The organism is Leadbetterella sp. DM7, assembly GCF_040829825.2.
Lineage (GTDB): Bacteria > Bacteroidota > Bacteroidia > Cytophagales > Spirosomataceae > Leadbetterella.
Genome location: NZ_JBFOLH020000005.1, coordinates 57672 through 115342 on the forward strand (window position 1 = coordinate 57672; position 57671 = coordinate 115342).

The following is a 57671-nucleotide window of genomic DNA, read 5'->3' on the forward strand; positions in this document are numbered from 1 at the left end:
GGAAGGTGCTGGGCGCCAGCGTATCCGGTATTTCGGTACTGTTAACCCGGAGTTTCCTCAAGCTGGTGGGCATATCCTTTGTAATCGCCTCTCCCCTGGCCTGGTATTTTATGAGCGGATGGCTCAAAGATTTTGAATACCGCATCAGCCTGGATTGGTGGATTTTTGCCCTGGCCGGGGCAATATCCCTGCTGGTCGCTGTATTAACGGTCAGTTTCCAGGCCATCAAAGCAGCCCTGGTTAACCCGGTGAAGAGTTTGAGAACGGAGTAATTGTAAAGTCGTAAAGTTGTTTTTTCGTGAAGTCGTTTTTCCCGAAAGCAGAATACGACCCGTCAGAAAAACGAAATTACAAAAAGACAAAAAGAAATGATACAGAATTATTTCAAAATCGCCTGGAGAAACCTGCTTAAAAACAAGCAGTTCTCCACCATTAATATCGGCGGACTGGCCATGGGTATGGCAGTGGCCATGCTCATCGGATTCTGGTTATTAGATGAGCTGACCTATGATCGGTACCACAAAAATTACGATAGGGTAGCCCGTATAATGCAGAAACAGACAGCAAACGGGCAAATTTATACGGGAGAATCTTTACCTATGCCTTTGGGTGAAGAGCTGAAAACCCATTACGGAGACAATTTCAAATACCTGGCCATGGCCTCCTGGCAGGGCGATAACATCCTGAGCAGGGGAAACGATCACCAGAAAAAAAACGGGATATACATTGACAAAGACGGTCCGAAAATTCTTTCCCTGAAAATGGTGAAAGGCAGCCTGAACGGGTTGAACGATCCCCGGAGTATCCTCTTGTCGTCAAGCGCGGCTAAGGCGTTCTTTGCTGACCAGGACCCCATGGGGCAGATCCTGAAAATTGACAATTCGCATGAAGTAAAGGTGACCGGGGTTTTTGAAGACCTGCCCTATAATACCACTTTCCGCGACCTGGAATTTCTTGCTCCCTGGGACTTATACGTGACGACCGAGCCGTGGCTGAAAAATGCCCAAACCCAATGGGGCAACAATTCTTTCCAGGCATTTGCACAGATCAATGATCATACAGATTTTGCTACGGTAAACAAGCATATCCTCCATTCCAAGCTGAACCGGGTTCCGGATGAGGATAAGAAATACAATTCGGAGATTTTCCTGTTTCCGATGAAAGACTGGCACCTGCATTCTAACTGGAAAAACGGCGTTCAGACGGGCGGACTGATCGAATACGTACGGATGTTTGCTGTGATAGGCGCATTTGTGCTGCTACTGGCCTGCATTAATTTTATGAACCTGAGCACGGCCCGTTCGGAGAAACGGGCGAAAGAAGTAGGCATCCGGAAGACCGTGGGGTCTGTCAGAGGGCAGCTGATCGGCCAGTTCCTTTGCGAATCCCTGCTGGTCGCTTTTATCGCCTTTTTCTTTGCTCTTCTCTTCACACAGCTGCTCCTGCCCTGGTTTAACAGAGTGGCCCAGAAGCAAATGAATATTCCGTGGGGAAATGCGGGTTTCTGGATGGTCTGCCTGCTGTTTACGGTGATAACAGGTTTACTGGCAGGCAGCTACCCGGCTTTATTTCTTTCTTCCTTTAAGCCGGTAAAAGTGCTGAAAGGCACTTTTAAAGCTGGAAAACTGGCCGGCTTGCCCCGGAAAGCACTGGTGGTAACACAATTCACCGTATCGGTAGCCCTGATCATCGGCACGATCATCGTTTACCAGCAGATTCAGCATACCAAAAACCGGCCGGTAGGCTATGACAGGAGCGGCCTGGTGATGATAGCCATGAGTACCCCCGAATTTTACGGGAAATATGACATATTAAGGACAGAGCTGAAACAAAAAGGTGCTATAACAGAAATGGCCGAATCGTCCAGTCCATTGACGGCCGTGTGGAGCAATAGCGGAGGCTTTGACTGGGAAGGGAAAGACCCGAACCTGGATACCGACTTTGCCACCTTTTGGGTAACGCATGACTACGGGAAGACGGTAGGCTTTGAAATGGCCGAAGGGAGAGATTTCTCCCGCGACTTCCCCACCGATTCTTCCGCCATCCTGATTAATGAAGCGGCCATTGATTTTATGAACCTGAAAAACCCGGTCGGCAAAACGATCAGGTGGGGTAACAGCGAAAACTTTACCATCATTGGTGTAGTAAAAAATATGGTCGCCAGCTCACCGTTCAAGCCGGTAAAACAGGCTGTATACCTCTTAAACTATGGCAATGTCAACTGGATCACCCTCCGGCTGAACCCTGCTAAAAGTACGAAGGAGTCGCTGGCTGTGGTGGAAAACGTCTTTAAAAGGGTTATTCCGTCGGCGCCGTTTGACTACAAATTTGCCGATGAAGAATACGCTGCAAAATTCGCCCAGGAAGAAAGAGTGGGCACCCTGGCTACCTTTTTTGCCGGTCTGGCTATCCTGATCAGCTGCCTGGGCCTGTTCGGGCTGGCCTCTTTTGTGGCCGAGCAGCGCACCAAAGAGATCGGTATCCGCAAGATAGTAGGGGCATCGGTATTCAATTTGTGGCAATTGCTGTCGAAAGATTTTGTATTGCTGGTGCTGATTGCCTGCCTGATATCTATTCCGTTAGCCTACTATTACCTGAATGGCTGGCTGCAGGGATATGAGTACCGGATCAGCATCCGATGGTGGGTATTTGCCCTGTCGGTGGCCGGTGCTGTGCTGGTTACCCTGGTTACGGTAAGCTTCCAGGCCATTAAAGCGGCCCTTGCCAACCCGGTGAAGAGTTTGAGAACGGAGTAAAAGTAAAGTCATTTTTTCGTGAAGCCGTTTTTCCGGAAAGCAGAATACAACGCATCAGAAAAGCGAAATTACGAAAAAACAAAAAAACAGAAAAACCCATGATACGAAACTATTTCAAAATCGCCTTTCGGAGCCTTGTCCGAAGCAAAGGCTACAGCGCCATCAATGTAGGAGGGCTGGCTGTGGGTATGGCTGTGGCCATGCTGATCGGTTTATGGGTGCACGATGAATTGACATTCAATCGATACCATCAGAATTATGACCGCATCGTACAGGTCATGCAGCACGCCAATTTTAATGGTAAGATAAGTACGCAGGTATCTAACCCGGCCGCTATGGGTCCGGAGATCCGTGCGCGGTACGGCAGTGATTTTAAGCATGTGATCCAGGCTTCCTGGCAGGGAGAGCACATGATCTCGGTGGGCGATAAGCACCTGATGCAGGAAGGAATGTTTTTTGAACCCGGTGCACCGGATATGCTGTCGCTCAAAATGTTGAAAGGAACCCGTGTCGGATTAAAAGACGCTCATTCCATCTTTCTTTCCGCCTCAGCAGCAGAAGCTATATTCGGGAAGGAAGATCCCCTTTATAAAACCATACGGTTGGATAAGCTCCATGAGGTAAAAGTGACCGGGGTCTATGAAGATCTTCCGGAGAATACCACGTTCAGGGCCGTTAAAATCATGATGCCCTGGGACTTGTGGGTTGTTCAGAACCCCTGGGTGAAAACCATGAGCAGCCCGTGGTCAAGTAACTTTTCCCAGACATTTGCCCAGCTGGCCGATAACGCAGACCTGAGCCGGGTTTCTGCTAAAATTAAAAATGTAAAGCGGGACAATGTAGGTGAAAGCGAAAAAAAATACCAGTGGGTGGTTTTCCTGCACCCCATGAGCAAATGGAAGCTGTATAGTGAATTCAAAGACGGGATAAATACGGGCGGGAGTATCCGCTACGTGAAGCTGTTCAGCCTGATAGGCCTGTTTGTTTTGTTGCTGGCCTGTATCAACTTTATGAACCTGAGCACTGCCAGAAGTGAAAAGCGGGCGAAAGAAGTAGGAATCCGGAAAACGGTAGGTTCATTCCGCTGGCAACTTATAGGCCGTTTTTTTGCAGAATCCTATGTGATCGTGCTGCTGGCCTTTATCCTCTCATTGCTGTTGGTGATCATCCTTTTACCCCTCTTTAACGAGATAGCCGGGAAAAAAATGGAACTCCCCTGGCAGCATCCTTTCTTCTGGCTGATCAGCCTGGCGTTCATGTGGATCACCGGTTTGCTGGCCGGAAGTTACCCCGCGTTTTATCTGTCTTCTTTCCAGCCTTTAAAAGTGCTGAAAGGCACGTTTAAAGCTGGCCGGTTTGCCAGTGTGCCCCGCCGGGTTTTGGTAGTTGTCCAGTTTACGGTATCTGTCGTACTGGTCATCGGCACCCTGATTGTGTATCAGCAGATCCGGTATGCCAAAAACCGGCCCATAGGGTATAACCGCAGTGGCCTGATCAATCTGAGCATGCAGGAGGAAATAGGCAGGCATTTTGATGCCGTAAGGACTGAATTGCTCCAAACGGGAGCTATTGAATCGATGGCGGCCACCTACAGTCCGCTTACCAGTGCATGGAACACCAACGGCGGTTTTGAATGGGAGGGAAAAGACCCCAACCTGGCCGTTGATTTTCCCAACAGCGGCGTGTCTTACGAATATGGCAAAACCATCCAATGGAAAATTAAGGCAGGTCGCGATTTTTCAAAGGAATTTGCCACCGATTCGGCCGCTTTTGTCATAAACCAATCTGCGGCAGACTTTTTGGGAATGAAAGACCCCGTAGGCAAAACGCTGAGATGGAATAACCAGCCGTACACCATCATCGGTGTGGTCAGCGACCTGTTGCAGGAATCACCTTTTTTCCCTGTTCGCCCATCGCTGTATCATATCCGTGACTATGCTGATCTGCCTAACCTGCTGATCCGGCTTAACCCGGACCGGAGCGTGACAGAATCCATAAGCTCGATAGAAAGTGTCTGGAAAAAACATATTAAGGAAGCTCCTTTTGGTTACACTTTTGTTGACGAAGCTTTCGGTGACAAGTTCAGGGGAGAAGAGCGGATCGGAAAGCTTTCGTCGTGGTTCGCTGTGTTGGCCATCTTTATCTCCTGTCTCGGGCTGTTTGGCATGGCCAGCTTCGTGGCTGAACAGCGCACTAAGGAAATAGGCATCCGTAAGGTATTGGGGGCAAGCGTGGCAAACCTCTGGCGCCTGTTATCCGGAGAGTTTGTATTACTGGTGTTATTGTCGTGCATTATAGCTGTGCCGATAGCCTGGTATTATCTCAATGACTGGCTGGCCAATTACGATTACCGGATCAGTATCAGCTGGGTAGTTTTTGTGCTTGCCGCAGTTGCGGCCCTGCTGATCACCCTGGCTACGGTAAGCTGGCAGGCCATCAGGGCAGCCCTGGCCAACCCGGTGAAGAGTTTGAGAACGGAGTAAAAGTAAAGTTGTTTTTTATGATTTTGTAAAGCTGTTTTTCGTGAAGCCGATTTTCCAGAAAACTGGATATAACCCGCCAGAAAAACGAAATTACGACTTTACAAAAAAAGAAAGCACCCAAACGAAAAAGCTATAAACAATGATTCGAAACTATTTCAAAATTGCGTGGCGGAACCTGAGGCGGGAAAAAGGGTTTGCGTTTCTGAATATCAGCGGCCTGAGCATAGGCATGGCGGCAGCTATCCTGATTCTTTTGTGGATTCAGAATGAAATGAGCATGAACCGCACTTTTCCTAAAACAGATCGCATATACCTGATGTATAACCGCGATACCTTCAGTGGGGAAAAACATGCCTGGGGTACCACACCAAAGGTGATGGCCGCTGTGCTGAAAAAAGATTACCCGGAGGTGGAGGACGCCGTGCGCGTGTCGTGGGCCAACTTCTTATTTACGGCAGGCGACAAGAAGCTGAATGAACAGGGCTTTTTTGTGGACAAGGGCTTCCTGGATATGTTTGACTATGAGATGCTGGAAGGAAACAGTACTACGGCATTGGATGCGGTAAACCACATCGTACTTACCGAAAGCTACGCCAAAAAGTTGTTTGGTGAAGAGGACGCTATGGGAAAGACCGTTAAACTGGACAGCACAGATATATTTACGGTGACGGGGGTAATGAAAGATTTTCCGAATACTACCCGGATCAACAGCCGGACCACGGTCAGTTACCTGCTGCCCTGGTCTTACATGAAAAAACTTGGGTGGGATGATGAATGGTGGGGGAATAACTCGGTGACCACCTATGCATTGCTGAAAGAAGGGGTATCTCCGGAACAGTTTAACACAAAAGTAAGAACCGTTACCATAGACCACAGCCCGGAAGGTAACAAGGCCACCACCGAGGTGTTCGGCTACCCGCTCAGCCGGGTATATCTCTACGGAAAAAGTGAAAACGGGCAGCTGACTGACGGCCGCATCGTTACGGTAAGGCTGTTTGCGGTCATCGCCATCTTTATCCTGCTGATTGCCTGTATTAATTTTATGAACCTGAGCACGGCCCGCAGTGAAAAACGGGCCAAAGAAGTGGGTATCCGTAAAGTGGTGGGTGCCGGCAAGGCCTCGCTCATTGTACAGTTTATCGGTGAGAGCGTCCTGCTGTCCCTCATGGCGGGCGTGCTGGCTGTGCTCATCGTGCAGCTCAGCCTGCCTTACTTTAATGACCTGGTGGGTAAGCAGCTGTTCCTGGACTACGGTAACCCGGCCTTCTGGGCACAGCTTACCGGTTTTATCCTCTTTACGGGTTTCCTGGCCGGCAGCTATCCGGCCTTCTTCCTGTCGTCATTCAGCCCGGTAAAAGTGCTTAAAGGTACTTTCAGAAGGGCCAAAGCCGCTTTGGATCCGCGCAAGGTGCTGGTGGTGATCCAGTTCACCTTTGCCATCGTATTGATCATCTCTACGTTGATCATTCAGCGGCAGATCCGGCATGCCCAGAACCGGGAGCTGGGCTACAATAAGAATGGACTCATCTATGTATCGCTTCAGGGCGATATCGGGAAACGCTACTCTTCCATTAAGCAGTCGCTGCTGGCCAGCGGAGCCGTGGATGCCGTCACAAAATCCATGAGTCCCATTACCCAGCACTCGAGCGACAGCTGGGGATTTTCCTGGCCGGGTAGTACTCCGGAAGATGAAAAGCTGGATTTTATCCGGTTCAGCACGGACGGCGACTTTATGAAGGTCATGGGTACCCAGCTGGTAGAGGGCCGCGACATTGATGTTACACAGCACGTCTCCGATTCCAGCGCCGTGCTCCTGAACGAAACCGCCGTAAAAAGAATGCGCTTAAAAGATCCCGTGGGGAAAGTCATTACCGATGACGATGAAAAGTGGACCGTAGTGGGCGTGGTGAAAGACTTTATTATCGCATCTCCGTTTGAGCCGGTAGCCCCCATGATGATTAACGGCCCCTCGGCCTGGTTTAATGTGCTGCATATCCGGCTGAACCCGGACAGGGCCGTGGCCGATAACCTGGCCACCATCCAGAAGGTGTTCGAACAGTTTAACCCGCATTACCCGTTTGAATACCAGTTTGTAGACGAACAGTACGCCCTGAAATTTGACGACACCCGGCGTACGGGCACGCTGTCCAGCCTGTTTGCCCTCCTGACCATTATCATCTCCTGCCTGGGCCTTTTCGGGCTTTCCGCCTACATGGCAGCCAGTCGGGTGAAAGAAGTAGGCGTGCGGAAGGTGTTAGGCGCCAGTGTCCGGAATATCACCCTGCTGCTATCTAAAGACTTCCTGAAGCTGGTGATCATCGCCTTCGGCGTGGCAGCGCCCATCGCCTGGTATGTGATGAGCCGCTGGCTTAGCGGGTATAACTACCGCATCTCCATCGAGTGGTGGGTATTTGCCGTCACGGGCATTATCTCCCTGGTAATAGCCGGGCTGACGGTCAGCTTCCAGGCCATAAAAGCGGCGCTGACTAACCCGGTGAAATCATTAAGAACGGAATAGCTATTAGCCTTCAGTAAGCTGATAGCTCAAAACTAAAAATATGATACGTAATTATTTCAAAATCGCCTGGCGGAACCTGCTTCGCAATAAAGGCTTTTCGTTAATCAACCTACTTGGGTTAACCATTGGCATTACCTGCACCATTCTCATTTCTTTATGGGTACAGGATGAATTGGTATATAATAAGTTTCATGAAAACTATGATACTATTTACCAGGTCATTGCTAACCGCGATTTTAATAACCAGGTGTTTACCGACAGAAGTATGGTGCTACCGCTTGCGGCTGAACTTGAACGTAGCTCTTCACTGATAAAGCATGCCGCGGTTACCACTCACCCCCAGCCCCGGGTGCTTACACACGACAACGTTAAACTAAAAAAGGAGGGGTACACGGTAAGTGAACATTATTTCGACTTGTTCCCGTGGGAATTTATAAAGGGCAATGCCGCAACCGCTTTGAAAGAGCCCAACTCTATTGTGCTGACAGCATCCGCTGCAAAAGCATTTTTCGGTATACAAGATCCCATTAACAAGGTGTTACGTTTCGATAATGACCGTGATGTAAAAGTTACGGGTGTATTAAAGGACATACCCGGAAACTCTACCTTTCAGTTTGACTGGCTTACACCGTTTAATTATAATGACCCGCGTACAAAACGTTCTATGAACGAATGGGTAAATTCTTCATGGAATGTATTTATACAAACTGTTCCGAATGCTGACACAGCTATGCTGAACAAAAGCATTACTCAGCTAAAGAGATCGCATGGTAACGATGATATCAGCAGCTATTTTGTGTTTCCTATGAGCCGCTGGCGCCTTTACAGTGATTTTAACCAGGGTATAAACACCGGCGGTATGATAGAATATGTACGCCTGTTTTCTATGGTAGCGGTGATTATTTTATTGATAGCCTGTATCAACTTCATGAACCTGTCAACCGCAAGAAGCGAAAAACGTGCAAAAGAAGTAGGTATCCGGAAAACACTGGGCTCAGGCAAAAAACAGCTGATTCTGCAATTCTTTCTTGAGTCAATGATATTGACGCTGATTGCTTTCGTGCTCGCTGTAGCAACGGTGGTGTTACTGCTACCCTCATTTAATTTACTTATAAACAAGCATATTTCGCTGGATGTATCCGGGCCCATATTCTGGCTGGGGGCGGTTGGAATTATTTTGTTTACCGGGTTGGTAGCTGGAAGTTACCCGGCATTATATCTTTCTTCATTCAACCCGGTTCGGGTTTTGAAAGGTTCATTCACTGCCGGGAAAAGAACAATATTGCCAAGGCATGTACTGGTGGTATCGCAATTCGTAATTTCTATTCTTCTCATTTCTGCAACCATTATTGTGTACCGCCAGATAGAGCATGTAAAAGATCGTGACCTGGGATATAACCCCGATAATCTTATCATGATACCGTCAACGCCGGATACAGATAAAAGTTTTGCTGTGATAAAACAGGAGTTGCTTGCAACCCGTATGATCAGCAACGTTACAAGAACATCATCTCCGATAACAGAAGTGTGGTGGAATACCGGCGCTCCTGATTATGATGGCAAGCCGGCTGATGCTCAGATTATCATGGGTGGGTTGGGCGTTGATGTTGACTTCAGCAAAACCATGAACATTAAAATGCTTCAGGGCCGGGACTTCTCCGGCACACCTTCAGACTCTGCCTCCATGATTTTGAATAAAGCGGCCGTTGATGCCATGCAACTACAAAACCCGGTTGGCAGGCAAATGCGCTATGGAAGAACCTACACCGTTATCGGAGTTTCAGATAATGTAATCATGACTTCGCCTTTTGAACCAGCGTATCCCATGATGATCATGTATGATCCCATCAGGTCTTCCATGAATACCCTCCGTTTAAAAGAAGGAATAATGCCGCAAAAAGCGATTGCAGCCATTGAAACCATTTTTAAAAAATATAACCCTGCTGTGCCTTTTGAGTACAAGTTTGTGGACCAGGAATTTCAAAAGAAATTTCTGACCGAAGAGCTCATCAGCAAACTCACGAATATTTTTGCAGGTCTTGCTATTTTTATTTGCTGCATTGGCCTGGCGGGCCTGGCATCGTTTACCATCGAAAAACGTTTCAAAGAAATCGGTATCCGCAAAGTATTGGGCGCCACCGTGCGGCAATTGCTCTTGCTTATTTCAAAAGATTTCTTAAAGCTGGTATTGATTGCGTTTGTTATTGCCACACCATTGGCATGGTGGCTTATGCACAACTGGCTGGAAAAATATACCTACCGTATTGATATTAGTATCTGGCTGTTTGGAATTGTAGGTATGTTGGTTTTACTACTGGCATTAGTGGTAGTTAGCTTAAATACCATAAAAGCGGCGAGGACAAACCCGGTGAAAAGTTTAAGAACAGAATAGCTTAAACCTAAAAACCATGATACGAAATTATTTAAAAATCGCCCTTAGGAACCTGATGAAGAGCAAAGTGTTCTCTTTCATCAATATCCTGGGATTGACCATCGGCATTACCGTTTGCATGATGATCTTTCTCTTTATTATGAATGAATTCAGCGTGGATAAGTTTCATGCTAACGGTGACCGCATTTACCGCGTCCTGCGCTCGTATGAGCGCGATGGCCAGCCGGGCAGTGTGGCGTACTTATCCGGAATGCATTCACCGGCGCTGATGAATGATTTTAAAGGGCAGATCGAGCGATCGGTACGGGTAAGCACGGCCGAGGACCTGGTGACCATTGGCGACCGCTCGTTCCGGGAGAAAAGGGTGGTAAATGCAGACAGCGATTTCTTCCGCCTGTTTTCTTTTCCCCTGCTCAAAGGCGATGCCGCTACCGTGCTGCAGGATCCGGCCCGGGTGGTGCTGACCGAAAGCACGGCAAAGAAATACTTCGGAACGGTAGAAGAGGCCATGGGCAAGCAGATCACCCTTCACAAAGATCTGCTCCTTACGGTAAGCGGTATTGCGAAAGATGTGCCCTCCAATTCCCATCTTCAGTTTGACCTGATGGTGCCGCTTGAAAACTATAAGGACAGGGGGGATATGACCACCTGGATCAATAACGGCGTATTTACGTACGTGCAGCTGAGCCCCGGCACTACCCAGGAGCAGGTAGAAAAGCAATTTCCGCAGTACATGGAGAAATACCTCGGCGCTGATATGCGCAAATACGGGTTCGCCTGGGGGCTTTCGCTTACCCCGCTGAAAGATATTTATTTTGAAGCACCGGCTGAATTCGGCGACAGTATCCGGCACGGTGATAAAACAGTGGTGTTTATTTTCCTCTCCATTGCCGTGCTCATCCTGCTGATCGCCTGCATCAATTTCATGAACCTCTCCACCATCCGGGCGGCAGAACGGTCCAAAGAAGTAGGCCTGCGTAAAGTACTCGGAGCACTTAGAAACCACCTGGTGGGGCAGTTCATCGGTGAGAGCGTGCTGCTCACCCTCATATCCTGCGTATTGGCGGTACTGCTCCTGTGGCTGACCATGCCCTGGTATAACCAGTTGCTGGGCTATTCCCTGACCGTCTCGTGGAATACGCCGAACCTCTGGCTCTTTCTCGTGGGGGTAATCGTAGTAGTAGGCTTCCTGGCGGGAAGTTACCCGGCCTTTGTACTGTCGGCTTTTTCTCCGGTGCAGGCCTTGAAAAGCCGGCTGAACCTGGGTAAAAACGGTGCTTCTTTCCGGCAGGTACTGGTGGTGGTGCAGTTCAGCATCTCCGTATTTCTCATTGTAGGTACACTGATCATCACCCGGCAAATGAACTATGTGAAAGGCATGCAGCTGGGCTATAACCAGGAGCAGACGGTGAGCCTGCCGGTGGATAACGAAGATATCTACAGGAATCTGGATGCATTTAAAACCGGCCTGAAACAGCACAGCGCCGTGCAGGAGGTATCCTGGATGTCCGGCGAGCCGGGAGGCTTTTTTGACGGGTACGTGTTTGATGTGGAGGGGCGAAGCGAGCGATGGAATGCCCGGACGGAATTTGCCGATTTTGATTTTGTTAAAACGCTGGGATTAAAGATCATTGCCGGCCGGGATTTTTCAGCTACGTTCCCTACGGATTCCACTGAGGCCGTACTGGTTAACAAAACGGCTGTGGCCAACCTGGGCTGGACACCCGCTGAGGCCATCGGTAAGTGGATACAGAATACCGCTCGCGACAGTGCAAAACGGAGAATCGTAGGGGTAGTAGACGACTTTAACTTTGAGAGTTTAAAGGAGAATATAGCTCCCCTGGTCATTTCACCTGTAGAAGACAAAAGGGTCATCCTGGTCAGATTAAATCCGGGCAATATTCCGGCCGGGATAGATCTCATTAAAAAGGAATACAGCAAAGTGGCGCCTGCTTACCCGCTGGAATATAAATTTTTAGACCGGAAGTTTAATGATATGTACAAAAAAGACCTGCGCCAGCAAACGCTCTTAACCGTGTTTGCCGGCCTGGCCATCTTTGTGGCCTGCCTGGGGCTGTTTGGCCTGGCCTCCTTTACGGCTGCCAAGCGCTTTAAGGAGATCGGTGTACGGAAAGTGCTGGGCTCCTCCGTGAAGGGCATCGTGGTACTGCTGTCAAAAGACCTGTTAAAGCCGGTGGTCATAGCCACCTGCATCGCATTACCGGCAGGTTACTGGGCCATGAACCAATGGCTTCAGAACTTTGCGTACAAAACCCCTGTAAGCGGATGGGTATTTGTGCTGGCGGCCCTGATCACTTTAGGTATTGCCCTGATCACAGTAAGTATAAAAGCCATACGGGCCGCTATGGCTAACCCGGTGAAGAGTTTAAGAACAGAATGAAAACACCAGACCCATGATACGTAACTATTTCAAAACCGCCTGGCGCACCCTCACCCGTAACCGGGCGTATTCCCTGATCACCATCCTGGGCCTGACCATAGGCCTCAGCGCCTTTATGCTGGTCAGCACCGTGGTGATGGATGATCTGTCGTACGACAGGCAATGGAGCAGGGGCGAACGGATCTTCCGCCTGGTATCAGTGGATAAGATGGGAGCGGGACTGTACAATAAGAATGAATCGTCTTATACGGGGATGCTGACCCATCTCAAAACAGAATTCCCGGAAGTAGAGACCGGCGCCCGGATCTCCTCTTCAGACCTGCGCCTTAAATTAAATGCAACCGATGAAAGCGGTATAAGCTCCTCCTTTATCCGGGCCGATTCCACCATCTGGGAAATGCTTGACCTGGAGATCCTGGCGGGTACGCCCGGAACCCTGGTTCAGGGTACCCGTAACCTCGTCATAACAGAAAGCTACCGCGATAAATATTTTCGGGGAGAAGACCCGGTAGGAAAAACCGTTTATGATGTTCCCTCCTTTACCAGCGAAAGCACGCCCTACCTGATCACCGGCGTGATCCGCGACCTGCCCGCCAACAGCATTTTCAGGGCAGACATGCTGCTGGTGACAAAACCTTCTGCGGAGACGCTTTCAGCGGGAGGCTTCAGGGGCTTCTCCAGGAATTATGTGCTCGTAAAGCCCGGTACCGATGTGGAGGCCCTGACCCGGAAAGTCAATAGCCGGGCAAAAGATTTTGACAGGGGGCGCTATGTGACAGAATACGAATTCCAGCCCCTGAAAGCAGTTTACCTGCATTCTGACTTTGCTGCAGGCCAATCGGTGAAAGGAGATATCAAAAATGTCTGGATCTTTACCGGCGTGGCCGTTCTGTTGCTGCTCATTGCCTGTGGAAACTTCGTTAACCTGAGTTCGGCCCGGGCAGTATACAGGCTGAAGGAAACAGGCGTAAGAAAAATACTCGGCGCAGATAAGAGCCGGATCATCCTGCAGTTTTTAACCGAATCCTTCCTGTTTTTTGCCATTGCCTCAGTCGGCGCACTGATCATTTATACGGTAGGACTGCCCCGCCTGGAGCACTTCGTGGAGCATCCGCTGACCCTTACGCTTTTTTCGGGTTTCAGACGGGTAGCCGCAGCGCTTCTGTTCATTGTTTTGCTGAGCATGCTGACCGGCATTTACCCGGCCCTCATTATTTCCGGGTTTAAAACCTCCAATGCCCTGAAAGGCAATACCGGCAGAGCCGGAAACCAGAACCGGGTGAGAAGAACACTGGTAGTAGGTCAGTTTGCCGTATCCATAGTGGTTTTGATCAGCCTGATGGTGGTGCAGATGCAGGTGAGGTACCTGAACAACAAAGACCTGGGTTTTGATAAGGAGAACCTGCTGAGCATAGATTTCACGGCCTGGGAGGGGAAAGGAGAAGCCTTTAAAAATGAGCTTCTCCGGCAAACCGGTATTGAGAGTGTAAGCATCGCGAACTGGATCCCATCCCGCGGCGCGGGCTCCATGAGCCGGAAAATACAGGATCCGCAAAACCCGGATAAGACCATTCAGGTCAATTATATCAACGGAGATACCGACCTCGGGAAAACCCTGGGACTGAAGCTGGAGCGGGGACGTTTCCTGGGGAATACGCTGAGCTACGATAAATTAAATACAGACCAGGTGATGGAGATGGACTCGGCCCAATCCATGAATGCTTACCTGAACCAGTCCACGCTGGTTACGGCTTTCGGTGCTAAAGCCATAGGGATCAGTGACCTGGAGGTGCCGGACCGCCGGGTACCTACGCGCCCCGTGGGAATTGTCAAAGATTTTCACAATGAGTCGCTTAAAAACCCTTTACAACCCACCTTCATTGCCGCTGAAAGCTCATCCGATTACGGAGGCATGCTGATCCGGGTAGAGCCCGGCCATACGCAGCAGGCCGCTGAAGCGGTACAAACCCTCCTGAAGCAGTTTTACCCCGGCAAATACCTGGAGATGAACTGGGTAGATGACCTGCTGGCTAAGCAATACCGCACTGAAAGCCGGCTATTGAGCCTGTTCAGCTTTTTCAGCGGACTGAGCATGTTCCTGGCGGCGCTCGGAATCTTCGGGCTGGTTACCCAGGCCCTGGCCCAGCGGGTGAAGGAGATCGGCATCCGGAAAGTGCTGGGTGCCCCTGTGCACGCCATTGTCAGGCTGTTTTCGGTAGATTTCCTTAAGCTGGTCGTGATGGCCACTGTACTGGCTTCTCCCGTAGCCTGGTGGCTGATGAACCGCTGGCTGGCTGATTTTGCCTACCGCATCACCATCCCCTGGGGTGTTTTTGCCCTGGCCGGTGGCATAGCGGTCACCGTAGCCCTGCTGACCATTAGTTTTCAGACCATTAAATCAGCCCTGGCTAACCCGGTAAAAGCATTGAGAACAGAATAGCTGAAGGCTGATAGCTAAAAAACAAAAATATGATACGTAACTATTTCAAAACCGCCTGGCGCAATCTCTTCCGAAACAAGGGCTTTGCGCTGATCAATATCCTGGGGCTGGCCGTAGGGCTGACCTGCTGCCTGCTGCTGACGCTCTACCTGCAGCACGAGCTGAGCTACGATCGCTTCCACAGCAAGGGAGACCGCCTGGTGCGGGTGATCATGGAATACAAGATAGGTACTTCGGGAAATAAAGGAAACTTTACCAGTACCAAGGTGTTTCCCGAATTCAGGAGACAATTCCCGGAGGTGGTCAGCGGTACCCGCCTGAGCAGCAACAACCGCATTGTAAAGTACGGCGATAAAACGTGGATGGAAGATAACGTGCTTCACGCCGACTCTGCGTTTTTCGAACTGTTTGATTTCAAATTGCTGAGCGGGAAAGCCTCTGATGTGCTGAAAGCGCCTAACCAGGTGGTGATCTCCCGCTCACTGGCTGAAAAATATTTCGGGAAGGAAGATCCCGTAGGCAAAACCCTCCTGCTGAACAGCAGCCAGCAACCTTACCGGGTCACCGGGGTGTCGGAAGACTGCCCGTCCAATTCCCAGATCCGGTACAGCATGGTGGCTTCCATCTCCAGCTTCGGGCCTTTGCAGGAAGAAACCTATTCCAATGCCAACTACGTTACCTACCTCCTGATGGACCGGGCAGAATCACTGAATACCCTGCAGGACAAAGTAAACCGGTTCATGAAAAAAGAAACGGGTGACAGCGAGTTTAAAGTGAATTTCGACCTCGAACCTTTCACCCGCATTCACCTGTATTCTCCCTATGACGCTTTTACGCCCAATATCAATATCAGCTATATCTATATCATTGCAGGTGTGGCCGTGCTCATCCTGGTGATTGCCTGTTTTACCTACGTCAATCTTTCTACCGCACGAAGTACCGAGCGGGCGAGAGAAGTGGGTATCCGGAAGGTGGCCGGAGCCTGGCGTTCACAGCTCTTCTGGCAGTTTATCAGCGAGTCGGCAGTGCTGACCTTCCTGGCACTGATGATCAGCTTTTTGCTGGCCCTGGTGCTCCTGCCTTCTTTTAACACCCTGGCCGGCACTACGCTTTCGTATACCAGCCTGGGGCACCCACTGGTTTGGGGGGCGGCGTTGCTGGCGGCGATTACAGTAGCCCTCCTGGCCGGCAGCTACCCGGCGCTGATTCTTTCATCGTTTCAACCGGTCAGAGTGCTGAAAGGGGCGTTTAAGAATACGGGCTCCGGCAATGCCCTGCGCAAAGGACTGACCGTATTCCAGTTTGTCATCTCGGTTTTCCTGATTATTTCTACCTTTATTATCAGTTCGCAGCTCCGGTATATCCAGCAGAAAAAGCTGGGTTATGAGCGGGAAAACAGGGTGCTGCTGGGTATGGATCAGAACCTGAATGACAAGAGAGAGCTGGTAAAATCAGAGCTTAATTCCCTGGCAGCTGTAAGCGGGGTATCGCTGGCGTACGAAACCCCGGTAACCATCCGTGGCGGCTATAATATGAGCGGCAGTGACCTGAGCCAGACCATGGCCGTAACCGCTAACCCGGTAGATGAAGACTACCTTAAAGTGACGGGCCTCGAATTAATAGCCGGTTCCGACCTGAGTGCTCAGGATATCCGGGACGTCAGTAGCGAAGATTACACCGAGAACTACTTCCATTTTATCCTGAACGAGTCGGCGGCACGCGCGCTGGGCTGGAGCCCGGAAGAAGCCATCGGGAAGAAAATGTACCTCGATGAGTACAGGCCCGGAGAAGTGAAAGGAGTGGTAAAAGATTTCCATTTCGAGTCGCTGCACACCTCCATCCGTCCCCTGGTGCTCTTCCCGAGCCCCTGGGCCAATACGGCAATTGTGAGAATAGACGGCAATAACGTCCGGGAAACCCTGGCGGCCATTGAAGCGAAATGGAAACAGCTGGCGCCTTACCGGCCGTTTGTTTTCCGGTTTATGGATGAAGACTACCAGCAGATGTACAATGCCGAAATGCGCACCGGTCGCGTATTCAACATCTTTGCCTCCCTGGCTGTGCTGCTGGCCTGCCTGGGGCTCTTCGGGCTGTCGGCTTACGCCGTACGTCAGCGCGTAAAAGAGGTAGGTGTACGTAAAGTATTGGGCGCCTCCGGGCTGCAGATCGTTACCCTGCTTTCCTCCGGCTTTGTGAAGCTGGTGCTCATTGCGTTTGTCATTGCCAGTCCGCTGGCCTGGCTGGCCATGAACAAATGGCTGGAGCAGTTCTCGTACCGGGTAGAAACCGGTTGGTGGATCTTTGCGGCAGCCGGCGCAGTAGCACTGTTCCTGGCCCTGGTAACGGTCAGCTTGCAGGCCATCAGAGCGGCGGCAGCTAATCCGGTGAAATCATTAAGGACGGAATAATAATTGATGGAATGGGATTATTAAAGTCAGCAGGAATACCCATCTTATCCTGTTAAATAGATATAACGATGGTTAAAAATTATTTAAAAATCGCCTGGCGAAGTCTTACTGCAAACAAATTATCTTCTATGATCAATATAGGAGGGCTGGCTGTGGGTATGGCTGCCAGCTTCCTGCTGATGCTCTATGTGTACAATGAGTTTAGTTACGATAAGTTTAATAAGAACAGTGATCGTTAGAATTGAATATGCTGCTGAAAGTTTAGGTTTACTGCAATCTGTTTATGCAAAATACAGCCCGGATTATCCTTTCGAATATACGTTTACGGATGAAAGTTTTCGAAAAAAATTAGTAGATGAAAAGGTATTGGGTATCATTTCAGCAAGCTTTACCGTCCTGACCATTTTTATTTCCTGCCTGGGGCTATTCGGGCTGGCAGCCTTTTCGGCAGTGCAGCGTACAAAAGAAATAGGCATCCGTAAAATACTGGGTGCATCAGTTGGCAGAATCATATACCTATTATCAATCGACTTTTTGAAGCTGGTCATTATCGCTTTCCTGGTGGCTTTTCCTGTTTCCTGGTGGCTGATGAATGATTGGCTTGAGCATTTCTTTTATAAAGTAAGTATAGAATGGTGGATATTTCCGGCGGCAGGTCTGAGTGCTATCCTTATTGCTTTAATAACCATCAGCACACAGGCAATAAAAGCAGCAATAGCCAACCCGGTGAAAAGTTTGAGAACAGAATAAATGTAAAGTTGCAAAGTTGTTGTTTCGTGAAGTCGTAAAGTCATTTTTCCGGAAAGCGGGTACAGCCCGTCAGAAAAACAAAAAAACAAAAAAACAAAAAAACTATGATCAAGCTATTTTTAACAACCCTCGCGCGGCAGCTCTGGCGGAACCGCCTTTACACCTTCCTGAACATCCTGGGTCTCAGTGTATGCATCAGCGTGGCCTGGGTCATTTTCCGGATGGTAGATTATGAATACAGCTACGACCGGGAAATACCCGGGGCGGATAAAATTTACCAGCTGATTTCTAAAGACCAAAGCACAGACGGTGAAGTCAACGGTTTTGCTGGTGTCTCAAAGCCCGTGTATAAAGTGTTGAAAGACCAGATTCCCGGCGCAACGTTTACCATACCTGCTTTCTATAAATATTATCATCACGCTACCGTACCGGGCAAAGACCAGATCAGGCGTGTAAAAGACGGAGAAGAAACAGACCTGGAGGTGGTTTCTACCACGGCCGACTATTTCCGGCTTTTTTCCTACAGGTTCCTGGCCGGTGATGAGCGGAATCCCCTGGATGCTCCCGATAAGCTGGTACTGACGGATGTGCGTGCCCGCGCTTATTTCCCCGGAATGAGCCCCGGAGAGGTGATCGGTAAAACCGTAACCTATGATGACTCACTGGTACGGAGGGTCTCGGCTGTGGTAGCCGCCTTTGATTTTCCGAATAGCTTTGAATCCAATCATGAATTTATCGGCCTCCTGAAAGAAGATCTGGCAGATGATTTCTGGAGCGGGAAGTCGTCTAATGACCTGCTATTTATCCGGCCGGCTGAAGGCGCGCAGGTATCGAAGATAATGGCGCGGCTCAACGAGTTCAATACTGAACGGAATAAGGAAGCTTTTGAAAAATACAAATACCGTAGCTGGTATGATGTCATTCCGGTGTCAGAAAAGCATTTTGAACCCGGGCTGAGTGCCCAGACAAGGACTGCTGATAAAAAAGTGCTGAACGGGCTGATGATCACGGTGGCTTTCCTGCTGGTGCTGGCCTGCATCAACTACATCAACCTCAGCACGGCACAGCTCCCTCAGCGGGCCAAAGAAATAGGGATACGGAAAACCCTGGGCAGCTCCAAAGGTGGGTTGATCGTACGGTTTATTGTGGAAACGATGGTGGTGACTTCCCTGGCGGCCGTGATTTCCTTCGGTTTTACGTCTGTAGGGGTTCAGCTGTTCCGCGACTTCCTTCCCGAAGGACTTCAGAATTATATGAACTACGGCAGCATGATCGTTTTTATGGCCAGCCTGATACTGGGCGTCTCCGTGATCTCCGGGCTTTACCCGGCCTGGCTTTCGGCCCGGGTGAATACGGTAAATGTGCTTAAAGGGGTTACGGAAAAAACAGCAGGAAGAAATGGATTCTCGTTACGCAAAGGCCTGATTGTATTCCAGTTTTTTATAGCCCAGGTGTTTATCATAGGCAGCATAATTATCCACCGGCAGATACAGTTTTCACTCGATAAAAACCCCGGCTTTAATAAAGAAAGGGTGATCACGGTAGAGGTGCCCGACCATGTGGCCAATGACCGTGCCCTGAGAGACAAGATTAGAGTGCTCAAAAATGAGCTGGTAAGAAGCGCCTCTGTGGCGGGAGTTGCTATCGGTAGCCGGCCGATGGACAATAGCATGTGGGGCAATGTGCTGGTCCATTACAGGGATACCACGGAGTTCCAGTCTATGGTGCACATGAAATTCGGGGACACCGATTACCTGGGGCTGTACGGATTTAAATTGCTGGCCGGCAGGAATTTCATGCCTTCTGACACCATGAGCGAGATTATAGTCAACGAAAAGGCGCTGGAGGCTTACGGCCTGGGCACGCCGCAGGAAGCCCTGGGCAAAATGCTGGTGACTCCGTCGAATAAAGCCCGGGCATACTCCATTGTGGGCGTGGTCTCTGATTTTCAGCAGTTCGGGGTGAAATCAGAAATCAGCCCCTCTGTAATCGCCACGAAGAAAAGACCGGCTTCCATACTGAACATCAAGCTCCCTGAGCAGACAAAACAATGGCCGGCGGCTCTCAATACGATAGAAAATGAATGGAAAAAGGTGTATGGGGCCGTACCGTTCAAATACACTTTTTACGACGATACGATAAAGAAATTCTACGAAAGCGAGCAGCGCACCCGGAAGCTCGTTTCCGCGGCAACAGCCATTGCCATCCTGATCAGTTGCCTCGGCTTGTTCGGGCTAGCCACGCTCACGGCGTTTAGCCGTACCAAAGAGATCGGCGTACGGAAAGTGCTGGGCGCCTCCGTGTTTAATATCACCCGGCTTCTTTCCCTGGAATTTCTTTCGTTGGTGCTGATTTCGGTGCTTATCGCGTCGCCCGTTGCCTGGTGGATGATGAACAAGTGGCTGCAGGATTTTGTATTCCGGATCGAAATTCAGTGGTGGATATTTGTGCTGGCCGCCATGGCAGCGGCGGTCATCGCCCTGCTAACCGTGAGCTACCAGGCCATCCGGGCAGCCGTAGCTAACCCGGTGAAAAGCTTAAGAACAGAATAAATGTAAAGTCGTGTTTTTGTAAAGCCGTTTCTCCTCAGGGCAGAATATAGCTCATCAGAAAAACGAAAAAACAACTTTACGAAAAAACAAAAACCAAAAATATGCTAGAACTAAAAGGAATTTTTAAATGGGTGAACACCGGCGGAAACCGGGTATTTCTGCTGAAAGACGTGGACCTGAACGTAAAAGAAGGCGAGTTTATCTCCATCATGGGGCCTTCAGGCTCGGGCAAATCCACCCTGCTGAACGTGGTTGGTATGCTCGACGATTTCAACGAAGGCGAGTACACTTTCCTGCAGGAGCCGGTGCACACCCTGAAAGAGAAGCAACGATCGGCCCTCTACAGGCAATACATCGGGTTTGTGTTCCAGGCCTACCACCTCATTGATGAGCTCACCGTGTATGAGAACATCGAAACCCCGCTGCTCTACCAGGACACAAAGACAAGCGAGCGCAAAGCCCTCGTTGCCGATATGCTCGACCGCTTCAATATTGTAGGTAAAAAAGACCTCTTTCCGGCACAGCTGTCGGGCGGACAGCAGCAGCTGGTGGGCATAGCCCGGGCCCTCATCGCCAAGCCCCGCCTGCTGCTGGCCGATGAGCCTACCGGCAACCTGAACAGCAAACAAGGCGAAGAAATCATGGAACTCTTCTCCCAGCTAAACAAAGAAGGCATGACCATCATCCAGGTCACCCACAGTGAAAAAAACGCGGCCTACGGCTCCAGGATAGTTAATTTACTGGATGGAAGAGTAGAAATTTAAATAAATATAAAATTAGTATAATAAAAATTATATTAAATTATTAATTAAATAAATATATAAATATCTATTTAAAGTAACCGAAACTTCCGGCTCACCCCCTCTGCTCCGCGTAACAGCGGACAGCTCACCCGGTACCCGAACTAAGCACTCAGAACTAAGTACTCGGAACTAAGCGCTCGGAACTTATATGAACTTATATCGATTATGAAAAAACTAACTGTATTTATACTCACATTTCTCTATGTCGCCGCAAACGGCCAGACTACGCTTTCCCTGAAAGAATGCATTGAAACCGCCCTGAAAAATAACCCGGCTGTCAACCAGTCGGGTATCCAGGCTCAGAACAGCGAGATCCAGCTTCAGCAGTCACGGCTGAACAAGCTGCCCGGCGTGAATGCCTCGGTAGGCCACGGCATTAACCAGGGCCGCAGCATAGACCCCTTCACCAATGCCTACGTTAATAACCAGCTGGGCTATGGAAACTACGGGGTAAGCGCAGGGGTTGTTCTTTTCAGCGGTGGAGCGCTGAACAATGCCGTAGCCCGCGACCGTTTCGGGTACGAGGCGGCCCGCATGGACCTGCAGCAGGCCAAAGATAACCTCACCATTGAGGTGATCCTGGCCTACCTTACCGCATTGACCAATGAAGACGTACTTAACCAGATGCAAAGCCAGCTGGAGCTTACCCGGAAGCAGGTAGAGCGGCTGGAAGTGTTGAACAGGGACGGGAGCATTCCGCCCTCCCAGCTTTCAGACCTCCAGGGCCAGTATGCCGGTGAGCAATTATCTGTCATCAGCGCTACCAACAGCGTGGAATCTTCGAGGCTGAACCTTTGCCGGCTTATGAACGTGCCTTACAGCAGTCCCATGACCCTCGAAAAGATCAATCCCGAGCTCCCCGGCCTTTACGGAGCCCGGGCGGAGGAAGTGTATGAAACGGCCCTGCAGCGCTTTGCTGCTATAAAAGCCGCCGACTTCCGGGTGAAAAGTGCGGAGAAGGCCGTTGACGTGGCCCGGGGACAGCTCTGGCCTACCTTACGCCTGGGGGTGAATGTGAACACCAACTACTCCAGCGCGGCCAGCACCAGTACTCTCCTGAATACCAATACCGTGGCATCGTCTGATTTTGTAAGCATCGGCGGAGCCCAGTACCCGGTTATGCGCCAGGTAAGTAATTATGCCAGCGATAATATTCCCTATACCCGCCAGCTCACAGGCAACTTCTTTTCTTCCTTCGGTCTCTCGCTGAACATCCCCGTCTTCAACGGGCTGGAGCAGCGCAACCGGGTAAAAGTGGCGCGCTTAAACGTAAAAAATAATGAGATAGCCGCCCATGCCGCCAGAACCGGGCTGGATCAGGCCATAGACCAGGCTGCAATTAACCTGCAGACAGCCCTTGAGCGCTGCGAAACGCTGGAACGCCAGGTGCAGGCCTTCAAAGAGTCTTTCCGGGCTGCTGAAACCCGTTTTAACCAGGGGGTAGGCAATTCCATTGATTATCTTACGGCCAAAAACAACCTCGACCGGGCGAATATTAACCTGATCTCGGCGCAATATGAGGCGGTGTTACGGTCTAAGCTGCTCGACTTCTACAAGGGGGAAACGCTCTGGTAAAGGGGTATAATTTTAATATGGGGAAATGCTGTTAAAAGACCGTAAATTTTCAGAACTTTGTATCTCAATTCCAGATCGTAAGGTGCATGTTCGAAAACAGGAAATTTCCTATACTTATTTTTATTTATACCATCGGTGCCATTTACCTGCTCCGGCTGTTTTACCTGCAGGTCATTGACAAAGATTACCGCACTATCGAGGCCCTGAACTCTGTGCGTAAGGAAATCAGTATACCCCTGCGGGGCCAGATCTACGATCGTCACGGTAAGCTCATTGTAGCAAACGAGGAAGTATATGACATGTATGTGATCCCTCAGAAAGTACTGCCGTTCGATACCGTATCGTTCTGCCACCTTTTTGGCATTGATAAACCCTATGTAGATTCTATGCTGAACCAGGCTAGGAAATATTCCAAACTACGTGCATCACTTTTTCTGCGCCAGCTGTCGAAGCAGGAATACTCCGGCGTGATCGACGCCATGATCCAATATCCCGGCTTTCATTTTGAACAGTCGTTCTACCGTACCTACCCCGGTAATACCATGGCCAATGCCCTGGGTTATATTGGTGAGATTCCCAAAAAGCAATACGAGGAGCAGGAAATAGAATACTATCGTAAAGGTGACTACATCGGTCTGGCCGGCCTTGAAAAATACTATGAACTGGAACTGCGCGGAACACGAGGCAGCCGGATGGTACTCATGAACTCGAAAATGGAGGACAAGGGCTCTTATCACGAAGGCCGGTACGATACGGCCTCTGTGATCGGAAATAACCTGTACACCTATGTGGATCTGGGCGTTCAGCAGTTGGCCGATTCCCTTTTTCAGGGCAAAGTAGGCGCTGTAGTGGCCATTGAGCCTGCTACCGGAGGGATCATCGCTATGGGTTCTTATCCTACTTACGACCCCGCCCTGCTGTCGGGCCGGGAATTTCCCAAAAACTATGCGGTTCTTACCCGTAATCCCGACCGTCCCCTGAATAACCGGCCCGTATCGGCATTCTACCGCCCGGGGTCTACTTTTAAACTGGTACAGGCAGCTATCGGACTGGGCGATGGGGTCATCACTACTTCCACCTCTTTGTCAGGAAACAGTAAGTTTGCTATGCATAGCGCCGGGGAAACCGCTAACCTGTTTACAGCCATTATGAGATCAAGTAATCCCTATTTCGATAACGTTTTGAGACGGATATTGCACAACGACCCGAAAACGGGCCGTGCGATTCCGGTAGAAGAAGGGATGAAGCTATGGGACGAACAAATCATGCGCTTCGGTTTCGGGCGCCAGCTGGGGGTTGACCTTCCTTATGAAACCAAAGGACTGATCCCTACTCCCGAGAGATACGATAAAACCTACGGTAAAAATCAATGGAAATATTCGACCATCTATTCCATCAGTATTGGTGAAGGGGAATACGGGGTGAACGTGCTGAAGCTGGCCAATATGGCGGCTGTCTTTGCCAACCGCGGATACTGGATCACGCCGCACATTGTAAAGAGTACGGGCCTGGATGTGGCCAAAGGCAAAGCCACACCTACGGAGATCCATAAAACCGGGATAGATAAACGGCATTTTGAAGAGGTGGTCAAAGGTATGGAAATGGTGGTGCAGTCAGGTACAGGCCGTGCGGCTCAGATAAGTGGGGTAGAAGTGTGTGGAAAAACCGGTACTTCCCAAAACGCAAAGGGGAAAGATCATGCTATTTTTATTGCGTTTGCTCCCAAGCATAATCCAAAGATTGCAATTGCTGTAGTTGTAGAAAACGGTACATTTGGAGGAAGGGCTTCGGCGCCTATTGCCGGGATGCTTATGGAAAAATTCCTGAAAGGTTATCATAACCGCGAAGCATACAAAGAAAGCATAATGAACACCCGCTACACCACCGTAGCCGGAGGAAAATCAGTGAGAGAGGTAGAATAATATGGCAAGAGAAATAGACATCAAGAAGGGGTTGGACTGGACCACCGTATGGATTTACATCATACTGCTGGTCATCGGTCTGGTCAACATCTATGCAGCGGTTTACAACGTAGATAATCCCAGGCCCATCTACTCGCTGGATCACAATGCAGGTAAGCAGATCATGTTCATGGTGCTGGCATTTGTTATTATAATGATCATCCTGTTTATTGATTATAAAGTATACGATACCTTCGCCTACATTTTCTACGGGTTCTGGATACTCGTTCTTATTCTCACTATTTTTATAGCACCTGATATTAAAGGGTCGCACTCCTGGCTCCGGTTTGGGGGCTTCCAGTTTCAGCCGGCCGAGCTGGCCAAGACCATCACCCTGCTGGCGCTGGCCAAATACCTGAGCACCCAGGGGGTAACCGTCAGCAAGCTGGATAACCTGGTTAAAGCCTGCCTGCTTATCTTTATACCGCCCGTGATCATCATCCTGCAGAAAGAAACAGGCTCTGCGCTGGCTTTTGCCGCCTTTATCATCATCCTGTACCGCGAGGGCCTGCCCGGTGTTTACCCGGCCCTGTTTCTCGCCTTTGTGGCCCTGTTTATTCTCGGGCTCGTATTTGAAGACCAGATATGGATCGTTATTCTCGGCCTGGCACTGGTAGCGGTTTTATTCTGGTACCTCTTCCTGAAACGCTACGACAGAAATCGCCAGAACCTGCAGCGGGTCATCGGCCTTTTTATCCTTTTCAGTGCCTTTGTGCTGGCGGTAGATTTTGCATTTAACCATGTTTTTGCCCCGCACCAGCAGAACCGTATCCGGGTGCTGGTCAACCCTGACGTAGACCCCTTGGGCGCCGGCTGGAATATCACTCAGTCTAAACTGGCTATCGGCACCGGAGGATTAACGGGCAAAGGCTACCTGCAGGGCACCCAGACCAAATTTGACTTTGTTCCCGAGCAGTCAACCGACTTTATTTTCTGTACCGTGGGCGAGGAGTGGGGTTTTGTGGGCGTTTTTGTGGTCATAGGCCTGTATTTTATCCTGATTACCCGTATTTTTAACCTCGCAGAAAAGCAGAAATTCAAATTTGCCCGGATCTACGGCTACGGGGTAGCCAGCATCCTCTTCTTTCACCTGCTCATTAACATCGGTATGACCATCGGGCTTATTCCCATTATCGGTATCCCACTGCCCTTCATGAGCTACGGGGGCTCATCGCTGCTTTCGTTTACCATACTCCTGTTTATCTTCCTGAAGCTGGATGCGCACAGGAGCTACAAGGTGTAAAGGGCTGTTCAAAAAGGAAAATACCGGCCATTCCGCCTTTTCAGGCGCCGTCGCTTCCCAGCCAGTGATTGATAAAATCAGCACACAGGGAGGGAGCCTCGAACATACCGGCATGGGCAATCGTGTCCAGGATCAGCGCAGATGGCCGCTGCAGGAGCGCGGTTTGCTCCAGCGCCTTTTCCAGCAGCACAAACGTATCTTGTTTCCCCAGGATCTGGAATACAGGGAAGATGAAGGTTGGGAGGGTTTCCAGGTGGTCACGCCGGTTTTTCATGGATTCGGTAGCGCTGACCAGGGCTTGCGCGCTCAATTCCGAATACCTCCGGATATTCTGCGCCAGAAAATCAGCGTTTTCCTGCCTGAAGCCTTCGGAAAACATATTGGGATAAAAATTCTTAATAAAGGCGGCTGTACCGTTTTGCGCAATAAACGCACCGGTTTTATCCCGTTCTTTCTTCTTCTGTTCGCTGTCGGCCGCAGCAGAAGAATGGAAAAGACCAAGTCCGTGTACCTGGTCGGGGTAGCGGGCGGCATATTCCAATGCAATATACCCGCCCATGGAATGCCCGATGAGCACCGGTTTTTCAATGCCTTTCCCGGCCAGGAAAACCCGCAGCGCATTCGCATATTCCTCTATCGACACATAGCCTGTAAAGCCGGCATGATCAAACACGTGCGAGGTATAATACGAGTGAATTGCGGGCAGGAAATCTTCCCATACGGAAGAATCCTCACCAAAACCGTGTATCCATACAATATCCATAATCTTACCAGAGTACTTCCGGGTACTGGCCCTCTTCAATCAGCCTCCTGATCGCATTGCGCACAGGTTCCTTATCTTCCGGGTAAGTAACGCCGAACCAGTCAGAAGAATTGGTGAATACCTTGCACTTCCCGGTTCCCTCTTCCATCAGGTTGCTCATTACCTTCGGAATATAAAACTCGGCCTTTGGGGCATTAAAATTCGCACGGGCATACGCGTGGAACATCTTCTCGATCTCGGGGAAAACACCGGGTTTAAAGCCCCAGAAATTCATCGAAACGGGCGTATTATCGTCCAGGATCCGGGGCTCGCCCAGGTCGTGGAAAACGATGTTTCCGTCGGGCAGCCGCTCGATCTTCGTTCTTTCCACCACATCGGTAAGAAAACCCTCGTCATCTACGGTACATACTCCCCGGGATACGGTACCGTTTTCAGAAAGCGTATTTTTCAGCTGGTAGCTGATCAGTGTATGAATCGTTTCGTCAGTATCGTTTTTAAGAAAATCAGCAATGGTTTCAAAAGCTTCGCGACCGTAAAAATCATCGGCGTTGATCACGGCAAAAGGAGTTTGGGTATTCTTCCAGGCACAGAGCACGGCATGTCCCGTTCCCCAGGGCTTCTCGCGTTTTACATCGCTCAGGTCGGCCGGCAGGTACGAATCAAATCCCTGGATGGCAAAATCATACTCGATCTTTCCTTCCAGCTTGGGTCCGAACAGCCGGGTGCATTCTTCTCTCAGCTCTTCACGGATAATAAAAACTACCTTGCCGAAACCACTTCGTATGGCATCAAAAAGAGAATAATCAATGATCGTTTCACCGTTGGGACCGAAAGAATCAAGTTGCTTGATACCACCGTAGCGGCTGCCCATACCGGCAGCAAGAATCAATAATGTTGGTTTCATTTAAAGGTTTAAAAAATTTATATAATTAGCTATCGTGGTGCAAAAATAAGGCATGGACGCTCAAAAACGTTATCCGGGTGGAAATAATCCTGATGCTTATCCACGAAAACAATATTTATATCGATTGATTGCTCTTCCCCTGTCCGAATATTCGGAGATTTATATAAATTTCGGAATTAAAACCTAAACTGTAAAATATGAAGAAAGTATTTCTACTGTTGCTTCTTTTAGCAGGACAGTCGGCGGTTTTTGCACAACCCAATCAAAACGGGGTGCAGGATAAACGGCCCGGCTATTACTTATTTAAGAACGCTACCGTGCACGTGGATCCGGGTACTGTTCTAGAAGATGCGTGGCTCCTGGTAAAGGAGGATAAAATTGAGAAAGTCGGGAAAAACTTCGACTATCCGAAATCAACCCGGGTGATTGACCTGCAGGGGAAGCATATCTACCCTTCCTTTGTTGACATCTACTCCGATTACGGCCTTCCCGAGCTCCGCAGACCCATGGGAGGCAGGGGGAATTTCTATGAAATGAAATTCGAATCGGAAAAGCAGGGCGCCTATGCCTATAACCAGGCGATCAAGCCCGAAGTGAAAGCGGCCGAAATGTTCACCATCAATGCGAAAGCCGCTGAGGAGCTCCGTAAGATCGGCTTCGGTTCGGTGGTTTCCCACGTGAAAGACGGTATTGTCAGGGGAAATTCGGTGCTGGTTACCCTGGGCGAAGAAAAAGACAGCAAAGCGCTGCTGAGAGCCGATGTGTCTTCACACTATTCGTTCCTGAAAGGCATGAGCCCCCAGACCTACCCCGTTTCGCTGATGGGTTGTGTGGCTCTCCTGCGCCAGACCTACTACGATGCCGACTGGTATAAAAAGGCGAAAAACCTTCCGGAAAAGAACCTCTCGCTGGAGGCCTTCGCTGCCAATCAGAGCCTGCCTTCGGTTTTCCAGAGCGCCGGTTTCCACGATGCGCTGCGGATTGGTAAGCTGGGCAATGAGTTCGGCGTGAAATACATCATCAAATCAGGAGGTGACGACTACAAACGGATCGATGAGATTAAAGCGCTGAATACGCACCTCATTCTTCCGCTGAACTTCCCGAAAGCCCTGGATGTGGAAGACCCTGTGGATGCTGAGAATGTAGCCCTGGCCGATCTGAAGCACTGGGAGCTGGCACCGGCCAACCCGGCGGTAGTGGCTTCCAAAGGCATAGATTTCTCCTTCACGGCGTCTGATCTTCCTATGAAATCGGCATTCTTTACCCAGCTGCAGGCCGCCATCAAAGCGGGTCTGAGCAAAAAAGATGCCCTGGCAGCCCTGACGGTCAACCCTTCGCGCGTGCTGAAAATTGAGGACAAGGTAGGTACACTGAAAGCCGGGCTCCTGGCTAACTTCCTGATCACCGACAAAGAGCTCTTTGAAGAAAAGACCAAAATCCTGGAAAACTGGGTGCAGGGAGCGCGGTTTGTGGTCAATGACATCTCGCTGACCGATATAGCCGGTAAATACAATACCAATATACCGGGCTTTAACCGCCTCACCGTTTCCGGAGAACCCGATAAGCCCGCTTTGGAGCTGGCGCTGGATACCGTGAAGGTGAAGCCAACCGTAACCCGCGACAAAGACTTCCTGACCATCTCTTACCGCAAAGGCAACGAGGGCATCTCCCGCCTGACCGGCCTGATCTCGGGTAAAAAGATCAGCGGCCAGGGAGTAGATGCCAAAGGTCAGCCTTTTAACTGGAATGCTACTTTGATCGAAGAAAATGCAGCCGTTGCCAAACAGGATTCCGCCCGGAACGCCGGCCGCCCTGCTGCCGCAAAAGGAGCCGTGCTGTACCCGTTTGTAGCGTACGGAAACAAAGAGCTGCCTAAGCAGGAAGACCTGCTGATCAGGAACGCTACGGTATGGACCAACGAGAAAGAAGGTACTGTCGTTACCGATGTGCTGGTGAAAAACGGGAAGATCCATTCGGTAGGGAAGAACCTGGCGGCCGGCAATGCAAAAGTGATTGACGGTACCGGCAAGCACCTGACCAACGGTATCATTGACGAGCACAGCCATATTGCCCTGTTCTCGATCAACGAGGTAGAATCGGTTTCTTCTGAAGTAAGACAGGAAGATGTTATCAACTCTGAAGACATCAATATCTATCGCCAGCTGGCCGGTGGAGTGACCACTTCGCAGCTGCTGCACGGCTCGGCCGACTGTATCGGCGGTCAATCGGCTATTGTTAAGCTGAAATGGGGCGAGACACCCGATAAGCTGATCATCCCGGATTCTCCGAAATTTATCAAATTTGCCCTCGGTGAAAACGTGAAAAGAGGCAATGCCAGCACCACACCTAACCGTTACCCCATCACCCGTATGGGCGTAGAGCAGGTGTTTGTTGATGCCTTCACCCGTGCCATTGCCTACAAAAAAGAATGGGAAGACTACAACAAGGCAAAAGTGAAAACCAGCCTGACCGCACCGAAGAGAGATCTTGAGCTGGATGCGCTGGTAGAAATCCTGAACGGCGAGCGGAATATCACCTGCCACTCGTATGTGCAGTCGGAGATCAATATGCTTATGAAAGTGGCTGACTCCCTGGGCTTCAAAGTCAACACCTTCACGCATATCCTGGAAGGATACAAGGTAGCCGATAAAATGAAAGCAAGAAGCATCAACGGTTCTACTTTCGCCGACTGGTGGGCGTACAAAATGGAGGTAAAAGAAGCCATACCGTTTAATGCGGCCATCCTGAACAAAATGGGCATCACCACGGCCATCAATTCCGATGACGCCGAAATGGCCAGGAGACTTAACCAGGAAGCTGCCAAAACCGTTCTTTATGGCGGACTGACCGAAGAAGAGGCCTGGAAAACCGTTACGCTGAACCCGGCAAAAATGCTGCACCTCGACAGCCGCCTGGGCTCAATAAAGACCGGAAAAGATGCTGACCTGGTACTGTGGACAGACAATCCTTTGTCGATCTACGCCAAGCCGGAAAAAACCATCATTGACGGTGCCGTCTATTTTGACCTGGATACCAAGGATCAGAAAGACAAAGAGCTCCGGGATGAGAAAAACCGGCTGATCCAGATCCTCCTGGCTGAAAAAGGCAAAGGCGCCCCTACCGAAAGACCGGTGATGCGTCAGCGCCAGGAACATATTCACTGCGATGACATCATGGAATATGACGGAGTATCTGTTGAAAACCTTGACCTTTTCTTACGTATTTTAAACGCCAGCGGTAAATGAAAAAACTTATAATATTCCTATTTTGCCTGCTAACCGGGGCGGCGTTTGCCCAGAATCCGGGAGCGGGAAAAGCAGCGCCAGGCCCTGTTCTTTTCTACAATGCGCACATTTTTGTCGGTAACGGAACCGAGCATGCTTCGGGCTCCATGCTGATTGAAAAGGGGCTGATCAAAGAAATCTCGGCATCTGACCTTTCGGCCAAATATCCCAATGCCCAGAAAGTCAATGTGGAAGGGAAGCATATCTATCCCGGCATCATATCGCCGGCCAATACCCTCGGACTGGCCGAAATAGAATCCAGCCGGCCTACGCTTGACTACAACGAGCTGGGAGACTATAACCCCAATGTACGTGCCCTGGTGGCCTACAACACCGACTCGGAGATCATCCCTACCGTTCGCGGCAACGGGGTGCTGATTACCCAGGCTACACCTACCGGCGGAATTATCTCCGGGCGTTCATCTATTTTTTATCTGGACGGATGGAACTGGGAAGACGCCGTGCTGAAAGCCGATGACGGCATGTGGCTGCACTGGCCCAGAAGAATGACGCCCAGCTTCAATTTTCAGACCATGACCCGTGAGCTTCAGAAGAACGAGCGCTATCAGAAAACCATCGATGAGCTCCGCGAGCTCTTTGCCCAATCAGTGGCGCAGAAAGAAGGCGGCAACCCGTACGATAACCTGAAGCTGTCGGCCCTGAACGGGGTGCTTACCGGTGAGCAACGCCTGTTTATTGAGGCAGGAACCGACAAAGAAGTCATCGAGGCCGTTAATTTCTGCAAAGAAGCAGGCGTGAAATACCCGGTAGTGGTTGGATCGGTGACCTCCGAGCTGGCTATCCAGACGCTGAAAGAAAACAACGTTCCCATTATTGTCTCGCCTACCCACCGTTTACCCGATAGGGCAGACTCTGACGTATGGGAAGCCTATAAGCTGCCGGCTTACCTGGTAAAAAAAGGCCTGACTGTAGGGCTTCATTACAATGACTCTTACTGGAGAACCCGTAACCTGCCTTTTGTAGCAGGCAGCACAGTAGCTCACGGACTGACCAAAGCAGAAGCACTGGCCCTGATTACCTCATCCAACGCGAAGATCCTGGGGATCGACAAATGGGTAGGTACCCTGGAAACAGGCAAACATGCCACTTTTATAATCAGTGAAGGGGATATCCTGGATATGCGTACCGCCAAAGTAACACGTGCCTTCATCCGGGGCGCAGAGGTGAACCTCGACGACAAGCAGAAAAGACTGGCCAAAAAGTACTTCGAAAAGTACGGATTGGAGAAGTAAGCCGTATCACGGAACCCTCTTTCATCGCAGAGCCTGTCACCAACGGGCTCTGCGATTTCCTTTACATGCCCCCGCCACTAACTACTCATCACTCATCACTCGCAACTCGCAACTCGGAACTCATCACTCGTCACTCATCACTCGCCACTCGGAACTCATCACTCGCCACTCATCACTCGTCACTCGGAACTCGCAACTACCCTCCCCCGAACCTTTTTCCCCCCTCACTTTTATTTCCTGCCCATTTGCGGTAAATTTGTCGTTTCAAAAAATAACAGATGAAGATCGGTGTAATCGGACTGGGCGATATGGGGAAGCTTTTTGCCCGGATATGGGCGCAAAAAGGCTACGAGGTCTACGGTTGTGACCTTCCTGCCCGTACGGAAACGCTTCGGGAAGTCCTGCCCGGCATCCATGTGCTGGAAGACGCCGTAGCCGTATCCCGCATCAGCGATATCATCATGTATGCCGTAGAAACCGAACGGATAGAAGAAGTGGTGCGCGTGGCCGGGCCTTCGACTAAGTTTGGTGCTGTGGTCACAGGACAGACCTCCGTGAAAACACCCGAAATCCAGGCCTTTGAAAAATACCTGCCGCACGATGCCCGGATTGTAGGCTCACATGCCCTTTTCGGGCCGTCAATTTCGCCTGAGGGTGAGATCGTGGCCATGTACAGGCATCGCTGCAGCAACGAAGCCTTTGAAGAGCTGAAAGCCCTGTACGAAGCCACAGGGGCCCGCGTGGAAGAGCTGGAAAGCTACCGGGCCCATGACCAGATGATGGCCGACATACAGGTGATCACCCACGTGGGCTTCGAAAGCCTGGGCACGGCCTTTATGCACCGCAAAACGTACCCCTGGGAAGACAAAAGCCAGATACAGGGGATCGACAATATCAAATTGCTCCTTACCCTCCGGATATTCTCCTACAAGCCGCACGTGTATTCGGGCCTGGCTTTCGAGAACCCGTTTGCCATCCGGGATGTACGGAAATTCGCCCAGATCGAGAACGAGCTTTTCGGGTGGATGATCACCCAGAACCGGAAAATGCTGGAATCCCGCGTAATGAAAGCCCGCGAAAAGGTCTTTTCCGTACCGCAGGCAAAAATGATGCTCGATGACTCCCTCATGCGCGAATACACCCTGAATCCCGGCAGCAACCACAAGCCCAACTCGCACCTGAGCCTGCTGACCATGGTCTGTACCTGGGCCGATCTGGGCATTGATCCCTACAAAAATATGGTCTGCCAGACACCGCCCTTCCGGCTGCGGGTGGGCCTGGCCGAATATCTTTTTTACAACGAAGACCTCCTGCGCGAATCGCTGGAAACCGCGCTTACCGATAGATCCAATTACATTGATGACCTGGCTTACCATACGGCTGTTCATGAGTGGACGAACATCCTGGAGATCGGAGACCGGCGCACCTATGAAAAACATTTTACCGCCACCAGCCGGTTCCTGGGCGACAGGCTGCAGGAAGGGCGCGACAAGAGCACGCTGCTGTTAAACCGCTTAAACCAGGACAAATGAAAGTAGATTTAAGCAAATACCGCAACCCGGAATATGACCACGGAGCCGGCGTCCTGAAAAGACTGCTCTGGCACCTGTTCAGCAAAGCACTGATCCACTCCCAGCTGCCTTTACCGGTAAGTGTAAAATGTGCGGTGCTGAGGGCCTTCGGCGCAAAAATAGGGCAGGGGGTGGTGATTAAGCCCAATGTGAATATAAAATACCCGTGGTTCCTCGAAATAGGTGACCACGCCTGGATAGGCGAAGACGTATGGATCGATAACCTGGTGATGGTAAAGGTCGGGGCCAGCAGCTGTCTTTCGCAGGGGGCTATGCTGCTGACCGGTAATCACGATTTCAGCAAAGCAACCTTTAACCTCATAACGGGGTCTATAGTAATAGAAGAAGGGGCCTGGCTGGGCGCCAAAACAGTGGTATGCCCGGGAGTGACCGTCGGCAGCCATGCTGTGCTCACTGTGGGCTCCGTAGCCACCCGTAATTTGGAAGAATGGACCATTTCCAGGGGAAATCCGGCAATTCCGATAAAAAAAAGGACCGTAAACTAACTTTTTTTTTTATAATTACTACTATTGTATATTTTTACAGAACCATGCAAATAAATTTTGCCGAAAAGTTGCTTTTCTTATTATAACAGAACGGAAACAGTAGAGAATAATTTAGTGCCACTTATATGAGCTTGATATTTGAAGAGTTAATCACTGATAATCTTTTCAGGGTAATTATTTCAGGGTTAACTGCATTGGCGGTCACATGGCAGGCAATTCCGGTGATCAGGAACATTTGTGAAGAGCGGAATCTGTCTGACAGCCCGATTAAGAGAAGCTCGCATAAACATCCCGTGCCCACCTTCGGGGGCGTGGGTATTTTTGCCGGAACCCTGATCGGCTACATGATCTGGAACTTCATGGACGAGGGTTACCTCATGCATAAGGTATTTGCCTGCACGGTCATCCTGTTTTTCCTGGGCATCAAAGACGATATCTATGGCCTGAGCGCCGTGAAAAAATTCTTTTCACAGATCCTTACGGCCCTGCTTATTGTGGTAGGAAGTGACCTGCGCATCTCCAGCTTCTTCGGGATCTTCGGCATTCATGAGCTTCCGTACATCATCAGTGTGCTGTTTTCCATTTTCCTGATCGTTGCCCTGATCAATGCCTTTAACCTGATCGACGGCATAGACGGGCTTTCGGCCGGGGTGGCCATGATTGCCAGCGGAGGCTTTGCGCTCTGGTTTATGCTGAACGGTTACTGGTCGCTGGCCTGCCTGGGCTTCAGCCTTTCGGCCGCGCTGTTTGCCTTCCTGCGCTTTAACTTCTCCAAAACAAGCAAGATATTTATGGGCGACACCGGTTCGCTCGTGGTTGGTTTCTGGGTAGCTGTTATGGCGCTTAAATTTGTTGAGCTGAATGTGAATATAACCAGTGAAAACGTTCACCAGAATGCCCCGGTTATTGCTATTGCGTTGCTTTCGGTGCCTATTTTTGATACCCTACGGGTGTTCAGTATCCGTATTTTAAGAGGAAAATCGCCGTTCTCTGCTGACCGGAGCCACGTTCATCACCTGATGGTAGACCTGGGTCTCTCGCACCCGGTTGCGTCGTTTATCCTTTACGGGTTCACTATCCTGTTTACCTCGGCTGTTTACTTCTCCCGGCAGTATTTCACCAATACCCAGCTGTCGGTAGCTATTCTGACCATCTTTTCCCTCTATATCCTCGTAGGATTCCTCCTCGAAAAAGAACGGGTGCGTTACGTACGTAACCGCGCTTCCCGGAAAGGCCGCGAAACCACCCCGGCGGGTGTGGCGGCACAGAAAAAGCAGGCAGTGAATAATTAAGTGAAAAGTGAAAAGTTAAAAATTTCGGTACAACATTAGTATTTTCTATATAAGAATTGTTCCGCAACTTTTAACTTTTCGTTTTTAACTTTTAACTCTTCCTCATTCCCACTCAATCGTAGCCGGCGGCTTCGAGCTGATATCATATACCACCCGGTTTACGCCTTTCACCTTGTTGATGATCTGGTTGGAAACCTCACCCAGGAAATCGTACGGCAAATGCGCCCAGTCGGCGGTCATACCGTCTACGCTGGTTACTGCCCGCAGGGCCACCACGTTTTCGTATGTTCTTTCGTCGCCCATAACGCCCACGCTCTGTACGGGGAGAAGTATGGCGCCTGCCTGCCAGATAGAATTATAAAGCCCTTTATCCCGCAGGGACTGAATAAAAATAGCATCCACATTCTGAAGGATAGCCACCTTTTCAGGCGTAATATCGCCCAGGATACGGATGCCCAGCCCCGGACCAGGGAAGGGATGTCTTGAAATCAGGTGATCGGGCATACCGAGTGACCGCCCTACCTGCCGTACACCGTCTTTGAACAACAGCTTTAACGGCTCCACTACTTTAAGCTTCATGAAATCGGGCAGGCCGCCCACATTGTGGTGCGACTTAATGGTCACTGAAGGCCCCTTGACAGACACCGACTCGATAATATCCGGGTAGATGGTGCCCTGTCCCAGCCATTTTACGTCCTGTATCTTATGGGCTTCGTCATCAAAAACCTCGATGAAGGTCCGGCCGATCGCCTTGCGTTTGTCTTCAGGATCGGTCAGTCCCTTTAAAGCCGCATAAAAACGGTCTTTGGAATCTACGCCTTTCACGTTCAGGCCCAGCCCCTGGTACGAATCCAGCACCTGCTCAAACTCGTTCTTGCGCAGCAGGCCGTTGTCTACAAAAATACAATACAGGTTAGCCCCGATAGCCTTATGAATCAGCAGGGCGGCCACAGAAGAATCTACTCCGCCCGATAGTCCCATGACCACTTTGTCGTTACCCAGCATCTCTTTCAGCTCGGCTACGGTAGATTCCACAAAAGACTCCGGCGTGTAGCTTTGGTCGCATCCGCAGATATGCACCACAAAATTTTCCAGCATTTTCCGGCCGTCTTCCGAATGCGTTACTTCAGGGTGAAACTGGATACAATAGGTTTCTTCTCCTTCAAAAGTAAACGCCGCATGACGTACAGACTCGGTAGAGGCCGTCAGGTACGCGCCTTCCGGAAGCTGCATGATAGTATCCCCGTGCGACATCCACACCTGTGACCGCATCGGGATACCCCTGAAAAGCTTATCGTTATTATCGATAGACACCAGCCGGGCCCGGCCGTACTCCCGGGTATCCGATTTTTCCACCGAGCCGCCAAACTCCCTGGCCAGCAGCTGGGCACCGAAACATACCCCTAACATGGGCAGCTTCTTCCTGAACAGGCTGAGATCAATAGCAGGAGAACCCTCTTCCATAACTGAGCTGGGGCTACCCGAAAGAATAACTCCCTTTATGTTTTCGGTGATCTCAGGCAGCTTATTAAACGGGTGGATCTCACAATAAACATTGAGCTCTCTCACTCTGCGGGCAATGAGCTGGGTATATTGCGAACCAAAATCAATGATCAGAATCTCCTGCATAATATATTTTACTTGATGATAAATTGTCTAAAATACTGTACTATTTTTGCGGAAGCAGAAATCTCCGATGAAAATTTCCTACTTCATAGCTAACCGAATAAGAAACCCGAAAGGCCGGTCTTTCTCCAGAGTCATCGTGAGAGTAGGTATCCTGAGCGTGGCAATCACCGTTTCCGTTATTATCCTGTCGTTCTTTGTGCTGCTGGGGTTCAAAAATACAATCAAAGAGAAACTCTTCAGCCAGACCTCTCATATTCAGGTCAGCAAAATTACACTTAATCGCTCATTTGAAGAAGCGCCGGTTCCAAATAATTCAGAGTATTTTAAGCAGGTTTCCGAATTGCCCGGTGTGCGTTCGGTCAGCCGGGTAGCTTACAAATCGGTTATCCTGAAATCAGCAGAAGAAATTTCAGGGGTGGTGGTAAAGGGAGTGGATAAGGAATACGACTGGACGGAATTTGAAAAGAACCTGGTAGAAGGCCGGGTGCTGCATCCCGATTCGGCCAATGAGATCATTTTAAGCACCCGTATTGCCGGTATACTAAATGCAAAAGTGGGAGAGAGCATCTTTGCCTACTTTATCCAGGATCCGCCCCGTGCCCGGAAGCTGACCGTTACGGGCATATACGATACCCACGTGGAAGAGCTGGATCAGCTCTATGTGCTGGCCGACCTGTCGCTTATTCAGCGGATCAACGGCTGGGAAAACGGTGAATTCGGCCACCTGGATGTTTATCTGAAAGATATATCGCGCATGAAGGAGGTCAAATCACAGCTGCTTGATATTTTCCCGCAGGACTACAAGGTTACCGAAGTGGAGGAGCTGCTGCCCCATTTTTTTGAGTGGTTTAAATTCCTTGACCGCAACATCGTGCTGATCATCGTACTGATCATGGTGGTGGCGGCATTCAATATGATCTCGGTGCTTTTGATCATGATTATGGAACGAACTCCCATGATCGGCCTGCTGAAGTCGCTGGGCTCATCCAATGCGCTGATACGCCGTATTTTCCTGATCAACAGCTCACGGATCATCCTGTACGGCCTTTTGCTGGGCAATGCCCTGGCCCTGGTGCTGTCTTTTGTGCAATGGAAATTTGAGCTGATCCGGCTGGATGCCCAGAATTATTATATGAATTATGTGCCGATAGAATGGAGCTGGCTGGCTGTGGCAGGTGTAAACCTCGGTGTTTTTATCGTGGTGCTCCTGGTTACCGTGTTACCTACATTCAGCATCACCAGGATCAGCCCGGTAACGGCTCTGAAGTATAAGGATTAGGTTTGATATCCGGTTAGGTTTTAATAGCGTGTGTGATTTCCGGTGATTCGGTTCCGGGTTATGCTTTCTGTTCTCGACTACGCCCGGTTCTCGACTACGCTCTGTTCTCGACTACGCTCGGTTCTCGACTACGCTCGAACTGACAGGAAGGGCGCTCGAACTGAAAGGAAGCACGCTCGAACTGACAGGAAGGACGCTCAAGCTGGAAAGAAGAGCACTCGAACTGAAAATAATAACGCTCGAACTGAAAATAATAACGCTCAAACTGGAAATAATAACGCTCGAACTGACAGGTATGGATGCCACCTGTCAGTTCGAGCGTAGTCGAGAACCGGGCGAAGACGAGAACCGGGCGAAGACGAGAACCGGCTTATCAGAACCCCATTAAATTAATACCTCCTCACCGTGAAATTAGACATCCCGCTGTCGGTATCAATATAAATCTTCTTGGCTGCGCTGTCAAATCCCTCCGTACGGTAAAGCCCCGATTTGATCTTGGTAAACCCGGTAAAGTTTTTGGCATTCAGCGCACCGTCCATTTTGATCTCACAGCCTACGTTCTCCGGCACGGCGATCTCGATATTGGCCACCCCGCTTTCAATTTTCACATTGGATTGCGACAGCAGGTCACCCAGCTTCAGATCAATGTTGGATGCCCCGGTTTCCAGCGTGATCTTCTCCACCTTATACGGGGTAAGATCGTATTTCAGGTCGCCAGCACCAATCTCCATATTGATGTCCCAAACCGGTTCGGTGTTCAGCTTTAACGTTACCTTGCGGTCCAGCCCCTTATCGTTCAGCCGGATGTTCTTCTGGCTTTTCATCTTGAAAACCACCTTCTGATGGCTTCCTGAAGCTTCTTCCCGGAGGGTGAACCCGCTAACACCGGCCAGGCGGGTGTCGGCAGCAAAAAGCTGACCCGGCTCGGCCTGCTCCAGTAAAAACCGGGCCGCACCGCCGCCTATCTTTAATTCAGCGCTTTTCACGCCTTCCACCTTATCCACCTTGTAGGTCTGGTGATTGGCTTCCGAAGTCGAATCCGTGCCTTCGTCGTACGTAAAATCGTCATCGTTGACGTCTACATCAAAATCAAACCCTTTTCCGTGCATTTTGTCTTCCACTTTTTTTAAGGTATTGGAAGTACAGTTATAAACCCCGAACGGGATAGCCAGCGCTACCAGCAGCACCGAAGTGGAGTTCAGCAGGCTGCGACGGCTGTCAAGCATAACGGCGATTCCCGCCAGGATGATCAGTATCGGCCAGAACCGGGCGATCTCCCGCATGCTGATGTCAAAACTGAACCAGTCGTTGATCAGTCCGAGGGCCAGACCACCCAATACAATGAGGATCACGCCCATAAATATATTATTGCTGTTTTTCATAGTTTATTCCGGTTATCAGCAACCTGCTTTCCTGGAGCGCAGAGCGGCGAAGTACCTTTGAACGGCCTGCCGGGGCAACGAACCGTCGGACGGCGCATATCGTACAATCTGCTGTCAGGAAGCCGATGGCTTGCGGTTTATTTTTAGTAACTGGTTCCCCCTGTATTTCCACCGTAAGGAGGGTTACCGGGATTTTGGTGATCATCTTTTTCCTTTACAATGATCCAGACACCCAGACCAATCAGTACCAGGGGCCACATGTTCTTGATATAGGAGAAAAGATTGATATCAAAGAACGTTTTGAAAGAAAAAATGGCACCCAGAATGATCAGGACCAAGCCTCCTGCAATATTCCCGTTTCTTGTTTGATTGCTCATTTCGTTATCTGCGTTTAAATTACTGTTTTCTACATTGCTGACCGAGTAGCCGTACCTTTTGGGTAGCAGCGCCCACAATACCAAATACGCTATTCCAATAGGGATCCCCGTGAAAATAAGTATCACAAAGACGATCCTGACGAGCGTCACGTCGGTTCGGTAGTAATCTGCCAGTCCCAGGCAGACACCTCCCAAAATACTTTTCTCATTTTTGATTCTATACATTTTGCTTTTCATAATTATGAAACAAATGTAGAGATAAGAATCAGTACTTGGTATTACAAACTACATGAGTGGTATTTTAACAGGATGAGGGCTTGTATTTGGTGTACCAGATTCCGGGGTGGTTTTCCATGCCGTTTCCTGATAGGTAAATTCCTGTGTAACCGGTTTACATCCAGGTATTTAATTAATAGTTTTCTTCGATATATTCCAGGGCTTCCATGAGCCCGGTATACGAGTTATGACCCACCTGCTCTTCAAAGCTTCCCACAAAGGCGAAGCCGTCAACCCGTTCGGGTATAGACTTAACATTCTGAAAATCAAATCCCTTAAGAATTTCATTGTCCAGGTCCTTCAGCTTTTCCTCCTTTACGGCTCCCGGCCCGGTAAGCAGCAGGATCACCTCCGGCTCGGGGATGAACGGTAACATATCGATATCATCGGCCCATTCCAGCACCTTCACCGGTACATCAACAAGGGGTAAAAGAGAATATTGTTCGGGACTGAACAGGAAACCGTCGGGCCCGTATTCATCAAGGGCCTCCCGGATCAGCGAAACGTTACCGGTAGGCAGCGAAACCAAGATCTTTACGCCGCTGAGCCAGCCCCTGATCTCTTCCAGCTTCTTTTTGGGTACATGATACCCGCTTTCCTCATCGAGATCAAAAGAAATATAATCCACAAACATCCCGGCACAATACCGGGCCTCTGACAAGCTGGTTATGCTTTTTACCAGTACTTTTTTATTTAACATGCTTTTTTCCCGTAATAATCCAAAATCTTCCCCGCTCTGACACGTTCTCCAAACAAATTTTCCGCAAAATTACATAAGAACCAAAAATGATCGGCAAGTGTTTAGTTATTTTGTAGGTAAAACTTAAATCGGAGGACTTTGAACCCTCGCAGAACAAATGTCAGAAAAAGGAAGAGTATTAGTAGCCATGAGCGGCGGTATCGACAGCTCACTGGCGGCCGTCCTGCTACACGAGCAGGGCTATGAAGTAGTGGGAATGACCATGAAAACCTGGGATTATGCCTCCTCAGGCGGTACCAAAAAAGAAACGGGCTGCTGCAGCCTCGATTCGATCAACGATGCACGGGCAGTAGCTGTTAACCTCGGTTTCCCGCATTATATCCTGGATATCCGTTCGGAATTCGGTGACTCGGTGATCGATCACTTTACCGGTGAATACCTCGAAGGCCGTACACCCAACCCCTGTGTTTTGTGCAATACCCACATCAAGTGGGATGCCCTCCTGCGGCGGGCCGATAACCTCAATTGTGACTTTATCGCTACAGGGCATTATGCCAAAATCAGGCAGGAAAACGGCCGGTACGTGATTTCCAAAGGCGTAGACCAGACCAAAGACCAGAGCTATGTGCTTTGGGGCGTGTCGCAGGAAAGCCTCTCGCGTACCCTGCTGCCCCTCGGCGATCTTACCAAGGCGGAGATTCGCGAAATGGCCAAAGAACGGGGTTTCTTTGATCTCGTCAATAAATCAGAATCGTATGAAATCTGCTTTGTGCCTGACAACGACTACCGGAGCTTCCTGAAGCGCCGGGTGGAAGGCCTCGAAGAACAGGTGGCCGGCGGTAATTTTGTGCTGGAAAACGGACAGGTGGTCGGTAAGCACGAAGGTTATCCTTTCTATACCATCGGGCAGCGGAAAGGGTTGAAAATAGCGATGGGTTACCCCGTTTTTGTAACGGAAATCCGCAAAGAAACCAATGAAGTGGTGCTCGGAACCGAAGAATACCTGAAAAAAAACGGTATGGTGGTCGGCAAGCTCAACCTCCAGAAATATGACTCCATTCCGGATGGCGGATTAAGCACTACCACCAAGATACGGTACAAAGACCGGGGTGAAAACGCCAGTATCCGGCAAACGGAAGCCGATAAAATTGAAGTTATTTTTGATGAGCCCGTTTCAGCCATTGCTCCCGGCCAGGCCGCTGTATTTTACGAAGGCAACGACGTGATCGGCGGGGGCTGGATCATGAAAAGCTACCGGGTATAAGCCCGGTTCAGGGGGGCAGAGGGTCCTGAACCATCCGGCTCAGGAACTCTATCGTCCTGTTTTTTTCTTCAATCACCTTGTCTTTCTCCCGGATCACCCGGAGGAACAGGGTTTCTGTCATTTCGGCTGCAGGGGGAATCGGGGCAGGAGCCGCTGGTATCCAGCCCATCAGCTCTTCCAGGATTTCCGGTTCAGATTTGCCAAAGGCACGCGCCAATACCGGGATGTCTTCTATTCGCAGTCTTCGCTTGTTGTTTTCCAGCCGGTTGTAGCAGGAATGATCTATACCCAGGAGGTCAGCGATGTACTCCTGCGAGTACCCTGACCGGGTTCTCAGTTTTAAAAGGTTGGTGCAATTAAAGTTCATTATAGAGTTATGTTTTTGCGAATATAAAAAATTTACAGATTGAATATGCAATAGAAGGCCTGTATTTATATGATAAAATGTCATATTCTTATGAAAAAGTCACACAACCTAACTGCCTGACCGCCAATTAATATTGTACAGCCGAAGAATCTTCATGCAACGAAGCACTGAATTTAACCCCTTTGGTAAAAGTAAAATGAAAACCAGGATTGTACTGGCCCTTGTGGCCGTAAGCATGGCTGTTTACTCTTCAATGGCTTGTTCTGTAGCAGAATGTGGCGGTGGCCCCGACATGTGCTGTGTTAAACCGGACGGAACCATCTATAAGATCACCGTTAAGCAAGACGTACCCGTTGATACTCCTCCGGGAGATGATGACGGCTGGTGATCCTATCCGGGGCGGTCGTTCCCGGTCAGGAGAACGGCCGTCTTTTATTAACCAATACAACTTTTACCCGATGAACAGGAAAATTCTATTCTTTGGCCTGCCGCCCTTACTCCTCCTGGGAATCCTGGTTATGCTGAGCCCGAGGCAGGAAATCGTGCAAAATGACCGCAACCGCAACTGGGTGAGCCATAAGCGGATCAAAATCAGCGATACTCTTTCGGTATTCGGTGATGTGGATGACCTCTGCTTTTCAGGCAGGACGCTCTGGATGAACAAGCGTACAAAAATTGCCTGTTACGACCTGAATTCCGGAAATACCATCGATGTAGCCGCTCTAAAAACGCCGGGAGGATCGTTTTCAGGGTTTATTATCCGGGAGAAGAACCTGTACCTGCACGAAATCAACTCGTCGCTGATCTCCCGCTTTGACCTTGAACATTCAAAAATAACCGCTCAGTACACCTTCAGGTTCCCGGTGGCTGCTCTTCTGGCCGTTCCCGATACCCATACCCTGGTACTGAACAGGATCAGGGCTGAAAATGCGGGTATTGAACGGGTAATGACCGACCTCCGGGGAAATATCCGCCAGGCAGATCTCCTGCCCGCCACCAGGGTAGACGGGGGACTGCTGTACTATTCCGGCACCGAAACATTCTCAGGCCAATACTACGTCAGCCTGCCGTTCTACAAAGACAGCGCATGGGTTTTTGATGAAAAATATACGGCTTTGCGGGCTTTTCGGCTGGTAGATGCATCTGATCAGGACTTTGAATTCAAAACGGTGGGCAACCGCCGTTACCTGGCAGAAACGGTTAACCGGCATCGCCTCGATGCCACAGCGCTGGGAAACCTGCTGCTGGTGGTATCCAATGTTTCTTCTGAGAACCAGACCCGTGACGATTTTGTAAGGCGGAGCACCATAGATGCCTATGCTATAGACACCGGCACGTATTTATTCAGCTTTTACCTGCCTTCCTATAAAAAATCAAGAATTTCACAACTGGCCGTCTCGGGAGACTCCCTGCTGGCCGCCGCTTACTTTAACTCGCAGATCCTTCTTTTTGACCTCAGAGATTTTTTAAAAAATGAAATCGCCGCACATGGAAACATTCAATAAAATTCTGAAAATCCTGGTAGCCGGGGTTTACCTGTATGCAGGCGCTTCCAAGCTGGCTAATGTGCCTCTTTTTACAGGCCAGCTCGACGAATCCCCGCTTATTCCGGAAGTGCTTTTACGTACCATAGCCATCGGCTTACCCGTACTCATGCTGGGCCTGGGAGCCGGTATCCTCTTTACGGCAAAAAGTCTCTACCTGTGGGGCGCATTTTCGCTGCTCATATTCTTTACCATGTATTTAATGCTCCTGTATCTGCTGTATACGCCTCCGCCCTGTTCCTGTGCGGGTATCCTGGGGGAAACCGGGTATACAGGGCACATTATATTTAATTTAATACTACTCTCTGTTACATTATGGTTGCTTTTAAAAAGCTGAGCGTTCTGCTCTTTGCATGCGGTATAAATGTCTTTTCTTTCGGACAGGTAACGGTTCGGGTCCAGGTACGGGACTCGGTCACCCGTATGCCGCTGAGCTATTCCTCCGTATACCTGGCGGGCAAAAAAAATAAGGGCGGCATTACCGACTCTCTCGGGCGGGTCATTCTCAAAGAAGTGCCTGAGGGGAATTACACCCTGAGAGCCTCTTACAGTGGCTTTGAAGCAAGCGAAAGAGTGTTTCTCCTGAAAAAAGACACCACTTTTCTACTCCTGCTAAAGCCTTTGGAGAACCTGCTGGGTGAAATTGTGGTCAAGGGCGGCGATGCCATCCTGGAAAACAAGCCCGACCGCTCCGTAATGACCATCGGGCCGGCCAATAAAGGGCAGCGGATCAGCAAAGCGCTGGCCGGTTTCCCGTTTATAACCGTGGCGGGAAATAACGTGCTGATCAACGGCAAAGCCAATTATAAGATCTATCGCGACGGTATGCCGTCTAACCTGACCATTAACGACCTGAACACCCTTCCTGTGAACCAGGTAGAAAAAATAGAAGTGATTTATTACCCCTCTATCCGGTACGAATCCGATGCGGAGCAGATCATCAACATTGTCAGTAAAAAAGATGAAATATTCCAGGGCGGTGACGTATGGTCACGGCTGGGGTGGAGAAGTGGCGCCGGGCTGAATAACAGCGGTACAGGCACCAACCTCTCCAAGCTGAACGGTAAGGTCAACTCCAACCTTTCGCTTCTTCTCTTCCGCGACCATACCCGGTCAGGCAATCACACCGATTACAGGGTAGGGGAGAATACCAGTGAAATGGAATCGGAAAGCCTCACCGCCAATGACCTGCTCCGGCTCACGCTGAGTGAAGATTTCAAGCTGAAGAATAAACAAACCCTTAGCCTGGGAGCAAGCGGCTCGCTGGGTATCAACAACTCCGATACCCGGTTCACCCCGGCAGATAACCCCGAAACCCTCGTTAATACGGAAAGCTCGCGGTATGAGCTCAACCTGAACGGAAATTACTACAAAGCCCTGAAAAAGACGGATAAGATGTTCTTTTCCAACCTGCTCAAATACGCGGTTACCCCTGAAAAGTATACCCTGAACCGCGAAGGAGACCTGACCCTCAACAGGAACGATACCCGGTCAACCCAGTTGGTTTCCCGGCTCGATTTCGAGCTTCCGCGCGGAAAAGGAACCACGTGGGAACTGGGCGGGGGCCTGACCTACCGGAAATACTTCCAGGAAATTATGCTCTCTGAAATAAACGGACCGGATAATAGCTATCATCAGAAAGTTATTAACGGTTACGGAAGTCTTACAAAACAACTCGGCAAGTGGTATACCATTACCGGGCTGAAGCTGGAAGGCACGCAGAATAAGATTTCCGGGGATACCACGCTGAACCGGATCAACGTAATTCCAAGGGTATTTGTCTCCCGCCCCTTGTCGGAGAAAAACTCGCTCTCGCTTTCGTATACCCGCAAAATCTGGCGCCCGGGCCCGGCCCTGGTCAGCATATTCCGTGACAACTCCAATCCCCTTTTTGTGAATACGGGTAACCGGCACCTGGGTATAGGCCTGACCGACATGCTGAGCCTGCGCGACTCCTGGAGCCTGGGCAAAACCTACCTGAGTATAAATTACAGCCTGGCACATAGCAAAGATGCCATGGGAACCCACAGGGCAGCAGGAGAAGATAACCGGATCGTTACCTCCTTTGTGAATATCAGCAATATCCTTTCTCATGAGCTGGCGTATAGTCTCAATACTTCCTTCGGGAACAAAAAGCTGGTCTTTTTTAGCAACGGGGGCATACAAAGGATCAGGTACAGCTACACCGGTGACAAAAACCGGGGCTGGGAGCGGAGAATCAACCTTGGCTTTGAATCAACACAGGTCAGCCATTTCACTTTTTCAGGCTTTTATAGCCTGGTAGGAAATACCGTTACCCTGCAGGGAGAAACGGGAAACAGCCATTATATGAATTTTGAAGCATTGTATAAAGCAGGGAAAAAATCACAAATCACCTTACGCAGCCAGAACCCGGTCATGAACGCCATCAAAACCCGGCGATCTCTGTCGGGCCCGTCTTTCGCCATCCGGGAAGAAAGCTACTACCGGGGGAGAACCGTTGAGCTTTCTTATGTATATTCATTCGGAAAAGTGAAGAAAGTCAGGAAATCAACCCGCGACATCCAGGTGGATGATCTCCGGGAAGCGGAATAAAAAGCCATCCCGGTGCTCCTTCGCGGGATGGACCCTTAACCTTTGCGCTCTCTTACAATCAGGATACAATCGTTTTTCAGGGCCAGGTAGCCCATATCGTACACAAAATAATAGGTATTTCCTGTACGGGTTTTCCGCAGGTGCGTAAAATGGCTGAAATCAAAGCCGGTCAGCGCCTTGCGGAGAACCCGTGCTTTGTTGGCCGGGCACAATGTGCTCAGCATTCGCCGGTTCTTTTTCAGCGCATTATCAATATTCCGGATGGTATTATTCTTAAAGGCCGTGAGGCGGTTGTTGTGGGTGTTCCGGCACATATCGCCGCAAAATTTCTTATCGGCCCGGCCTATAATGCGGACGCCGCACTCCAGGCAGCTTCGGTTGTTATGCATGATTTTTAAAAGTTTGTGGAACAAAAAGGTTTATGTCATAGCGAAGAGAGGGTGTTGTTAAGTTTTTCTACAGCTGCCCGGAAATCAGCACTGAACCGCTGTATCAGCTCATTGACCGGCAGTACTTCCCGGAGGGTTCCCACGCCCTGGCCTGCCGACCAGACCGTTTTCCAGGCCCTGGCCTCGGCCAGGGCGCCGTCGGCCTCTTTCCCGAAATCTATTTTGCCTGCTCTGGACCACTGGTCTTCCGTGATGCCGTTTTTTTCCAGGCTTTTCAGCATAAAATTGGCATGCACACCTGAAATGGCAGCCGTGTAAACAATGTCTTTGGCCTCGCTGCCGATGATCATATCCCGGTACCCGGCAGGTGCGGCCGCTTCAGGGGTGTTGATGAAGACGGTTCCGGCATACGCCATATCGGCACCCATGGCCAGTGCGGCAGCTATATCGGCTCCCCGGCTGATACAGCCCGACAGCAGGAGGGTTTTGTTAAAAAATGTACGGATCTCGCCCACAAACGCCATCGGGTTAAGGAGGCCCGCATGCCCGCCGGCCCCCGCACAGACCAGGATAAGCCCGTCTACTCCGGCTTCTGCCGCTTTTTCGGCATGCCTCTTTTTGATTACGTCGTGGTACACGATCCCGCCATAGCTGTGCACGGCTTCTACTACCTGTGACACGGCTCCCAGTGAAGTAATGACCAGCGGCACCCGGTGCTTTACAATCACCTGCATATCGGCCATAAGGCGCTCGTTGGTAGGGTGTACGATCAGGTTGACCCCGAAAGGAGCCGGTTGTATACCGGTTTCCTGCTCAAATTTTTCCAGTTCCGTTTTTATTTCCACTACCCAGGCTTCAAACCCTTCGGTAGTACGCTGGTTAAGTGCGGGAAATGTGCCCGCCACACCGGCCTTGCAACATTCAATCACCAGTTTCGGATTGGATATCAGGAACATGGGGGCCGCTACAAGCGGTAATTTAAGATGGGGTAAGACAGGCATATTATTTTTCGGTTTTGGGTCTGATCAGTCCTTCCTGGGTGACGGATGCCACCAGCTGGCCGTGACGGGTAAAAATATTTCCGCGGGTAAAGCCACGGCTGTTGGAGGCGCTCGGGCTGTCTATGGCATACAGCAGCCAGTCGTTTACAGTAAATTCACGGTGAAACCAGATGGCATGGTCCAGGCTTGCCATAAAAACGTCGAAAGGGTAGGGCCCCTCGGTATGGGGCAGCGTGGCGGTCACCAGCAGGTTATAATCGGAAACATAGGTGAGCAGCTGCTGATGAATTTCCGGCGGAGCCTCTACCTGCTGTTTAGCCCTGAACCATACATGCTTGTAGGGAGGCTTGCGGCGGGTATCGAAAATATCGAAGCCTTCCACCACCCTGAATTCAAAAGGCCGCGAATTGATCAGCTCGGAGATGGTATTCGGAATCCATTTTTCAAACTTCAGGATCAGCTCTTCGTCCGATTTGAGCCCCTCGGGCCCCGGTACCTGCGGCATCCCGATCGAGTGGTCGTATCCCGGCTGGTTCTTTTTCTGGTAAGAGGCGGAAAGGAAAAAGATGGCTATCCCGTTTTGCTTGGCCACCACCCGCCGGGTAGAAAAGCTGCCCCCGTCACGAATCTTTTCCACCTCGTATACGATAGGCACATTGATGTCTCCGGCCAGCAGGAAATAAGCATGCAGTGAATGAGCCGAACGTTCCGGATCTACCGTTTGTGTAGCGGCACTCAGGGCCTGGGCCAATACCTGCCCGCCAAAAACTCTTTTCCAGGGAGAAAGATAATTTTGCCCGAGAAAAACGGTTTCGCTCAGGGCTTTCATTTTTAACAGATCAATAAGTTCGCGGATATCGGTCATATATAACTTGCTAAATCATGTGTAAATGTAATTGCTTTTGGTTAAGTGAGCAAATGATTAATTTTTAAAACCATATAAGTCACATGAGCCACATAAGATTTTAACTTATATGCCTCATGTGACTTATATGGTGGTGAAAATAAAAAACTTGTATGCCTCATAGGGTTAAAAAAAGAAAAGCTCCCAGAAAATCCGAGAGCTTTAATCTAACCCCTAAAATAAACCACTATAATAATCTCTTATCCAAAAAATCTTTTAGCTGTGTCTTTGGTATTAGAACGCAACAAATACATAAAATGTTGCATTGCTTTCTAAAATATCTGTTAATGTTTCATTAACACATGCAAAAATAAACCTTTAAAGTGGTATTTTACTCTAATTAGTGAGAAAAAATTAAAAAACAGGAAAAAGTAAAGACATGATATTGTAAATTTTAAATGAGTAATAGTTTTGTTAATTGAAAAAGAGCAGCTTTTTGAGCTGCCCTTTTTTTATTTTATCTTGTCTGCCAGGTTTTTAGCGTCGCTGACTACCTTTTCCAGCGATCTCACCTTCTGTTTTGCCGCAGAAAGCTCCTGTTTCAGCCCTTCCAGCTCTTTTTCCTTTTTAGCCAGCTTGTCTTCGGCCTTATCGGCGTCTTTCTGTATTTTGGAGATCTCCTTATCCTTTTTCTGAGAGGCCTTGCTGAGATCTGATTTCGCTTTGTCATCGAGGGTTACGGTGCTGTCGGTAGACAAGCGGGTCACGATCTCCTCTTTCTCTGACATGGCCTTTGCCACCAATTCAGGCGAGGCATCGAGCTTTTTGCCCAGCTTTTGCTGATCTTTCAGGTTCGACTCAATCGATTTCTCGATTTTCCCCTGGTCTTTTTTGGCCTCCTTCAGATCATCTTCCGCCAGCGAAAGATTTTCACCTACCAGGCGCACCTGCAATCTCTGCTGGGAGAAGTCAATAAACTCCTGGACAAATTTTTCGGCGCCTCCGGGATTGAGCTCGTTATCGCTCAGGGCATTGTGGGCATCGTTGAGAAAGAAGAATTCCAGCTTTTCCAGCTTCCGGGCTGATTTGGCCACCACATCAATATAGCTCAGATCGGTAGAAACCGTATTTCCTTTCAGGTTTTGCACCCGGTAAATGTTCTTTGCCGGCTTGTTGACTTTCCCGAAGCGGCCCAGGTATTTTTCCAGGTCATCGGTCAGGTCTTTGGAATCAAGGTTGGTCAATGCCGAATAAGATCGTTTTTCAACCCCGTTATGCAGGTTCTGGCCCACATACACCTGGGCAGATAGAGGAGCGCTGAAAGCAGCGAACACCAGGAAGAGTAATTTTTTCATACGTATAAATTTTTAATTTTCAGCCGTCAGCCGTGCGCTGTCTGGCGCCGGCACCGGTTATGGAGATATTTTTTCGGTCACTATAGCCAGCTTTTTCCCGTTCATGTCTTCGGTAAGGTAAAGATAGGTATCTCCGCCGTCTTTCCATCCCAGCTTTTTCTTTACCTCTTCGGGCTTCAGCGGGAAATTGCGGCAGATAATGTTGGCCTGTTTTCCGCTGACCATATTGTTGAGACGTTTTTTGTCGAACGGGGTCACACCCCTGATCCGCATTACCCGGCCGGGGTAATGGTCCAGAGCCGTAGTATGCGTATACAAATGACTGTTCGGAGCTATTTTCTGAAGGCCGAAGCGTACGGCTGAACAGGTAAAGGCGCCGGCTTTCATTACGGCGGCATTCGGTTCATACAGATATTGCAAAGGCATGCCGTACGGAGCTATAGCCTCTTTTTCTTCTTCCAGGGTAAAGACAAACTCAGGCTGCGGGGTAGCCAGGTTGACGCAGCGAATTTCCGGCCGGGGCCGGGCCGTTTTCCGGAGAATGAAGACCAGCTCTTTTACTTCGTTTTTTTCTGCCAGGACCCAGATTTCATTCACAGTTTCCAGGCGGCTGACAGCCAGCCGGATGTCAAGCATGGGCGAATATTTCACCATAACGGCATCGGTATGCTCCAGGATCTGTGCGCGGAGGGCCGGCAGGTCAGGCAGGCAATCTTCAGGCAATACGAGCTTCCCGTTGGCCCGGTTCCGGCGTGAGGGGTCGAGGTACACCCAGTCGTACCGTTTTTCGGGCCAGGCATATTGTTCGGCCGTGAAGCGGGTAAAAGTGACGTTATCCGTGCCTAAGGCTTTAAAGTTACAGGCAGCAACCTCCGACAGGCCGGCATCCGGTTCATTATGGGTGAAATAATCAAATTTCTGAGCCAGGAAATAGCTGTCCACGCCCAGCCCGCCGGTAAGGTCCAGACCGTTTTGTCCGCCCACATATCCCGCTTTGTAACGGGCCGTGAGCTCGGAAGAGCTCTGCTCAAGGTTAATGCCGGTATACGGAAGGGTTTGGCGGTTTTCATACCAGGACGGAATTTTCTTTTCGATATCCCGGAGGTAATCCAGGTGGCCGGCAATCAGCTGCAGCAGCCCGGGTTCGTAGCGGCCGGCATGCCGCAGGGCAAATGCCGCCGGGGTGATCCGGGTAGTTTCAGCAAGGGCAATGTCACGGGCTTTTATACGGAGACCGAGGTCCCGGAGAGATTCAGACATCTTAGTCGTGGTTGCGTTCTTTCAGCTTATCCAGCAGCACCTGGTTAAAACGCTCTTCTGACACCAGCATGATCCCGTATTGCTGTTCGGAAATGACCCGCAGGAAATCTCCTTTGTACTTCCGGGTGATATCCAGCTCTTTCTGTTTCAGCTCCTGGATACGCTCCTGCTTTTTGTACGCGTCGTCGTCTTCCGAAAAATTACGGGAAAGCAGCCGGATCTCTCTCCTGATCTCCTTCCGCTGCTCATCAAAGGCATTGTAAATGGGCCAGAATTTTTCAGCCTGGCTCTTGGTGAGCTTCATGTCACTGGTGAGCTTGGCTATTTTAATCTGGAGAATACGGTCCTGTTGTGTTGAGGTTCGTGAATTCGTACTATTGGCTCTCCCGGCACCCTGTGAAAAGGCATTCAGCGAGAGCAACAGCATAAATCCTATTGAAATATATTTCATTTCTTCCTCGTAATTCTATTAAATACTTATTCCGTTTTCCATCAGGTACGAAGTAATCTCCTTATCAGAAACTTCCGAAGTCAGGAAAACGTCATTTTCATCCAGAACAAAATTCAGGTCTTCTTCCATTAAAGGCTGCTCGGACAGGTAAGCAATCATGGCATCTGAGCTGATGTTGGCCAGCTCGTCTTTCGGGGCCGGCGAATAGTTAAGCGAGAACCCGTAGGCGAGCAGGCCCACCACTGCGGCAGCTGCTGCCCCCCGGAATACCTTCACATTTCTGAACAGCCTGAACCGGTTTTTTTCAACGGTACCGGCCAGGATATCCTTCTCCAGTGAATCAAAGTATCCCGCCGGAACGGCCGGTTGCTTCAGGCCTTCCAGCTTCACTTCTGCCATGATCCGGTCTTCCAGGCTTTCAAAATAGCCCGGTTCCACAGCGGGTTGCTGCAGGCCGTCGATTTTTACACGACTGAGAATACGGCTTTCCAGGGTATCGAAATAGTCTTCCGGCGTGGCTGGGGTGAACGATTGAACCGGTGTAATGCTTACCGTAGAGAGCACATGTGCTTCCAGGTCTTCGAAGTAGTTTGACGGAACGGGCGGTTGACGCAATTGTGACAGCGCAGAGATCCTGACCTCTGATAAAAGCCGGTCTTCCAATTCCTGAAAATAAGCTTCAGGAACGGTAAAAGGGGCTTTTATTTTGCTGTTTTCCAAATCCATCGTAATTAGTAAATCTTTTTAAATAAGACTCTTTAAAATACAAATGGTTTAATGATTGGTCAAATATTCCTCTATTTTCTTAACCGCGAAATGGTAAGTGGCTTTCAGACCGCCCACGCTGGTGTCGGTAATCTCCGCTATTTCTTCGTATTTCAGGTTCTCGAAGTATTTCAGGTTGAACACCACCCGCTGCTTATCGGTTAATTCCAGCAGCGCTTTCTGCAGCTTGACCTGGATCTCGTCGCCGTCAAGGTAAGCATCGCTCCGGGGCGATTCCAGGCTGGCCACCAGCAGCTCGTTATCGTCAATAGATACCGAATTATCTTTTCTTTTCTTTTGCAGAAAAGTGAGCGCCTCGTTGGTTGCTATGCGGTAAAGCCACGTATATAATCTGGAGTCACCCCTGAATTTATCGAGGTTCCTCCAGATTTTGATGAAAGTTTCCTGGGTCACATCGTCGGCATCGTCATGGTCTACCACAATTTTCCGTACATGATAATAGATCTTCTCCTTATAGGTTTTCAGAATCATGCGGAAAGCCTGCTCGTGCGTGCTTTCATCCCCCAGAAGCGCTATGATATCTTCGTCTTTCATCGTGCGGCGATTCGCTTATTTCTTTCTGCTGATCACTTTTTGTGCCGCGGCTACAATGTTGGCGGCTTTTAACCCGTATTTTTCCATCAGCTGATCCGGTGTGCCCGATTCTCCGAACGAGTCTTTAACGGCAATGTATTCCTGGGGAGTAGGGAGGTTACCGGAAAGAAGCTGCGCCACGGCATCGCCCAGGCCGCCGTTGGCCTGGTGCTCTTCGCACGTTACCACGCACCCGGTTTTTTTCACTGACTTCAGGATGGCCGCCGTATCCAGGGGCTTGATGGTATGAATATTGATGATTTCGGCAGAAATACCCAGCTCTTCCAGCTTTTCACCGGCCTGGATGGCCTCCCATACCAGGTGACCGGTAGCAATGAGGGTCACATCAGTGCCTTCGTTAACCATCCATGCTTTGCCGATCTCAAATTTCTGATCCGGACTGGTGAAGATGGGCACTACCGGCCTGCCGAAACGCAGGTATACCGGGCCGTGATGGTCAGCTACGGCCTTGGTGGCGGCTTTGGTCTGGTTGTAGTCGCAGGGGTTGATCACCGTCATGTTGGGCATGGCCCGCATCATGGCCAGGTCTTCAAGAATCTGGTGCGTGGCACCGTCTTCTCCCAGGGTAAGACCGGCATGCGAAACGGCGATCTTCACGTTTTTGTCTGAATAGGCCACCGACTGGCGGATCTGGTCGTATACCCGGCCTGAACCGAAGTTGGCAAAGGTAGTGGCATACGGAACTTTCCCGGAGATGGAGAGACCGGCCGCTATGCCTACCATATTGGCCTCGGCAATACCGGTCTGAAAGAAGCGTTCCGGGTGATTTTTAATAAAATTGTCGAGTTTCAGCGAACCTACCAGGTCAGCACACAGGGCCACCACATTGGGGTGCGACTGGCCCAGCTCTGTCATGGCATCACCGAAGCCCGAACGGGTATCTTTTGATTCGGTATATGTATATTTTTTCATTATCGTATAATTAGCTTTGAGCTTTGAGCTATGAGCTGTGAGCTCACGGCTCATAGCTATATTAATAATCTCCGAGGGTTTGCGGTAGCTGAGCCAATGCGGCAGCCAGCTGCTCGTCGTTCGGTGCAGAACCGTGCCACTTGTGGGTTCCCATCATAAAATCTACTCCCGCACCCATGTCGGTATGCAGCAGGATCATCACGGGTTGTCCTTTACCGGTCAGGCGCCTGGCTTTCCGGAGCCCGGCCACGCATGCTTCCATGCTGTTTCCCTCTTTTATTTCCATCACGTTCCATCCGAAAGCCTTGTATTTGGCTTTGAGGTCGCGGTTGGCCATCACTTTTTCCGTAGGGCCGTCAATCTGCTGGTAGTTCAGGTCAATAATGGCCACCAGGTTATCTACTTTGTGGTGGGGGGCAAACTGGGCGGCTTCCCAGATTTGTCCTTCCTGCTGCTCGCCGTCGCCCATCAGAACGTATACGGTGCGGTCATCCCCGTCCAGCCTTTTCCCGAGTGCCGCACCTATGGCTACTGAAAGCCCCTGGCCCAGTGAACCTGAGGCTACCCGGATACCCGGAAGTCCCTCGTGCGTGGTAGGGTGCCCCTGCAGGCGGCTGTTTATTTTCCGGAATGTGGCCAGCTCTTCCACGCCAAAATACCCTCTGCGTGCCAGCACCGAGTAAAATAAGGGGGAAATGTGCCCGTTGGAAAGAAAGAACAGGTCTTCGTCCCGGCCTTCCATTTTGAAGCTGAGGTAGCTTCCTTTTCCTCTCCGGTTTGAGATTTTCATTTGCTGGAAATAGAGGGCTGTCAGTATATCTGTACATCCCAATGATCCGCCGGGGTGACCTGACTTACAGCCATGAACCATCCGTACAATGTCTCTTCGAACCTGTGAGGCTATGTCCTGAAGTTCTTTGATTTGCATTAATATAGAGTTTAAAACTTTACAAAAGTATCCATTTTCTTCCGAGCTGACAGCTCAAAGCGCAAAGAAATTCACTTTTTTCTTGTAAACTACAAAAATAGTTATATCTTTGACGTGAAAAACCAATTAAACAGTACGATGTCAGAACAATTGAGAGAATTAACCCGGGCTGAGGAGGAGATCATGCAGGTCTTGTGGGACAAAGACAGGGCGTTTGTCAAGGAGGTCATAGAAGTGCTTCCGGTACCCAAGCCCGCCTACAATACCGTTTCCACCATTATCCGGATCCTGGAGCAAAAGGGATTTGTGGCCCACCAGGCGTTCGGTAAAACCTACCAGTATTTCCCGGTGGTCAGCAAGGAAGAGTACCGGAAGTTTGTAGCCGGCAAGCTGATGAGCGGCTATTTTGATAACTCGGTGGGCAATATGCTTTCTTTTTTTGTGAAAGAACAGCAGGTAGATCTGAAAGAGGCCGATGAGCTTCTTAAAATGATAGAAGAGCTTAAAAACAAGTAAAGATCATGCACTATTTGATCCAGGTTAATCTGTATTTGATGGTATTTTCGGGGTTTTACGTTTTTTTTCTCAGGAAGGAGACGTTCTACCAGGCCAACCGGTTTTACCTCATGCTGAGCGGGATTATCTCTTTTGTTATCCCGTTTATGCATACCAGCCGGGTGCAATCGTGGTTCCTGACCCGCGAGGTCAGCGATATCATTGCGGGATACGACACCACCGCCCTGGAGGTACCCATTACGGCTGTGGCGGGTACGCACATGATTTCCCTGAATCATATTTTGCTGGGCCTTTACGTGGGCGGGCTGCTGTATTTTACCTGGGGGTTCGGGATGAGCATCTGGCGGACCGTTCGTTTTGTGTCTGACTTTGAAGATAACGAGGTGCAGGCGTTTTCGTTTTTCGGGAGAATCCGGGTAGGAAAATCGCTGGCTGGTTACAAGGCGGTGCTTGATCACGAGCGGGTTCATGTGGTGCAGTGCCATTCGTTTGATGTGATTCTGTTCGAAGTGGTCTCCATTTTGTGCTGGGTCAACCCGCTGGTTTATTTCCTGAAACGGGAGATCCGCCTGCTGCACGAGTACCAGGCCGATGAGTACGCCAGCCGCCTGGCCGGGTCCAAGGCATATTATGCCGCGCTCCTGCTGAGCCGCAGGTTCGGGGTAACGCCCGAATCTGTTTTGGGCAATGGTTTTTTCAAGCAATCGTTTCTCAAAGCACGGATACAGATGCTGAGCAAGGAAAGCTCAAACAAGCGCGCCCTCCTGAAATATGGCTTTGTAGCCCCTTTGTTCCTGGGCATGATGGTGCTGGCCTCGGCCAGCATTGCCCGGTCGGAAAACCTCGAAAAAATAGAGCAGTATTCGGAAGACCTGGTGTTTGCCAACCCGGCTCCCGGGCTGGTCCGTGATCTTAAGGAAGTGAGGATAGACCTGAGCGGTTTCCGGAAAGACGGTACCGTGAAAAGTGTGGGCGATGATGAAGACATTTCTTTCGGAAAGCGGGAAGAAGCTCAAACCGTACGGAAAAAATCACCGCCTCCGCCTCCTCCGATAGAAGTAGAAATTACGCTGAAAGCGCCCCCTCCGGTAGAAAAAACACCTAAAGACGAGGCGATATTTGTGGGTGTGGAAACCCAGCCGAACTTCCCGGGAGGCGACCAGGAGATGTATCGTTTCCTTTCCGCCAATATTAACTACCCGGCGGCGGCCACAAGGGCCAACGTGCAGGGACGGGTGGTCATCCAGTTTGTTATAGAGAAAGACGGCAGCGTATCTGCACCGAAAGTGTTGAAAGGTATAGGCTTCGGAGCCGACCAGGAGGCCGTTCGGGTGGTCAGCAGCATGCCCAAATGGTCACCCGGCATGCAGAACGGAACGCCGGTACGG

General features: G+C 50.0%; 44 protein-coding genes (2 of these 44 cut by a window edge). 27 read left to right on the forward strand and 17 right to left on the reverse strand.

Annotation, left to right across the window (positions count from 1 at the left end):
- The 14 genes from AB2U10_RS07600 to rodA all read left to right on the forward strand — a co-directional run.
- Positions 1-272 carry the end of an ABC transporter permease gene (locus AB2U10_RS07600; RefSeq protein ID WP_367915140.1) on the forward strand. It extends 2104 nt beyond the left edge of the window, so 272 of the gene's 2376 nt are visible here — the last part of the coding sequence; the start codon falls outside the window, past its left edge; it ends in the stop codon at positions 270-272.
- A gap of 96 nt (positions 273-368) precedes the next feature.
- Positions 369-2756: an ABC transporter permease gene (locus tag AB2U10_RS07605; RefSeq protein ID WP_367915141.1), complete on the forward strand. Its 2388-nt coding sequence runs from the start codon at positions 369-371 to the stop codon at positions 2754-2756.
- Positions 2757-2854: 98 nt separating this feature from the next.
- Entirely contained in the window at positions 2855-5239 is a 2385-nt protein-coding gene (locus tag AB2U10_RS07610) for an ABC transporter permease (RefSeq protein WP_367915142.1), read from the forward strand.
- A 139-nt stretch (positions 5240-5378) separates the two neighbouring features.
- Positions 5379-7757, forward strand: coding sequence for an ABC transporter permease (locus AB2U10_RS07615; RefSeq protein ID WP_367915143.1), 2379 nt, complete (start codon positions 5379-5381; stop codon positions 7755-7757).
- A 40-nt stretch (positions 7758-7797) separates the two neighbouring features.
- Positions 7798-10149: an ABC transporter permease gene (locus AB2U10_RS07620; protein WP_367915144.1), complete on the forward strand. Its 2352-nt coding sequence runs from the start codon at positions 7798-7800 to the stop codon at positions 10147-10149.
- Positions 10150-10165: 16 nt separating this feature from the next.
- On the forward strand, positions 10166-12550 hold the full coding sequence (locus tag AB2U10_RS07625) for an ABC transporter permease (protein ID WP_367915145.1): 2385 nt from the start codon (positions 10166-10168) through the stop codon (positions 12548-12550).
- A gap of 13 nt (positions 12551-12563) precedes the next feature.
- Entirely contained in the window at positions 12564-14990 is a 2427-nt protein-coding gene (locus tag AB2U10_RS07630) for an FtsX-like permease family protein (RefSeq protein ID WP_367915146.1), read from the forward strand.
- A 29-nt stretch (positions 14991-15019) separates the two neighbouring features.
- Entirely contained in the window at positions 15020-17398 is a 2379-nt protein-coding gene (locus AB2U10_RS07635; RefSeq protein WP_367915147.1) for an ABC transporter permease, read from the forward strand.
- A gap of 228 nt (positions 17399-17626) precedes the next feature.
- Positions 17627-18148: an ABC transporter permease gene (locus tag AB2U10_RS07640; protein WP_367915148.1), complete on the forward strand. Its 522-nt coding sequence runs from the start codon at positions 17627-17629 to the stop codon at positions 18146-18148.
- A gap of 104 nt (positions 18149-18252) precedes the next feature.
- The gene (locus AB2U10_RS07645) at positions 18253-20700 is read left to right on the forward strand and encodes an ABC transporter permease (protein WP_367915149.1); all 2448 of its coding nucleotides are present in this window, start codon (positions 18253-18255) and stop codon (positions 20698-20700) included.
- A 101-nt stretch (positions 20701-20801) separates the two neighbouring features.
- Complete coding sequence (locus AB2U10_RS07650) at positions 20802-21464, forward strand: ABC transporter ATP-binding protein (protein WP_367915150.1); 663 nt, start codon at positions 20802-20804, stop codon at positions 21462-21464.
- Between the two features lie 204 nt (positions 21465-21668).
- On the forward strand, positions 21669-23078 hold the full coding sequence (locus AB2U10_RS07655; protein WP_367915151.1) for a TolC family protein: 1410 nt from the start codon (positions 21669-21671) through the stop codon (positions 23076-23078).
- An 86-nt stretch (positions 23079-23164) separates the two neighbouring features.
- Positions 23165-25000, forward strand: coding sequence for a penicillin-binding transpeptidase domain-containing protein (locus tag AB2U10_RS07660; protein WP_367915152.1), 1836 nt, complete (start codon positions 23165-23167; stop codon positions 24998-25000).
- 1 nt (position 25001) lies between these two features.
- Positions 25002-26282 carry a rod shape-determining protein RodA gene (gene rodA / locus AB2U10_RS07665; RefSeq protein WP_367915153.1) on the forward strand — a complete coding sequence of 427 codons (1281 nt, stop codon included), beginning with the start codon at positions 25002-25004 and terminating at the stop codon, positions 26280-26282.
- 40 nt (positions 26283-26322) lie between these two features.
- On the opposite strand, the gene AB2U10_RS07670 is transcribed toward rodA, so the two are convergent.
- Together AB2U10_RS07670 and AB2U10_RS07675 are read right to left on the reverse strand one after the other, a co-directional pair.
- A complete protein-coding gene (locus AB2U10_RS07670; RefSeq protein ID WP_367915154.1) occupies positions 26323-27045 on the reverse strand; it encodes an alpha/beta fold hydrolase in 723 nt (240 codons plus the stop codon).
- A gap of 4 nt (positions 27046-27049) precedes the next feature.
- Positions 27050-27949 (reverse strand): nucleotidyltransferase family protein, encoded by a 900-nt coding sequence (locus tag AB2U10_RS07675; protein ID WP_367915155.1) that lies wholly within the window; start codon positions 27947-27949, stop codon positions 27050-27052.
- Between the two features lie 197 nt (positions 27950-28146).
- Here AB2U10_RS07675 and AB2U10_RS07680 point away from each other — a divergent pair, with 197 nt between their 5' ends.
- The 5 genes from AB2U10_RS07680 (at position 28147) to AB2U10_RS07700 (ending at position 35855) form a co-directional block, all read left to right on the forward strand.
- Positions 28147-31194 carry an amidohydrolase family protein gene (locus AB2U10_RS07680; protein WP_367915156.1) on the forward strand — a complete coding sequence of 1016 codons (3048 nt, stop codon included), beginning with the start codon at positions 28147-28149 and terminating at the stop codon, positions 31192-31194.
- Positions 31191-32486, forward strand: coding sequence for an amidohydrolase family protein (locus AB2U10_RS07685; protein WP_367915157.1), 1296 nt, complete (start codon positions 31191-31193; stop codon positions 32484-32486). Before AB2U10_RS07680 ends, AB2U10_RS07685 begins: the two co-directional genes overlap by 4 nt.
- A 278-nt stretch (positions 32487-32764) precedes the next feature.
- Entirely contained in the window at positions 32765-34018 is a 1254-nt protein-coding gene (locus AB2U10_RS07690; RefSeq protein ID WP_367915158.1) for a prephenate dehydrogenase/arogenate dehydrogenase family protein, read from the forward strand.
- Positions 34015-34563: a WcaF family extracellular polysaccharide biosynthesis acetyltransferase gene (locus tag AB2U10_RS07695; protein ID WP_367915159.1), complete on the forward strand. Its 549-nt coding sequence runs from the start codon at positions 34015-34017 to the stop codon at positions 34561-34563. The genes AB2U10_RS07690 and AB2U10_RS07695 overlap by 4 nt, the downstream gene beginning before the upstream one ends.
- 125 nt (positions 34564-34688) lie before the next feature.
- Positions 34689-35855, forward strand: coding sequence for a glycosyltransferase family 4 protein (locus AB2U10_RS07700; RefSeq protein WP_367915160.1), 1167 nt, complete (start codon positions 34689-34691; stop codon positions 35853-35855).
- 102 nt (positions 35856-35957) lie between these two features.
- Here AB2U10_RS07700 and guaA read toward each other — a convergent pair whose 3' ends face one another.
- A complete protein-coding gene (guaA, locus tag AB2U10_RS07705; RefSeq protein ID WP_367915225.1) occupies positions 35958-37487 on the reverse strand; it encodes a glutamine-hydrolyzing GMP synthase in 1530 nt (509 codons plus the stop codon).
- Between the two features lie 64 nt (positions 37488-37551).
- On the opposite strand from guaA, the gene AB2U10_RS07710 reads away from it, so the two are divergent.
- A complete protein-coding gene (locus AB2U10_RS07710) occupies positions 37552-38763 on the forward strand; it encodes an ABC transporter permease (RefSeq protein ID WP_367915161.1) in 1212 nt (403 codons plus the stop codon).
- A 389-nt stretch (positions 38764-39152) separates the two neighbouring features.
- On the opposite strand, the gene AB2U10_RS07715 is transcribed toward AB2U10_RS07710, so the two are convergent.
- The 3 genes from AB2U10_RS07715 to AB2U10_RS07725 all read right to left on the reverse strand — a co-directional run bounded on the left by AB2U10_RS07715 (position 39153) and on the right by AB2U10_RS07725 (position 41498).
- Complete coding sequence (locus tag AB2U10_RS07715; RefSeq protein ID WP_367915162.1) at positions 39153-40145, reverse strand: toast rack family protein; 993 nt, start codon at positions 40143-40145, stop codon at positions 39153-39155.
- A 143-nt stretch (positions 40146-40288) separates the two neighbouring features.
- Entirely contained in the window at positions 40289-40747 is a 459-nt protein-coding gene (locus AB2U10_RS07720) for a PspC domain-containing protein (protein ID WP_367915163.1), read from the reverse strand.
- 184 nt (positions 40748-40931) lie between these two features.
- Positions 40932-41498: a hypothetical protein gene (locus AB2U10_RS07725; RefSeq protein WP_367915164.1), complete on the reverse strand. Its 567-nt coding sequence runs from the start codon at positions 41496-41498 to the stop codon at positions 40932-40934.
- A 157-nt stretch (positions 41499-41655) separates the two neighbouring features.
- Here AB2U10_RS07725 and mnmA point away from each other — a divergent pair, with 157 nt between their 5' ends.
- Positions 41656-42762, forward strand: a complete 1107-nt coding sequence (mnmA, locus tag AB2U10_RS07730) for a tRNA 2-thiouridine(34) synthase MnmA (RefSeq protein WP_367915165.1) — start codon at positions 41656-41658, stop codon at positions 42760-42762.
- A 7-nt stretch (positions 42763-42769) separates the two neighbouring features.
- Here the strand turns inward: mnmA and AB2U10_RS07735 are convergent, their stop codons facing one another.
- Positions 42770-43129: a helix-turn-helix domain-containing protein gene (locus AB2U10_RS07735; RefSeq protein ID WP_367915166.1), complete on the reverse strand. Its 360-nt coding sequence runs from the start codon at positions 43127-43129 to the stop codon at positions 42770-42772.
- Between the two features lie 196 nt (positions 43130-43325).
- Between AB2U10_RS07735 and AB2U10_RS07740 the strand changes: the two genes are divergently transcribed.
- From AB2U10_RS07740 to AB2U10_RS07755, 4 genes are read left to right on the forward strand one after another with little or no spacing between them, the layout of a single operon-like run.
- Positions 43326-43517, forward strand: a complete 192-nt coding sequence (locus AB2U10_RS07740; RefSeq protein WP_367915167.1) for a hypothetical protein — start codon at positions 43326-43328, stop codon at positions 43515-43517.
- Positions 43501-44634, forward strand: a complete 1134-nt coding sequence (locus tag AB2U10_RS07745; RefSeq protein ID WP_367915168.1) for a hypothetical protein — start codon at positions 43501-43503, stop codon at positions 44632-44634. The genes AB2U10_RS07740 and AB2U10_RS07745 overlap by 17 nt, the downstream gene beginning before the upstream one ends.
- Positions 44618-45010 (forward strand): MauE/DoxX family redox-associated membrane protein, encoded by a 393-nt coding sequence (locus tag AB2U10_RS07750; RefSeq protein WP_367915169.1) that lies wholly within the window; start codon positions 44618-44620, stop codon positions 45008-45010. The genes AB2U10_RS07745 and AB2U10_RS07750 overlap by 17 nt, the downstream gene beginning before the upstream one ends.
- Positions 44989-47247, forward strand: coding sequence for an outer membrane beta-barrel protein (locus AB2U10_RS07755; RefSeq protein ID WP_367915170.1), 2259 nt, complete (start codon positions 44989-44991; stop codon positions 47245-47247). The genes AB2U10_RS07750 and AB2U10_RS07755 overlap by 22 nt, the downstream gene beginning before the upstream one ends.
- A gap of 35 nt (positions 47248-47282) precedes the next feature.
- Here AB2U10_RS07755 and AB2U10_RS07760 read toward each other — a convergent pair whose 3' ends face one another.
- The 10 genes from AB2U10_RS07760 to AB2U10_RS07805 form a co-directional block, all read right to left on the reverse strand.
- Entirely contained in the window at positions 47283-47636 is a 354-nt protein-coding gene (locus AB2U10_RS07760) for a hypothetical protein (protein ID WP_367915171.1), read from the reverse strand.
- 35 nt (positions 47637-47671) lie between these two features.
- Complete coding sequence (locus AB2U10_RS07765; RefSeq protein WP_367915172.1) at positions 47672-48637, reverse strand: NAD(P)H-dependent flavin oxidoreductase; 966 nt, start codon at positions 48635-48637, stop codon at positions 47672-47674.
- Between the two features lies 1 nt (position 48638).
- Positions 48639-49502 (reverse strand): acyl-CoA thioesterase, encoded by an 864-nt coding sequence (locus AB2U10_RS07770; RefSeq protein WP_367915173.1) that lies wholly within the window; start codon positions 49500-49502, stop codon positions 48639-48641.
- Between the two features lie 491 nt (positions 49503-49993).
- Complete coding sequence (locus AB2U10_RS07775) at positions 49994-50836, reverse strand: hypothetical protein (RefSeq protein ID WP_367915174.1); 843 nt, start codon at positions 50834-50836, stop codon at positions 49994-49996.
- Between the two features lie 57 nt (positions 50837-50893).
- The gene (locus AB2U10_RS07780) at positions 50894-52096 is read right to left on the reverse strand and encodes a THUMP-like domain-containing protein (RefSeq protein WP_367915175.1); all 1203 of its coding nucleotides are present in this window, start codon (positions 52094-52096) and stop codon (positions 50894-50896) included.
- A 1-nt stretch (position 52097) separates the two neighbouring features.
- Positions 52098-52547: a hypothetical protein gene (locus AB2U10_RS07785; RefSeq protein WP_367915176.1), complete on the reverse strand. Its 450-nt coding sequence runs from the start codon at positions 52545-52547 to the stop codon at positions 52098-52100.
- 18 nt (positions 52548-52565) lie between these two features.
- The gene (locus tag AB2U10_RS07790) at positions 52566-53273 is read right to left on the reverse strand and encodes a hypothetical protein (protein WP_367915177.1); all 708 of its coding nucleotides are present in this window, start codon (positions 53271-53273) and stop codon (positions 52566-52568) included.
- Positions 53274-53321: 48 nt separating this feature from the next.
- Positions 53322-53867 (reverse strand): RNA polymerase sigma factor, encoded by a 546-nt coding sequence (locus AB2U10_RS07795; protein ID WP_367915178.1) that lies wholly within the window; start codon positions 53865-53867, stop codon positions 53322-53324.
- A 15-nt stretch (positions 53868-53882) separates the two neighbouring features.
- Positions 53883-54839, reverse strand: coding sequence for a transketolase family protein (locus AB2U10_RS07800; protein ID WP_367915179.1), 957 nt, complete (start codon positions 54837-54839; stop codon positions 53883-53885).
- A gap of 61 nt (positions 54840-54900) precedes the next feature.
- Entirely contained in the window at positions 54901-55767 is an 867-nt protein-coding gene (locus AB2U10_RS07805) for a transketolase (RefSeq protein ID WP_367915180.1), read from the reverse strand.
- Between the two features lie 138 nt (positions 55768-55905).
- Between AB2U10_RS07805 and AB2U10_RS07810 the strand changes: the two genes are divergently transcribed.
- Complete coding sequence (locus tag AB2U10_RS07810) at positions 55906-56283, forward strand: BlaI/MecI/CopY family transcriptional regulator (protein ID WP_367915181.1); 378 nt, start codon at positions 55906-55908, stop codon at positions 56281-56283.
- Between the two features lie 5 nt (positions 56284-56288).
- Positions 56289-57671 carry the 5' portion of a TonB family protein gene (locus AB2U10_RS07815; RefSeq protein WP_367915182.1) on the forward strand. It continues 42 nt past the right edge of the window, so only the first 1383 of its 1425 coding nucleotides appear in the window; its start codon is at positions 56289-56291; its stop codon lies off the right edge, out of view.

What these genes read in the sequence shown, in the direction of transcription:
- AB2U10_RS07605 (WP_367915141.1), top strand. Translation starts at nt 369, where the DNA reads ATGATACAGAATTATTTCAAAATCGCCTGGAGAAACCTGCTTAAAAAC.
- AB2U10_RS07610 (WP_367915142.1), top strand. Translation starts at nt 2,855, where the DNA reads ATGATACGAAACTATTTCAAAATCGCCTTTCGGAGCCTTGTCCGAAGC.
- AB2U10_RS07615 (WP_367915143.1), top strand. Translation starts at nt 5,379, where the DNA reads ATGATTCGAAACTATTTCAAAATTGCGTGGCGGAACCTGAGGCGGGAA.
- AB2U10_RS07620 (WP_367915144.1), top strand. Translation starts at nt 7,798, where the DNA reads ATGATACGTAATTATTTCAAAATCGCCTGGCGGAACCTGCTTCGCAAT.
- AB2U10_RS07625 (WP_367915145.1), top strand. Translation starts at nt 10,166, where the DNA reads ATGATACGAAATTATTTAAAAATCGCCCTTAGGAACCTGATGAAGAGC.
- AB2U10_RS07630 (WP_367915146.1), top strand. Translation starts at nt 12,564, where the DNA reads ATGATACGTAACTATTTCAAAACCGCCTGGCGCACCCTCACCCGTAAC.
- AB2U10_RS07635 (WP_367915147.1), top strand. Translation starts at nt 15,020, where the DNA reads ATGATACGTAACTATTTCAAAACCGCCTGGCGCAATCTCTTCCGAAAC.
- AB2U10_RS07645 (WP_367915149.1), top strand. Translation starts at nt 18,253, where the DNA reads ATGATCAAGCTATTTTTAACAACCCTCGCGCGGCAGCTCTGGCGGAAC.
- AB2U10_RS07650 (WP_367915150.1), top strand. Translation starts at nt 20,802, where the DNA reads ATGCTAGAACTAAAAGGAATTTTTAAATGGGTGAACACCGGCGGAAAC.
- AB2U10_RS07655 (WP_367915151.1), top strand. Translation starts at nt 21,669, where the DNA reads ATGAAAAAACTAACTGTATTTATACTCACATTTCTCTATGTCGCCGCA.
- AB2U10_RS07660 (WP_367915152.1), top strand. Translation starts at nt 23,165, where the DNA reads ATGTTCGAAAACAGGAAATTTCCTATACTTATTTTTATTTATACCATC.
- rodA (WP_367915153.1), top strand. Translation starts at nt 25,002, where the DNA reads ATGGCAAGAGAAATAGACATCAAGAAGGGGTTGGACTGGACCACCGTA.
- AB2U10_RS07670 (WP_367915154.1), bottom strand. Translation starts at nt 27,045, where the DNA reads ATGGATATTGTATGGATACACGGTTTTGGTGAGGATTCTTCCGTATGG.
- AB2U10_RS07675 (WP_367915155.1), bottom strand. Translation starts at nt 27,949, where the DNA reads ATGAAACCAACATTATTGATTCTTGCTGCCGGTATGGGCAGCCGCTAC.
- AB2U10_RS07680 (WP_367915156.1), top strand. Translation starts at nt 28,147, where the DNA reads ATGAAGAAAGTATTTCTACTGTTGCTTCTTTTAGCAGGACAGTCGGCG.
- AB2U10_RS07685 (WP_367915157.1), top strand. Translation starts at nt 31,191, where the DNA reads ATGAAAAAACTTATAATATTCCTATTTTGCCTGCTAACCGGGGCGGCG.
- AB2U10_RS07690 (WP_367915158.1), top strand. Translation starts at nt 32,765, where the DNA reads ATGAAGATCGGTGTAATCGGACTGGGCGATATGGGGAAGCTTTTTGCC.
- AB2U10_RS07695 (WP_367915159.1), top strand. Translation starts at nt 34,015, where the DNA reads ATGAAAGTAGATTTAAGCAAATACCGCAACCCGGAATATGACCACGGA.
- AB2U10_RS07700 (WP_367915160.1), top strand. Translation starts at nt 34,689, where the DNA reads ATGAGCTTGATATTTGAAGAGTTAATCACTGATAATCTTTTCAGGGTA.
- AB2U10_RS07710 (WP_367915161.1), top strand. Translation starts at nt 37,552, where the DNA reads ATGAAAATTTCCTACTTCATAGCTAACCGAATAAGAAACCCGAAAGGC.
- AB2U10_RS07715 (WP_367915162.1), bottom strand. Translation starts at nt 40,145, where the DNA reads ATGAAAAACAGCAATAATATATTTATGGGCGTGATCCTCATTGTATTG.
- AB2U10_RS07720 (WP_367915163.1), bottom strand. Translation starts at nt 40,747, where the DNA reads ATGTATAGAATCAAAAATGAGAAAAGTATTTTGGGAGGTGTCTGCCTG.
- AB2U10_RS07725 (WP_367915164.1), bottom strand. Translation starts at nt 41,498, where the DNA reads ATGTTAAATAAAAAAGTACTGGTAAAAAGCATAACCAGCTTGTCAGAG.
- mnmA (WP_367915165.1), top strand. Translation starts at nt 41,656, where the DNA reads ATGTCAGAAAAAGGAAGAGTATTAGTAGCCATGAGCGGCGGTATCGAC.
- AB2U10_RS07735 (WP_367915166.1), bottom strand. Translation starts at nt 43,129, where the DNA reads ATGAACTTTAATTGCACCAACCTTTTAAAACTGAGAACCCGGTCAGGG.
- AB2U10_RS07740 (WP_367915167.1), top strand. Translation starts at nt 43,326, where the DNA reads ATGAAAACCAGGATTGTACTGGCCCTTGTGGCCGTAAGCATGGCTGTT.
- AB2U10_RS07745 (WP_367915168.1), top strand. Translation starts at nt 43,501, where the DNA reads ATGATGACGGCTGGTGATCCTATCCGGGGCGGTCGTTCCCGGTCAGGA.
- AB2U10_RS07750 (WP_367915169.1), top strand. Translation starts at nt 44,618, where the DNA reads ATGGAAACATTCAATAAAATTCTGAAAATCCTGGTAGCCGGGGTTTAC.
- AB2U10_RS07755 (WP_367915170.1), top strand. Translation starts at nt 44,989, where the DNA reads ATGGTTGCTTTTAAAAAGCTGAGCGTTCTGCTCTTTGCATGCGGTATA.
- AB2U10_RS07760 (WP_367915171.1), bottom strand. Translation starts at nt 47,636, where the DNA reads ATGCATAACAACCGAAGCTGCCTGGAGTGCGGCGTCCGCATTATAGGC.
- AB2U10_RS07765 (WP_367915172.1), bottom strand. Translation starts at nt 48,637, where the DNA reads ATGCCTGTCTTACCCCATCTTAAATTACCGCTTGTAGCGGCCCCCATG.
- AB2U10_RS07770 (WP_367915173.1), bottom strand. Translation starts at nt 49,502, where the DNA reads ATGACCGATATCCGCGAACTTATTGATCTGTTAAAAATGAAAGCCCTG.
- AB2U10_RS07775 (WP_367915174.1), bottom strand. Translation starts at nt 50,836, where the DNA reads ATGAAAAAATTACTCTTCCTGGTGTTCGCTGCTTTCAGCGCTCCTCTA.
- AB2U10_RS07780 (WP_367915175.1), bottom strand. Translation starts at nt 52,096, where the DNA reads ATGTCTGAATCTCTCCGGGACCTCGGTCTCCGTATAAAAGCCCGTGAC.
- AB2U10_RS07785 (WP_367915176.1), bottom strand. Translation starts at nt 52,547, where the DNA reads ATGAAATATATTTCAATAGGATTTATGCTGTTGCTCTCGCTGAATGCC.
- AB2U10_RS07790 (WP_367915177.1), bottom strand. Translation starts at nt 53,273, where the DNA reads ATGGATTTGGAAAACAGCAAAATAAAAGCCCCTTTTACCGTTCCTGAA.
- AB2U10_RS07795 (WP_367915178.1), bottom strand. Translation starts at nt 53,867, where the DNA reads ATGAAAGACGAAGATATCATAGCGCTTCTGGGGGATGAAAGCACGCAC.
- AB2U10_RS07800 (WP_367915179.1), bottom strand. Translation starts at nt 54,839, where the DNA reads ATGAAAAAATATACATATACCGAATCAAAAGATACCCGTTCGGGCTTC.
- AB2U10_RS07805 (WP_367915180.1), bottom strand. Translation starts at nt 55,767, where the DNA reads ATGCAAATCAAAGAACTTCAGGACATAGCCTCACAGGTTCGAAGAGAC.
- AB2U10_RS07810 (WP_367915181.1), top strand. Translation starts at nt 55,906, where the DNA reads ATGTCAGAACAATTGAGAGAATTAACCCGGGCTGAGGAGGAGATCATG.